Annotated in this window: 39 protein-coding genes (2 of these 39 running past the window's edge); 19 read left to right on the top strand and 20 right to left on the bottom strand. The window is 61.3% G+C overall.

Annotation, left to right across the window (positions count from 1 at the left end; all coding sequences use genetic code 11):
* From gcvP to gcvT, 4 genes are all read right to left on the bottom strand, one after another.
* Positions 1-898 carry the 5' end (the start) of an aminomethyl-transferring glycine dehydrogenase gene (gcvP, locus tag ACZ5WW_RS20000; protein WP_377162147.1) on the bottom strand. The gene continues 1,931 nt to the left of window position 1, outside the view, so only the first 898 of its 2,829 coding nucleotides appear in the window; the start codon lies at positions 896-898; its stop codon lies beyond the left edge, outside the window.
* 53 nt (positions 899-951) lie between these two features.
* Positions 952-1,779, bottom strand: a complete 828-nt coding sequence (locus ACZ5WW_RS19995; protein WP_377162144.1) for an aspartyl/asparaginyl beta-hydroxylase domain-containing protein — start codon at positions 1,777-1,779, stop codon at positions 952-954.
* An 85-nt stretch (positions 1,780-1,864) separates the two neighbouring features.
* The gene (gene gcvH, locus ACZ5WW_RS19990) at positions 1,865-2,245 is read right to left on the bottom strand and encodes a glycine cleavage system protein GcvH (RefSeq protein WP_377162141.1); all 381 of its coding nucleotides are present in this window, start codon (positions 2,243-2,245) and stop codon (positions 1,865-1,867) included.
* A gap of 20 nt (positions 2,246-2,265) precedes the next feature.
* Complete coding sequence (gene gcvT, locus ACZ5WW_RS19985; RefSeq protein ID WP_377162138.1) at positions 2,266-3,381, bottom strand: glycine cleavage system aminomethyltransferase GcvT; 1,116 nt, start codon at positions 3,379-3,381, stop codon at positions 2,266-2,268.
* A 145-nt stretch (positions 3,382-3,526) separates the two neighbouring features.
* Between gcvT and ACZ5WW_RS19980 the strand changes: the two genes are divergently transcribed.
* On the top strand, positions 3,527-5,647 hold the full coding sequence (locus ACZ5WW_RS19980; RefSeq protein WP_377162135.1) for a M3 family metallopeptidase: 2,121 nt from the start codon (positions 3,527-3,529) through the stop codon (positions 5,645-5,647).
* Between the two features lie 147 nt (positions 5,648-5,794).
* Here ACZ5WW_RS19980 and ACZ5WW_RS19975 read toward each other — a convergent pair whose 3' ends face one another.
* Entirely contained in the window at positions 5,795-6,997 is a 1,203-nt protein-coding gene (locus ACZ5WW_RS19975) for an MFS transporter (protein ID WP_377162132.1), read from the bottom strand.
* Positions 6,998-7,129: 132 nt separating this feature from the next.
* Between ACZ5WW_RS19975 and trxB the strand changes: the two genes are divergently transcribed.
* Positions 7,130-8,062 (top strand): thioredoxin-disulfide reductase, encoded by a 933-nt coding sequence (gene trxB / locus ACZ5WW_RS19970; RefSeq protein ID WP_377162129.1) that lies wholly within the window; start codon positions 7,130-7,132, stop codon positions 8,060-8,062.
* An 88-nt stretch (positions 8,063-8,150) separates the two neighbouring features.
* Here the strand turns inward: trxB and ACZ5WW_RS19965 are convergent, their stop codons facing one another.
* On the bottom strand, positions 8,151-10,574 hold the full coding sequence (locus ACZ5WW_RS19965; RefSeq protein WP_377162126.1) for a beta-propeller fold lactonase family protein: 2,424 nt from the start codon (positions 10,572-10,574) through the stop codon (positions 8,151-8,153).
* A gap of 173 nt (positions 10,575-10,747) precedes the next feature.
* On the opposite strand from ACZ5WW_RS19965, the gene ACZ5WW_RS19960 reads away from it, so the two are divergent.
* The 3 genes from ACZ5WW_RS19960 to ACZ5WW_RS19950 all read left to right on the top strand — a co-directional run bounded on the left by ACZ5WW_RS19960 (position 10,748) and on the right by ACZ5WW_RS19950 (position 12,771).
* Positions 10,748-11,362 (top strand): L,D-transpeptidase family protein, encoded by a 615-nt coding sequence (locus ACZ5WW_RS19960; RefSeq protein WP_377162123.1) that lies wholly within the window; start codon positions 10,748-10,750, stop codon positions 11,360-11,362.
* Between the two features lie 8 nt (positions 11,363-11,370).
* On the top strand, positions 11,371-11,715 hold the full coding sequence (locus ACZ5WW_RS19955) for a rhodanese-like domain-containing protein (RefSeq protein WP_377162120.1): 345 nt from the start codon (positions 11,371-11,373) through the stop codon (positions 11,713-11,715).
* Positions 11,716-11,796: 81 nt separating this feature from the next.
* Positions 11,797-12,771: a magnesium transporter CorA family protein gene (locus ACZ5WW_RS19950; protein WP_377162117.1), complete on the top strand. Its 975-nt coding sequence runs from the start codon at positions 11,797-11,799 to the stop codon at positions 12,769-12,771.
* A 10-nt stretch (positions 12,772-12,781) separates the two neighbouring features.
* Here ACZ5WW_RS19950 and ACZ5WW_RS19945 read toward each other — a convergent pair whose 3' ends face one another.
* The 3 genes from ACZ5WW_RS19945 to ACZ5WW_RS19935 all read right to left on the bottom strand — a co-directional run bounded on the left by ACZ5WW_RS19945 (position 12,782) and on the right by ACZ5WW_RS19935 (position 29,316).
* A complete protein-coding gene (locus tag ACZ5WW_RS19945) occupies positions 12,782-27,064 on the bottom strand; it encodes an autotransporter-associated beta strand repeat-containing protein (protein WP_377162114.1) in 14,283 nt (4,760 codons plus the stop codon).
* Positions 27,065-27,655: 591 nt separating this feature from the next.
* On the bottom strand, positions 27,656-29,164 hold the full coding sequence (locus ACZ5WW_RS19940) for an arylsulfatase (protein WP_377162111.1): 1,509 nt from the start codon (positions 29,162-29,164) through the stop codon (positions 27,656-27,658).
* Complete coding sequence (locus tag ACZ5WW_RS19935) at positions 29,161-29,316, bottom strand: hypothetical protein (protein ID WP_377162108.1); 156 nt, start codon at positions 29,314-29,316, stop codon at positions 29,161-29,163. Before ACZ5WW_RS19935 ends, ACZ5WW_RS19940 begins: the two co-directional genes overlap by 4 nt.
* Positions 29,317-29,377: 61 nt before the next feature.
* On the opposite strand from ACZ5WW_RS19935, the gene ACZ5WW_RS19930 reads away from it, so the two are divergent.
* Entirely contained in the window at positions 29,378-30,550 is a 1,173-nt protein-coding gene (locus ACZ5WW_RS19930; protein WP_377162105.1) for a right-handed parallel beta-helix repeat-containing protein, read from the top strand.
* Here ACZ5WW_RS19930 and ACZ5WW_RS19925 read toward each other — a convergent pair whose 3' ends face one another.
* The 4 genes from ACZ5WW_RS19925 to ACZ5WW_RS19910 all read right to left on the bottom strand — a co-directional run bounded on the left by ACZ5WW_RS19925 (position 30,551) and on the right by ACZ5WW_RS19910 (position 33,684).
* Positions 30,551-31,726, bottom strand: a complete 1,176-nt coding sequence (locus tag ACZ5WW_RS19925; protein WP_377162102.1) for a serine hydrolase domain-containing protein — start codon at positions 31,724-31,726, stop codon at positions 30,551-30,553. It abuts the gene before it with no gap.
* Positions 31,723-32,208 (bottom strand): TPR end-of-group domain-containing protein, encoded by a 486-nt coding sequence (locus tag ACZ5WW_RS19920; RefSeq protein WP_377162099.1) that lies wholly within the window; start codon positions 32,206-32,208, stop codon positions 31,723-31,725. Before ACZ5WW_RS19920 ends, ACZ5WW_RS19925 begins: the two co-directional genes overlap by 4 nt.
* A 97-nt stretch (positions 32,209-32,305) precedes the next feature.
* Positions 32,306-32,878, bottom strand: a complete 573-nt coding sequence (locus ACZ5WW_RS19915; protein ID WP_377162096.1) for a DUF2062 domain-containing protein — start codon at positions 32,876-32,878, stop codon at positions 32,306-32,308.
* Positions 32,879-32,880: 2 nt separating this feature from the next.
* Positions 32,881-33,684, bottom strand: coding sequence for an undecaprenyl-diphosphate phosphatase (locus ACZ5WW_RS19910; protein WP_377162093.1), 804 nt, complete (start codon positions 33,682-33,684; stop codon positions 32,881-32,883).
* 179 nt (positions 33,685-33,863) lie between these two features.
* On the opposite strand from ACZ5WW_RS19910, the gene ACZ5WW_RS19905 reads away from it, so the two are divergent.
* The 3 genes from ACZ5WW_RS19905 (at position 33,864) to ACZ5WW_RS19895 (ending at position 38,664) form a co-directional block, all read left to right on the top strand.
* The gene (locus ACZ5WW_RS19905) at positions 33,864-34,718 is read left to right on the top strand and encodes a M23 family metallopeptidase (RefSeq protein WP_377162090.1); all 855 of its coding nucleotides are present in this window, start codon (positions 33,864-33,866) and stop codon (positions 34,716-34,718) included.
* Positions 34,719-34,806: 88 nt separating this feature from the next.
* The gene (locus ACZ5WW_RS19900) at positions 34,807-36,294 is read left to right on the top strand and encodes an OmpA family protein (RefSeq protein WP_377162087.1); all 1,488 of its coding nucleotides are present in this window, start codon (positions 34,807-34,809) and stop codon (positions 36,292-36,294) included.
* Between the two features lie 51 nt (positions 36,295-36,345).
* A complete protein-coding gene (locus tag ACZ5WW_RS19895; RefSeq protein ID WP_377162084.1) occupies positions 36,346-38,664 on the top strand; it encodes a tetratricopeptide repeat protein in 2,319 nt (772 codons plus the stop codon).
* A gap of 10 nt (positions 38,665-38,674) precedes the next feature.
* Here ACZ5WW_RS19895 and ACZ5WW_RS19890 read toward each other — a convergent pair whose 3' ends face one another.
* Both ACZ5WW_RS19890 and ACZ5WW_RS19885 read right to left on the bottom strand, forming a co-directional pair.
* On the bottom strand, positions 38,675-39,313 hold the full coding sequence (locus ACZ5WW_RS19890; protein ID WP_377162081.1) for a bifunctional nuclease family protein: 639 nt from the start codon (positions 39,311-39,313) through the stop codon (positions 38,675-38,677).
* Positions 39,314-39,374: 61 nt separating this feature from the next.
* Entirely contained in the window at positions 39,375-39,914 is a 540-nt protein-coding gene (locus ACZ5WW_RS19885; RefSeq protein ID WP_377162078.1) for a gamma carbonic anhydrase family protein, read from the bottom strand.
* Positions 39,915-40,056: 142 nt separating this feature from the next.
* On the opposite strand from ACZ5WW_RS19885, the gene ACZ5WW_RS19880 reads away from it, so the two are divergent.
* Positions 40,057-40,332, top strand: coding sequence for an HU family DNA-binding protein (locus ACZ5WW_RS19880; RefSeq protein WP_377162075.1), 276 nt, complete (start codon positions 40,057-40,059; stop codon positions 40,330-40,332).
* A 46-nt stretch (positions 40,333-40,378) separates the two neighbouring features.
* On the opposite strand, the gene ACZ5WW_RS19875 is transcribed toward ACZ5WW_RS19880, so the two are convergent.
* From ACZ5WW_RS19875 to ACZ5WW_RS19865, 3 genes are read right to left on the bottom strand one after another with little or no spacing between them, the layout of a single operon-like run.
* On the bottom strand, positions 40,379-40,669 hold the full coding sequence (locus ACZ5WW_RS19875) for a CopG family antitoxin (protein ID WP_377162072.1): 291 nt from the start codon (positions 40,667-40,669) through the stop codon (positions 40,379-40,381).
* Positions 40,670-40,683: 14 nt separating this feature from the next.
* Entirely contained in the window at positions 40,684-40,962 is a 279-nt protein-coding gene (locus tag ACZ5WW_RS19870) for a BrnT family toxin (protein ID WP_377162069.1), read from the bottom strand.
* Positions 40,963-40,980: 18 nt separating this feature from the next.
* A complete protein-coding gene (locus tag ACZ5WW_RS19865) occupies positions 40,981-41,358 on the bottom strand; it encodes a VOC family protein (RefSeq protein ID WP_184344596.1) in 378 nt (125 codons plus the stop codon).
* 99 nt (positions 41,359-41,457) lie between these two features.
* Here ACZ5WW_RS19865 and ACZ5WW_RS19860 point away from each other — a divergent pair, with 99 nt between their 5' ends.
* From ACZ5WW_RS19860 to ACZ5WW_RS19850, 3 genes are all read left to right on the top strand, one after another.
* Positions 41,458-42,216: an SDR family oxidoreductase gene (locus ACZ5WW_RS19860; RefSeq protein ID WP_377162065.1), complete on the top strand. Its 759-nt coding sequence runs from the start codon at positions 41,458-41,460 to the stop codon at positions 42,214-42,216.
* 204 nt (positions 42,217-42,420) lie between these two features.
* Positions 42,421-43,890, top strand: coding sequence for an acyl CoA:acetate/3-ketoacid CoA transferase (locus ACZ5WW_RS19855; RefSeq protein WP_377162062.1), 1,470 nt, complete (start codon positions 42,421-42,423; stop codon positions 43,888-43,890).
* 269 nt (positions 43,891-44,159) lie between these two features.
* Positions 44,160-45,308, top strand: a complete 1,149-nt coding sequence (locus ACZ5WW_RS19850) for a thiolase family protein (RefSeq protein ID WP_377162059.1) — start codon at positions 44,160-44,162, stop codon at positions 45,306-45,308.
* 152 nt (positions 45,309-45,460) lie between these two features.
* Here ACZ5WW_RS19850 and ACZ5WW_RS19845 read toward each other — a convergent pair whose 3' ends face one another.
* Positions 45,461-46,411, bottom strand: a complete 951-nt coding sequence (locus tag ACZ5WW_RS19845) for an IS30 family transposase (RefSeq protein WP_464694180.1) — start codon at positions 46,409-46,411, stop codon at positions 45,461-45,463.
* Positions 46,412-46,491: 80 nt separating this feature from the next.
* On the opposite strand from ACZ5WW_RS19845, the gene ACZ5WW_RS19840 reads away from it, so the two are divergent.
* Positions 46,492-47,628 carry a transposase gene (locus tag ACZ5WW_RS19840; RefSeq protein ID WP_377169221.1) on the top strand — a complete coding sequence of 379 codons (1,137 nt, stop codon included), beginning with the start codon at positions 46,492-46,494 and terminating at the stop codon, positions 47,626-47,628.
* A gap of 58 nt (positions 47,629-47,686) precedes the next feature.
* Here ACZ5WW_RS19840 and ACZ5WW_RS19835 read toward each other — a convergent pair whose 3' ends face one another.
* The gene (locus ACZ5WW_RS19835; protein ID WP_377169219.1) at positions 47,687-48,211 is read right to left on the bottom strand and encodes an FmdB family zinc ribbon protein; all 525 of its coding nucleotides are present in this window, start codon (positions 48,209-48,211) and stop codon (positions 47,687-47,689) included.
* A gap of 125 nt (positions 48,212-48,336) precedes the next feature.
* On the opposite strand from ACZ5WW_RS19835, the gene trmB reads away from it, so the two are divergent.
* The 5 genes from trmB to ACZ5WW_RS19810 form a co-directional block, all read left to right on the top strand.
* A complete protein-coding gene (gene trmB / locus ACZ5WW_RS19830) occupies positions 48,337-48,939 on the top strand; it encodes a tRNA (guanine(46)-N(7))-methyltransferase TrmB (protein WP_377169217.1) in 603 nt (200 codons plus the stop codon).
* A gap of 9 nt (positions 48,940-48,948) precedes the next feature.
* On the top strand, positions 48,949-49,641 hold the full coding sequence (locus ACZ5WW_RS19825) for a rhamnogalacturonan acetylesterase (protein WP_377169215.1): 693 nt from the start codon (positions 48,949-48,951) through the stop codon (positions 49,639-49,641).
* Positions 49,642-49,706: 65 nt separating this feature from the next.
* Positions 49,707-55,901, top strand: a complete 6,195-nt coding sequence (locus ACZ5WW_RS19820) for a tetratricopeptide repeat protein (protein WP_377169227.1) — start codon at positions 49,707-49,709, stop codon at positions 55,899-55,901.
* Positions 55,898-56,482, top strand: a complete 585-nt coding sequence (locus tag ACZ5WW_RS19815) for a hypothetical protein (RefSeq protein WP_377169213.1) — start codon at positions 55,898-55,900, stop codon at positions 56,480-56,482. The genes ACZ5WW_RS19820 and ACZ5WW_RS19815 overlap by 4 nt, the downstream gene beginning before the upstream one ends.
* An 84-nt stretch (positions 56,483-56,566) precedes the next feature.
* On the top strand, positions 56,567-57,671 hold the 5' portion of the coding sequence (locus ACZ5WW_RS19810) for an exonuclease SbcCD subunit D C-terminal domain-containing protein (protein WP_377169211.1). Its footprint extends 41 nt past the window's final position; only the first 1,105 of its 1,146 coding nucleotides appear in the window; it begins with the start codon at positions 56,567-56,569; its stop codon lies off the right edge, out of view.

The raw sequence follows: 57,671 nt of genomic DNA, 5'->3' as shown, positions 1-57,671 counted from the left end.
AGGCATCTTTGGAAACACCGATCAGTCTCCCCGGCAGCCGGCGCTTCAGCGCATCCTTCACCGCCATGAAAGCCGCATGCGGCCCGCCAAAACCCAGCGGCACCCCAAAGCGCTGGCTGTTGCCCACGCAGATGTCCGCCCCAAATTCCCCCGGTGGCCTCAGCACCGTGAGAGCCAGCAGGTCTGCGCTCACGACGAGCAAAGCACCCGCCTCATGCACCTCAGCCGCCAGTCCGGCAAAATCATGAATGACCCCCAGCGTGTCCGGGTACTGCACCAGCACGGCAGCCAGTCCCTTCGTGCCATCGTGCTGCCATTTCAGCACATCCCCCACCTCCACCCGGATGCCCAGGGCATCCATGCGCGTGCGCACCACCTCGATGCTGTGCGGATGACACTGGTCAGACACAAACACCCGCGAAGCCCCCGGCACCTGCGCCACCGCCAGCCCCAGTGCCTCGGCGCACGCCGTGCCTTCGTCCAGCAGCGAGGCATTGGCCACATCCAGCGCCGTCAGGTCACGGATCATCGTCTGGAAATTGATCAGCGCCTCCAGCCGCCCCTGCGCGATCTCAGCCTGATACGGCGTGTAAGCCGTGTACCAGCCGGGATTTTCAAGGATGTTCCTCTGGATGACCGGCGGCGTGAAAGTGTCATGATACCCCAGCCCGATGAACGAGCGCATGACCTTGTTCAGCCCCATGATCTGCCTCATGCGGCGCAGCGCCTGCTCCTCGCTCAGCGGTGGTGCCAAGTTCAGCGGCTCACGCACCCGGATGCCCTCCGGCACCACCTGATCTATCAGGTCATCCAGCGTGTTGAAACCAAGTGTTTGCAGCATGCTCTCCGCCTCGGCGGCAGAGGGACCTATGTGACGGCGGGAGAATTGGGTGGGCATCGAAATCGGGGCGGATTTTGGATGCCGCCAAGCTACCTAGCCAGAGCCCGGTGTCACTTGCCAAACAGCGCCCAGAACTTTTTCTCGGAATCTTTTTGCTTGCCCTTGGCCTCCCGCAAAAACGGCGCCAGCGACGCCAGGTTCAGAATCCAGTGGTTGAGGAAGTTGAGCGGCGCACGCAACGGGCGCTCGAAATCCACAAACAGCACCACCCGGTAGCCATCCGTGTCATTCCAGACTTCATGGTTGTAGGTGTCGTCAAAAATGACAGCCTTGCCTTCCTGCCACGAATAAACCTGGTCAGCGATCCGGATGCGGCACTGATGCCGTGGCTCTGGCACCAGCAGTCCCAGATGCATTCGCAACACACCCGCCCACGGTCCGCGATGCTCGGGTATATGCTTCTTGGGGGAAAGAATCGAGAAAAAGCCCGTCGTGCAGCCCGGGATCTTGGCCAGCACCTTCATGGTTTCCGGGCAGTGGCGGGCGTTTTCCTCACAGTCCATGCCCACTCCTTTGAGGAAGAAGGTCTTCCACTGGTCATCTCCCTGGATCATGCCCACTTCCTTCACGATCTCCTGAAAGCTCGGCATCGCATCACGGTATTTCATCACCGCATCGAGTTCCTCCCTCACCTTTTGCCAGTCCGCCTCGACATCCTTCACCCATGGAAAATGCCGGGAGTCATAGATCGGCGGATCGCCCTGGATGGAGCAGTGCGCGATGACCGCCTCCACCACGTCCTGCAGCCAGTTGGTAAACTTCTCCACCAGTCCCTTGGCGGGAAAGGTGCGGTGGCGGCGGTGATAGGCGTCTATCGGCTTGAGTTGAAATCCGGCCGGGACAGTGGCAACAGAAGAGGGGGATGCTTCAGGAGGCATGGGCGAAAGTCCGGCACGAGTAACGAATTTGTCACTCAGTGCAGCCAAAAAATGAGTGGATAAATGCGCAAAAATTGCGCCCGGCTCAGGCGATGTGCTGCCCATAGGCGGCAGCATCCATCAGCCCCTCAAATTCCGCCGCATTGGACGCCTTGATTTTAAAGATCCAGCCTCCCGCATATGGCTCACGGTTGATGAGCCCCGGGTCGCCGCTGAGAGCCTCATTGATGGCCACAATCTCACCCGCCACGGGGGCATAGATGTCACTCGCCGCTTTGACAGACTCAATCACACACACCTGCTGGCCTGCGCTCACCTGGGTGCCCACCTTGGGAGGGTCCACAAAGACCACATCCGTCAGTTCCGCCTGCGCATGATCAGTGATCCCGACCGGAGACGGGCTTTGCGTGGGATCGACCCATTCATGGGAATCGCGGTAGCGGAGGTTGTCAGGAATTTGGCTCATGGGAAATGTCTGTTGGGAGTTCAGGCTGATGGCTTGCGATAGAACGGCTTCCTCACCACCTCCGCCGGAAAACGCCGCCCGCGGATCTCGATTTCCAGGCTGCTCCCGCTCGTGGCGGCGCTCAGCGGCACATAAGCCATGCCGATGCCAGCCCCGAGGCTGGGAGACTGGGTGCCGCTGCACACCTCACCGATGACCTGCCCTCCATACACCACGGGGTAGTGCGGTCTCGGAGGCGGCGCAGCGCCTGTCATGCGAAAGGCAGCCAGCTTGTCAGGCAGCCCGGCGGCCTTCTGCGCCACGAGCGCCTCGCGGCCATGGAAGTCCCCCTTCTCAAAATCCACAAAAAAGCCGAGCCCCGCCTGCAACGGCGTGCGCTCCTCGGAAAGATCGTTGCCATTGAGAGGGTAGCCCATCTCAAGACGCAGCGTGTCACGGGCCCCCAGTCCGCAGGGCATTCCCCCGGCGGCCTTCACCGCAGCCACGATCTTGCGAAACCACGCCTCCGCAGTCTCCAGAGGCATGAAAAACTCAAAGCCTTCCTCCCCTGTGTAGCCCGTGCCGCAGAGCCACATAGGCCCTTGTTCAGTCATGCTGACGAGGATTGCGTTGTGCTCCGGATAAGCCGAGGCCCCACCAAAAACCGCCGCCGCCACTTCACGAGCCCTGGGTCCCTGGATGGCCAGACCGGCGGTGAAATCACTCGCGTTGGCCATCAGCACATCATCCTCTTTGGTGAGCAGGGACTCGAGGTGCGCCCAGTCCGCGTCAATCCTCGAAGCATTGACCACAAGATAAAACTCACGCTCGCTCGTGCGGTAGGCGATCAAGTCGTCGATCACGCCGCCGCGTCCGTTCAGCAGCAGGGTGTACTGGCCCTGCCCTGGCTGCAGTTTGGCGACATTGTTGGTCAGCACACGGTTCAAAAAAACCTCTGCACCCGGGCCGCTCACGATGAACTGCCCCATGTGCGAGATGTCAAAGACTCCCACGCTCTGCCTCACGGCCTTGTGCTCGTCCACGATCCCCGTGTACTGCACCGGCATGTCCCAGCCGGCAAACGGCACCATGCGCGCACCCATCTCCACATGCACGGCATGCAAGGGGGTGCGGCGGAGGGAGTCAGAAGAGGACACGGTGAGACCTCATGTTGTGAAGCATGGGCGTTTTGTCAATTCTCACACTGTTTTGAGCCAATTTCTGAATGCCAATCTCATTTGCAGCCCCTTGCATCCGCTCCATACTCCCCATTCCCCAACGCCCCAGTTAAAAAGCCCCATCATGGCAGCCCCTTTCCTCACCCAGGACTTTCACATCCGCTGGTCCACTCTCACCCCTGAACACATCGAAGCCGACATCCGCGCCGCCCTTGAGAAGGCGCAGGCAAACCTGGATGCCGTGATCAGCCAGGACCGCGGCAAAATGAACTTTGATTCCGTCGTTCTAGGCCTGGATGAGTGCACCCGTGAGCTCAATGAGGCTTGGGGGCTCGTCACCCACCTCGACTCTCTCTGCAACTCCCCCGCTCTGCGTGAGGCCCACAACAGGATGCTCTCAGAGGTCAGCTCCTTCTTTGCCAAGATCCCCCTCAACGAGCATCTCTGGGATCTCTTCGTCACCTACAGCAAGACCGACGAGGCACGCCAGCTCCCCCCCGTGCGCAAACGCGCTCTGCAGGAGTCCATGGAAGGATTCATCGAGGCGGGCGCCGATCTTCCCCCGGACAAAAAAAAGCGTGTGGAAGAAATCGAGTCCGAACTCTCCAAACACACTCAGAAGTATTCCGAAAACGTCCTCGACTCCACAAACAAGTGGGAGTTGCTCATTGAAGACGTTGACCGCCTCAAAGGACTGCCTCAGACCGCCATCGAAGCCGCCAGGTCAGACGCCCTGTCCAAAAACCTCGGCACGCCTGAAAAGCCAGTTTACCGCTTCACCCTGAAGGCGCCTTCCATGATCCCCGTCATGGAATACCTCGAAGACGAAGGCATCCGCAGGCAGGTCTGGGAAGGCTCCTGCAGCATCGGCCGCGGTGGCGAACACGACAACACCGATCTCGTCTGGAAGATCCTCCGCCTGCGCCACGAAAAAGCCCAGATCATGGGCAAGGCCAATTTTGCCGACCACATCCTGGCCCACCGCATGGCCAAAAACGGCCAGAGCGCCCTCCGCTTCATCACGGACCTCTACGAACGCGTGCATGAGGCTTTCCAGCGCGAAACCATCGAACTCCAGGAGTTCCGCGCCGACAACGCCCATCAGGCCGTCGATCTGTTCGAGCCTTGGGAAGTCTCCTTCTGGAGCGAACGCCAGCGCAAATCGAAATACGATTTCGATGAAGAGGAGCTCAGGCCCTTCTTCCCCATCGACAAGGTTCTCAGCGGCATGTTCCAGCTCGCGGAGAAAGTCTTCGACCTGCGCATCACCAGCCGCGAAGTCGTTTACGTCGAGCCAGGCAAGGACGCTCCTGCCAATGTCAGCTCCCAGCCCGGCAAAGCAGGCCCTGTGGAGGTCTGGCACCCCGAGGTGAAATTCTACGAAGTGCGCAATGAAAAGGGCGTCCACATCGGCTCCTTCTATGCCGACTGGCACCCGCGCGACTCCAAACGCGGCGGCGCCTGGATGAACTACCTGCGCATGGGCGTGCCCCCCAGCGGCGAACGTGACCGCCGCCTCCACCTCGGCCTCATCTGCGGAAACATGACCCCGCCCGTGGACGGCAAGCCTGCACTGCTCACTCATGATGAAGTCACCACCGTCTTCCATGAATTCGGCCACCTTCTGCACCAGCTCTGCGGCAATGTGGACATCCCCTCCCTCAACGGAGTCAGCGTTTACTGGGACTTCGTGGAGCTGCCCTCTCAGCTCATGGAAAACTTCTGCTGGGAACGCGAGAGCCTCGACCTCTTCGCGCGCCACCATGAAACGGGCGAAACCATCCCCGCACGTCTCTTCAAAAAGCTAATCGCCGCCAAGAACTACCGCAGCGCCAGCGACATCATGCGCCAGCTCGCCTTCGGCAAGCTCGACCTCGAGCTGCACATGCACCACGCCACCGATGAAGGTGCAGATCTCGACAAGCTCGCACGCTCCATCCTCAAAGGCTACCTCATGCAGCTCAAGACCGAGCAGCCCACCATGGCACGCCGCTTCGGCCACCTCTTCAGCAGCCCTGTAGGCTACGCCGCCGGCTACTACAGCTACAAATGGGCCGAAGTGCTCGACGCCGACGCCTTCACCCGCTTCCAGCAGGAAGGCGTGCTCAACCCCGCCGTCGGCCGCGAATTCCGCGACACCATCCTCAGCAAGGGCAACTCCGAAGACCCCGCCAAGCTCTTCCACGACTTCATGGGCCGCGACCCCGACGCCATGGCTCTCCTCGTCCGCGCAGGCTTGGCTTAGGTGGCGGCGTGAGACGCCCGCAGGAACGTAGGATGGGTGTGGCGACAGCCCGCCCGTCCATCAGCGTGTCATAATACCCCGTCACTCGATACCCCTTGAGCGTGACCGCACTCTAAAACAGCGCTCGGGCACTCGCGCGACACAGTCTCATGCCCTGCTCCTGCCCCGATACGCCACCGCAAAGAACACACACACCGCCGCCGTCAGCGCCGTCTCCCCCCACCAGAAGAGGCGCCAGTTCGTCGTTATTCCTTTCGTACACGCCTCGAACCACCAGCCGCCGCCGAGATACCCCAGCAGGTTGCCCACCCCGCTCATCAGCATGGCCAGCAGCGCCTGCGCACGCACCCGCCATTTCGGGTCGATGCGCTCCTCCAGATAAATCTGCGTGGTGATGAAATAGAGCGTGTACGCAAACCCGTGCAGAAAGGTTCCCAGCATCACACTGGCCAGCGTGTCGATCGTATTTAGGGAGTAGCGCACGACACAAATGGCGATGCCCGAGAGGAACACCCACTTAAGCCGGAAACGCGCCATCACTCCCGACAGCACCAGCATGACCAGCACCTCGGTCGTCTGCCCCAGCGATATGACTGCGGAGATGTTCTGCACGCCCAGATCATGCAGCTGGCGCGAAGTGTAGGGATAAAACGCCGCCAGCGGGATGCAGTACAAAGCAGCCGTGATGAAAACCACGCGATGATCACGGTGGATGAGCAGCCCGAGAGCATCCAGTCCGAGGATCTGTTTCCAGGTGCGGTGCTGCACGACTTCACCCGGGGGAATCATCGGCAGCCGCCAGGTCAGGCTCATCACCACCAGCCACAGCCCCGCAGCGGTGACACCTGCCACCAGCGAGGCATCCGCCCGCAGCACAAAACTCACCGTCCAGCAGCCCACCATCCAGCCCCCCGTGGCCCAGGCCCGCAGCGGCCCGAACTGCATCTTGGCATCATGCAGCTGGGAAAAGACAATGCTGCTGGTCACACTCCAGGCCGGCAAAGCCACCAGAGCCAGCATCTGCGCACAGATCAACACCGCCGCATCGCTCCAGCCCCATGCCAATGAGCCACATGTCAGCAGCAGGGCCAGGCTGGTGGCCGCCGTCAGCCAGCGCAGCAGCAGGACCGGCGAATGCTTCTGATCCGCCAGCGCCCCCACAAACAGAGGCGAAATGAATGCAGCGGTCGCAGTCGTGGCAAACACCCACGGCACCAGATGCCCGCGCCCATGCGCATTGAAGACGTTTGCCAGCGGCACACTCCACATCCCCATCGGCATTGCCGTGCAGAAAAACAGCGTTGCCAGCGATTTGCGGCTGGCCTTGGCATCCGGTGCGGGGTTGGACATCGTTGTTAATTTTTGAAATAAGCCGGGAGCCCGCAAACTCCAACAACGAGTCTGTAAAAAGCGAAGGTTGCGCCCCCCGCCCGCCTTTCCATCTTCCGCGACCTTTCTCCCACCACTACCACCACCTTTCACATGGAAAACGTCATCATCATCGGCACCGGCTGCGCCGGCTATACCGCAGCCATCTACACCGGCCGCGCCAACCTCAAGCCCCTCATCCTCTCAGGCAACATGCCCGGCGGCCAGCTCACCACCACCACTGAAGTTGAGAACTTCCCCGGCTTCCCCAATGGCATCATGGGCCCGGAGCTGATGATGAACATGCAGACCCAGGCCGAAAAATTCGGTGCACGCATCGAGTACACCCTCGTCAGCAGCGTCAAAAAGACCGCTGCAGGCCACTTCGAAGTCCACACCGAAGGCGGCACCGTCTATGAGGCACGCACCGTCATCGTCGCCACCGGCGCCTCCCCCAAGCACCTCGGCCTGCCCAACGAGAAAAGCCTCATCGGCAAGGGGCTGACCAGCTGCGCCACCTGCGACGGCGCCTTCTACCGCAACGTCCCCGTCTGCGTGGTGGGCGGCGGCGACAGCGCCTGCGAGGAGGCCGGCTTCCTCACCAAATTCGCCAGCACCGTCTATCTCATCCATCGCCGTGACGAACTGCGCGCCTCCAAGATCATGGCAGACCGCGCCCTCGCCAATCCCAAGATCAAGCCCGTCTGGAACTCCACCATCAGCGAATACCTCACCGATGAGAAGGGTGAGATGCGCGCCGTCACCCTCGAAAACCTCGTCACCGGCGAGAAGAGCGAGCTCGAGCTCAAGTGCGTCTTCGTCGCCATCGGCCACGTGCCCAACGCCCAGTTCCTCGGAGACCTCGTGGACACTGACGAAGGCGGTTACATCCTCCAGACCGAAGGCACCCGCACCAAAACAGAGGGCCTCTTCGCCGCAGGCGACGTCGCCGACCACGTCTATCGCCAGGCCATCACCGCCGCAGGTCAGGGCTGTGCCGCCGCCCTCGAAGCCGAACGCTACCTCGCCGACCACGGCGTGCATTGATGCGGACGTGGGATGGGCGTGGCGCAAGCCCGCCCGTCTCTCAACGTATGGCAAACACCACTCTACACGAGCGTCACAGCCGGAATGCTCACTCCGTGAACAACACCCGGTGAATCGGCGCCGGGTACGGCACGTCCGGCCCCTTCGCCTCCGTCCAGAGAATGCGGTTCAGCTCATCCTCCGGAGCTTCATCGAACTCATCAAAATCCATCATCGCACTGGCCTTCGCTCCAGGCGATGCCGGCGTGTTCTTGGCCAGCAGGTCCACCTTGGGCTGCCGTGCGCGGTACTCCCTCATCACAGGCTCATTCGTAAAGCAGCGGAACATCGGTGTCGCCCCCGCGTCATACTGCGTCATCGGCGGCAGGCCCAGAATCAGCTCCATCGTGCGGATCATGCTCGCCGTGGTGTAGAGCGTGTGGTCCAGGCTTCGCGGCTTCACCCACGGGCTGATCACGGAGCCGATCGTGCGATGCGCATCCACATGGTCAGGCCCGTTCTGCGCATCGTCTTCGATCACGAAAATCGCCATCTGCTTCCAGAACTTCGACTTGGTGGCCGCTTCGACGATCTTGCCAAAAGCCAGATCATTGCTGCCCACGCAGGCCGCAGGCGTATGTGCGCCTGGCGTGGTTCCCTTGGTGTGGTTTTCCCCCAGTGCCATGATGGTGAAGCGTGGCAGCTCCCCGGTCTTTTCCGCCTCATGCAGGTCGTTGATCCAGTTCTGGCATTTGTCCATGTCCCGCGTTTCGCTCCATTTCCCGCGGTTGACACTTGGCACGCGCTGCGCGCCTTCGCCATACGTCTTGAAGCTGATCCCTGCACGCCTGCACTGGTCCCACAGATAGCCCGCCGTGGGTGTTTCGAGCTCGTCATTCCCCGGCAGCTTGTCCTTGCGGGAGGAGTAGCTCTGCGTCCATGAGCGCTGGTTCCAGTCCGTGGCCATCGCCGCATCGCACCAGCTGTGTCCGTCCACGCTCACCTCCCCGTTGCAGTACAGATTGTCCAGCAGCACGTAGTCACGCGAGAGCTGGTGCTGATTCGGCGTCACATCCTCGCCGTACAGCGTGATGCTCGGATCGCCGTTGCCCATCGGCCTGCCCTTGGCGTCCTTCATGTCTCCCAGCACCTGGTCATAGGTGCGGTTTTCCTTGATGATGTAGAGCACGTACTTGATCGGGCAGGGCTCGCCCACCTTGGCAGGGATCACGCAGTCGTTCGGCTTCTGTGCCGTGCGCAGCATCTCCGGCTTGTAGGGCGAGTTCTTTCTTACCTGTGCCGTGTAGGCGGTCATCTGCGTGTCATCCGGCTTGGCAATGAAGCTCACGCTGCCATCCAGGGTGCGCCCGGGGTGGATGGCCTTCTGCTTTTCCCCCGCTTTGAGCTCGCCGTCCTTGCTGGGGTCCGGCATGGCGGTGATGCCCTTGCCATTGCCCACCAGAAGCGTGCCTCCATCGCTGCTGACAGCTAGGGAGGTGGGGTGCCACCCCACCGGGATGAAGCCCTCCACCGCGCTGATCTTTTCCGCATACTTCTCGCCGGGCTCGGAGACAGATTCACCGATGTTCACCACCATCACGCAGTTGTTGTCCGCATTCGCCACAAACAGCGTCTTCCCATCCGGAGAAACCGCCAGCGCATCCGGCGTGCTGCCTTCGGGCGACTGCGGGTAGAGCGAAGTCGAAATAATCTCGCGCGTACCGTCCCACAGCCGGCGGGAGGAGTCGGCGTCCTCGCCCTTCTTCTCCAGCGTGCGCGTCTGGATCACATGCACCGTGTTGTCTCCAGCGCAGGCCACAAACAGCCGCCCGTCCGGAGCCAGCGCCATGTCATTCGGGCGCACTCCCACGCTGAGATCACGCAGCTTTTTGCCCTGCGTCGCATCCACGATCGACACGCTGCGCGCGCCCCAGTTGCTCACATACACATGCCGCTTGTCAGCGCCAAAGTGGCACGAGTGTGGGTGCAGCCCCACGTCCACCGTCTGCTCCACCGCCAGCGTCTCGCCATTCAGCACCCACAGCTCATGGTTGGCCTCGTTGCACACATACAGCCTGCCGTCTTCCGGATGCACGGCTATGCCCGCCACAAATTTGGGCTCGCCCTCTTTCGCCACCTTTACCGAGGTCAGCGGGGAAAACTCCCCGGCTTCATGCTTGAACACGTGCACCTCGCCCGAATTGCCGCCGCTCACAAACAGCCGCTTTCCCTCACGATCAAACGCCAGCCCGTTCCAGATGTGCGGAATGGGGATGAACTGAGTCTGCTTCTGCTCCGCCACGCTGAGCACCGCCAGCCCGGGGCTGTTGTACCCCGCGCACACGGCCACCGCCACCTTGCCGTCTGGGGAGAGGATCATCTTCAGCGGCATGTCTCCCGGCAGCGCCACATGACTGCCTGCAGGCGAGAGCTTCCACCCGTTGAAAAGCGTCCCGCTCCCGGACGGTTTGGAGGGCGTTTCGGCATGGATCAATGTGGCAAAGACAAGCGGAAGGAAAAGAACACGGCGCATTGGCAAAAAACGCCGGAAACCGGCCTTTTTCGCTTTTCTCCGCGACATCCCAGCCTCACTTCCCTCCAGCAGGGGTTTCAGCCCCCTTCCAGCATGGATTGACGCTGGACAGACGCGCTGTGGCACGGCATATGATCGCGGCTTTTCAGGCCGCGCAAACGTACCCCTCACGCATGAGTCAATCGGCAATCCCCCAGGCCATCCGCATCCTCCTTCTTCCCGCCCTCGCTCTCCTGGCCTCCTGCCAGAGCGCCAGCACACGCGGGCAGACGCAGTACCTCGAGGCCTTCTCGACCGAGAGCGTCCCCCACTCCGCCATGTACAACGCCGACCAGGACTCCTACTGGGACGGCGACGGCATGTCTGGCGCTCCCAGCATCACCATCGACATCAGCGACCAGAAGGCCTACTTCTACAAAGGCGGCGCACTCGCCGGCGTCTCCGCGCTTTCCACCGGTGACGAACGGCATGCCACCAAGACCGGCACCTTCAAGATCATCGAGAAGGACCAGTGGCACAAATCCAACCTCTACGGTGACTTTGTGGACAGCGCCGGCAATGTCGTCATGGCCAACATCGACGTGACCAAGGACAAGCCCCCGCCCGGCACCCGCTTCGAAGGCTCCAAGATGCACCACTTCATGCGCTTCGTTGGCGGCATCGGCATGCATGAGGGTTTCCTTCCCGGCTACCCCGCCTCCCACGGCTGCGTCCGTATGCCCCCACACATGGCGGCCATCTTCTACAACAACGTCTCCAAAGGCACACCCGTCACGGTTCGCCCCTGAGATCGCTCATGACACCGGAAACACCGCTCGAAATCGAACCTGCAGACGTAAGTACCCTGCTGCAAAGCCCGGGCGGGCACCCATTCCGTCTCATCGACTGCCGAGAGGAAAGCGAATGGCAGATCTGCCGCCTCCCCCAGGCGCAGCTCGTTCCCCTCTCCCGTTTTGGTGAGCTCGCCCCCCAGCTGTTCACAGACCCCGGCGAGCACATCATCATCTACTGCCATCATGGCATGCGCAGCATGCGCGCCACAGAGTTCCTGCGCCAGCTTGGCATCCACCGCACGCAGAGCATGCGCGGCGGCATCGAGGCTTGGTCAGACGAGGTTGACCCCTCGACGCCACGGTATTGACACATATCCCGGGTGAGTTTGCTCTGGCACATCATGCCTGTGCGGCTACCCTCCATCCCCCCCCCGCACACGCATCCACGCATGGTACGACTTCTCACACAGCAAGGACAGCTCATCGACTGGAATGACGAAAAGACACATCCGTTCCCGGACAATCTCGTCTTCCTCGATCTGCTGAACCCCAGCCGTGCCGAGGAGATCGAAGCCGAAAAATGGCTCGAATACCAGCTCCCCACGCGTGAAGAAATGCAGGAGATCGAGGAATCCAGCCGACTCTACACCGAGAAAGGTACGCTGTACATGACCGCCTGGCTTCCCGTCGGGCTCGACACCACGGACCCCGACAACACCTCCATCTCCTTCGTCATCGCCCCGGACTGCCTCACCACCGTCCGCTACGCAGACCCCCTCTCCTTCCGCATTCTCACAGACCAGGCCAAACGTCAGTGCACCACACCGCTGACCAGTGACGCCGTCTTCCTCCTCCTGCTCGAGCTCATCGTCGCCCGCATCGCAGACGCACTTCAGAGCGTCGAGGCCGACATGAAAAAAATCTGCCGGGACATTTTCACCCTCGACCCTCACAAGGCCCACGCCGCCGTGGAGAAAGACCTCAGCGATGTCGTCAAGCTCCTCGGCCGCCGCAGCGCCCTCGTCGCCAATGTCCGCGAAAGCCTGCTCAGCATCAGCCGCATGCTTCAGTACTTCCTCAACAACGCCGCCAGCTGGATGCGTGGAGACCTCGCCGCACAGTTCCGCAGCGTCATGCGCGACATCAAGAGCATGGACGACTACACCAACCAGCAGACCCAGGAGATGACCTTCCTCCTGGAGTCCACCCTCGGCCTCATCAACATCCAGCAGAACCAGATCATCAAGATCTTCACCGTCGCCAGCGTCCTTTTCATGCCCCCGACCCTCATCGCCAGCATCTACGGCATGAATGTCGGCCTCCCGGCACCCAGCAACGGCTGGGCCTTTGTGCTCGTCATGATCATGATCGTGCTCTCAGCGATCCTGCCGATCGTCTACTTCAAGCGCAAACGGCTGCTCTAGCCCCCCGCCGCTAGAACTGGTAGCTGAACCGGATGCTGCCAAAGTGCGCCTGAAGATCATGGCGGAAGAACTGCCCCTGGTAGGAAAGCATGAGGCTGAACCGGTCGGTAAATGCAAGGCTCACACCCAGCCCGGCCACCAGGTAATCCTGCCCCGGGGATTGGTTGCCCCCGCTGGCAGAAAAGGGCACATTGATCAGCGAAACACTGGTCCCGTTGTTGTTCTTGATGTTCTGACGCTCGTAGCTCAGACGCAGCTGCGGAGTGATCGTCGCAAAACTCGTCCTTATCTGCTTGGAGGCAGACCAGCCCACCCGGCTGACCAGAGACTGGTAGCTCTGCGCACTGTAATGCAGGGCGGCCAGCCCGCCGCCAGTCTCGCTGTACGCGTCGATCGAGCCGTGCAGATAATCCACCCCGGCAAACGGTCCTGTGACCAGCGTGTCGTCCTGAAAGCGGAAGTTCCATCCCGCATTGTATTGCACCGAATGCGTATAGGTGCGGGTCGACCCGTAGGCCGTTGGAAAGGGCGCGCCAGGATTGCGCGTGGAGTCCATCTGATAGGTGCCAAAGCTGTAGAGAACGCTGTTCCAGAAGCCGCCACGCACGTAGGAAAGGTAGCTCGACAGCGCAGGGCCTTCGAGGTACAGGCTGCCAAGGTTGCCGGCATACCCCTGGGTGCTCTGCAAAAAGGAGGCGGCAAACCCAAGCGTCAAGCCTCGTGAGAGGTGGCGCTCCACACCCACTCCGGACGCCCAGGAATCCACCTGCACGCCAGCCTGTGTTCGGATGGCGTTGAGTTTGACATTGCCATAGTTCACCGTCGCAAACACCTCCCACTGCCGGGAGCGCGCCACACGCCTGGCCATGGGGGAGGCCTTTTCTGGGTCACCGTCTCCTTCCCCCACAATCACTCCCTCATCCAGCGAGGCGGCGATGGAGCCCGAGCCCTCTTCCCCTCCGCCGTTACGGAGGTTGAAGAGATGGCCGTTCAGGTCGGCCGTGACCGTATTGCCACCCGCGATCAGCGCCTGTCCTTGCACCGCGGCAAGCGCCAGCCCGCCATTGGTGTCGATGATGGAGAACACACCATCGCTCGGATCAAGATAGCTCGTGACACCGCTCGCCAGCCCCAGGCTTCGGTCATCCAGAGCCATCCTTGTGGTCACGCTTCCCGCATTGGCATCGCCCGTATTGAGGTGAACAAGCTGCCATTGATCGCCTCCGTGGAAGTTTCTCATGCCGTTGGGATTGCCGATGACGACCTTGCCACCGGCCGAGGAATCCAGCACTCCGTGCAGGTTGATGGAATCTGCCGCACTTGCATTGCCAAGGTTGTTGCCCAGCCCCGCGCCGCTGAACAGGTCCAGATGGATCACACTGTCTGCGCCCATCACCACAGCACCCGAGCCAGATGTTGTTAGCGCAAAAACCGACGCCGTGGCCGCGGCTGCGGGATCCCCCACGCTGAAGCTGCCATTGAGGAAAATGGACTGGTCCGCCGCCACAGTCACGGCTCCGGTCCCGGTCAGCAGGCTGTCATTGCTCACATGGAGCTGTGTCGTGCTCACTGCCGCATTGGCTATCAGGCTCGCTCCATTCTGCAGCGTTGTAGGTCCGTTGTAGTCACTGTCAGCAGCGACCACGAGTTCCGTTCCGTCCACCACAAGATCCGAGCCAGCACTGGCTCCGCTGATGCCCGTAACGCTCACATTCACCGTTCCTCCGCCTGTGATGGTAAGAACAGTGCCGTCTTTCACCAGGCCGCCGGTGAGGTTCAAAACACCGCCTCCCACATTGATGCTGGCATTCGTCTCCGCAGTAATCACACCGGCATAGCTGCTGGTGCCGCTGTTCCTAAGCGCACCGCCATTGCCCACCCCGCTGCCGTTGATCCCCAGAGCCTCGGATGTGCTGTAGCTCACATGGTTGAGCAGCAGCGTCGCTCCACTGCCTACTGTCGTGCCTGCGCTGCCGGCCCCTAGCGCGTTGTTGCCGTTCACCACCAGAGTGCCCGCCCGCACATCCGTCTCGCCGGCATAAGTGTTGTCACCATTGAGCGTCAGCGTGCCGCTGCCAGCCTGGACCACGGCACCTCCGCCGCTGATCAAGCCCGCAAAGTCGCTCCCCTGCACCACCGCATCCGACCGGTTAAAAACCAGCGTCCCATCATTGCTCAGCGCACTGCTGGTGGAGAGTGAGCCCGTGGTGCCACCGCTGCCGATCTGCAGCGTCCCCTCACCAATCGTTGTGGCGCCGGTGTAGCTGTTGGCAGCCGTCAGCACCCAGGTGCCGGCCCCTGACTTGGTCAGCGCTGTGGCACCGCCATGGTCTCCAATCACGGCCGCGAGAATGTTGTCACCCGTGTTGGTGCCGGTGAGCGTCAGCGTTCGGCCGCCGCTCTGGCTGTTAAAGTCCACGCTCCCGGTGTTCGTAAAGTTCACCGCGCCGCTGCCGGAGGCCTCCAAGACGCCCCCGTTGATGCCCACGCTGAACAGACGGTCCGTACTGGCTGCCTCGCCGGTATATTGAAGGCGGCCTCCATTGATCACGAGATTGGCCGCCGCATTGGAAGATGCCCCGATGTTGCTGCTCGTCCCGCCATCGGCCAGCACAGCCACGCTCAGCACTCCGGCGTTGATCGTTGTGCTGCCGGTGTAGCTGTTGCCCCCTGTCAGCGTGGTGCTCCCGGCTCCCGCCTGGGTGAAATCACCGCTGCCGCTGATCGCATTGGCGATGGTGAGCGCATCCAAACGGTTGATGACGAGCCTGGAGTTGTTGGTCACAGCACCTGTTCCCAGCGCACCCGTTGCCCCGCCTGCGCCCACCTGCAATTCGCCGGCGCTGATGACGGTGCTGCCTGTGTAGATGTTCGCTCCGGTCAGCACCCAGGTGCCGGTGCCAGACTTGGTCAGCGTAGTCGCCCCGCCATTGTCACCGATCACGGCAGCAATCGTGTTGCCTTCCGTGTTTGTTCCTGTGAGCGTCAGAGCACGTGTGCCGCTCTGCCCGTTGAAGCCCATGCTTCCGGTGTTCGTGAGATTCACGGCTCCTGTGCCAGAAGCCTCCAAGGTGCCACCGTCCGTTCCCACACTGAAAAGGCGGTCCGTGCTCACATCTTCGCCCGTGTACTGCAAAGCTCCCCCATTGAGCACCAGGTTCGTCGCTTCATTGGTGGACGCCCCCAGATGACTGTTGCTGCCTCCATCTGCAAGGACTGCCACGCTGAGCACTCCGGCATTGATCGTCGTGCTGCCGCTATAGCTGTTGTCCCCCGTCAGCGTGGTGGTTCCCGATCCTGCCTGCGTAAGCGAACCGCTGCCGCTGATCTCATTGGCGATGGTCAGTGCATCGGAGCGGCTGATGATGAGGCTGGCGTTGTTGATCACCGCACCGCTTCCGAGTGAGCCCGCGGTGCCACCAGCACCGATCTGCAGCACGCCCGCGCTGATGGTCGTGATACCGCTGTTGCTGTTGTTTCCTGTGAGCACCCACGTTCCGGCTCCCGACTTCGTCAGCGCAGTCGCACCCCCATTGTCGCCGATCACTGCGGCAAGAGTGTTATCACCGGTGTTCGTTCCGGTCAGGGTCAGCGTGCGGATGCCGCTCTGACCGTTGAAGCCCATGCTGCCCGTGTTGGTAAAGCTCAACGCTCCCGTGCCTGAGACGTCCAAGGTGCCGCCATTGGTTCCTACGCTGAATAAACGGTCCGTGCTCACATCCCCGCCCGTGTACTGCAAAGCCCCCCCATTGAGCACCAGGTTCGTCGCTTCATTGGTGGACGCCCCCAGATGGCTGTTGCTGCCTCCATCTGCAAGGACTGCCACGCTGAGCACTCCGGCATTGATCGTCGTGCTGCCGCTATAGCTGTTGTCCCCCGTCAGCGTGGTGGTTCCCGATCCTGCCTGCGTAAGCGAACCGCTGCCACTGATGTCATTGGCGATGGTCAGTGCATCAGAGCGGTTGATGATGAGGCTGGCGTTGTTGGTCACCGCACCTGAACCAAGCGTACCATTCGTGCCACCGGAGCCCACCTGGAGCACTCCAGCGCCAATGGTCGTGGTTCCCGTGTAGGTGTTGGATCCGGTCAGTGTGAATGTGCCCGAACCCGTTTTGACAATCGACAGCGCTCCTGTGCCACCGTCTTGAATGACACCGCTGAAAGTGGTGCTGGTGTTATTCCCACCCGTCGTCAGGGCTGCCGCATCCACGGAGTTGTTCTGCACGGTCCCTGAGCCTGCCAGCGAGCCGATTCGCGCGTTCAGTCCATTCAGCTCCAAAGTGGCATGCGATCCCAAAATGATCGCTGAATCCAAGTTGCTGCCGCCAATTTGAAGCACGCCGGAACTGACGGTGGTGGCCCCTGTGTAGGTGTTGGCTCCAGTGAGCAGCCAGGTGGCGGTGCCATCGATCGACACCGAAGTAGCGCCGCCATAATCTCCGATGGCCGCTGCGATGATGTTCACCCCGCTGTTCGTTCCCGTGAGCAGCAGGTTGCGGTCACCGCTCTGTCCGTTGAATCCCATGCTGCCGGTGTTGGTGAAATTCAGCGCACCAATGCCAGTCACATCGATCACCGCGCTGCCGATGCCCACGCTGAACAAGCGATCCGTGCTCGCATCTGCCGCGCCTGAGTATTCAAGCGTGCCGCCATTGATCACCAGATTCTCAGCAGCGCTCGTCGCTGCGCCAATATTGCTGCTGCTGCCGCCGTTGGCGAGGGAAGCCACTTTGAGAACACCGGCATTGATTGTCGTCGCCCCGGTGTAGGAGTTGGTGCCGCTGAGAGTGGTCGTGCCTGATCCAGCCTGATTAAACGAACCGCTGCCGCTGATCGTATTGGCAAGGGTGATGGCATCCGAACGATTGATCACAAGACTGGCATTGTTGACCACAGCGCCACTGCCCAGCGAACCCGTGGTGCTGCCACTCCCCACTTGCAGCACTCCACCGCTGACGGTCGTGGTGCCGGTGTAGGTGTTCGTTCCAGTCAGCACCCAGGTGCCCGCGCCGGATTTGACCAGCGAGGTCGCTCCACCGTTGTCACCGATCACCGCAGCCAGGGTGTTATTGCCAGTATTCGTGCCCGTAAGGGTCACAGTGCGCGTGCCGCTCTGGCTGTTGAAACCCATGCTGCCTGTGTTGGTAAAATTCACGGCTCCCGTACCGGAAGCATCCACGGTACCGCCACTTGTTCCCACACTGAAAAGGCGGTCCGTGCTCGCTGCCGCTCCGGTGTATTGCAGCGTGCCACCGTTCAGCACCAGGTTCGTCGCAGCATTGGTTGAGGCACCCAGATTGCTGGTAGCGCCTCCGTTCGCAATGGAAGCAACACTGAGCACTCCGGCACTGATGGTCGTGCTCCCGGTGTAGCTGTTCGCCCCGGTCAGCGTGGTGGTGCCGGCCCCCTGCTGGACCAGCGAACCGCTGCCACTGATGCTGTTGGCAAGGGTGATGGCATTCGAATGGTTGATCACCAGGATGCCGTTGTCAGTCACCGCTCCGGTCCCGAGCGTCCCCGAGGTTCCACCATTGCCGACCCTGAGCACCCCGGCGCTGATGGTCGTGGTTCCAGTATAAGTGTTCGTTCCAGTCAGCACCCAGGTGCCATTGCCAGATTTCACCAGAGAGGTGGCACCACCATTGTCACCAATGGCTGCGGCGAGAGTGTTGTTGCCGGCATTCGTTCCGGTGAGGGTCAGCGTGCGCGCACCGCTCTGGCTGTTAAATCCCATGCTGCCCGTGTTGCTAAAATTCACCGCACCCGTGCCCGAGGCATCCAGCGTGCCACCACTCGTCCCAACGCTGAACAGCCGGTCCGTGCTGGCGACAGCTCCGGTGTATTTTAAAGCACCACCGTTCAGCACCAGGTTCGTTGCAGCGTTGGTGGAAGCTCCAATGCTGCTGGCACTTCCCCCGTTCGCCAGTTTCGTCAAGCTTAAGGTGCCTGAGTTGATCAGGGTGATGCCGGTGTACGTGCTCGTGCCCGAAAGCACCCAGAGTCCGCTGCCGTTTTTATAAATGGATGTGGCTCCGCCATTGTCACCGATGATGGCGGCAATGGTGTTGTTGCCAGTGTTGCTCCCCTGTAGAAACAGCACCCGTGCTCCCGACTGGCCGCCAAACCCCATGCTTCCAGTGTTGGTAAAGTTCACCTCCCCGGTTCCAGAGGCGTCCAGCGTGCTCCCTCCTGTCTGAATGCTGAAGAGCCGGTCAGTACTCGTAGCTGCACCCGTGTATTTGAGTGTGGCTAGTCCGAGAACCAAGTTGGAGGCTGCATTGCTCGATGCTCCGATGTTGCTCGCCACGCCGCCGTTGGCGAGACTTGTCACCACCAGTATTCCCAGATCGATTCGGGTGCTGCCAGTATAGGTGTTGGCGCCCGTCAGCACCCAGGTGCTGGAGGCAAGTTTGATCAGGGAGGTGGAGCCGCCATTGTCGCCGATCATCGCGGCAAGCGTGTTGTTCCCCGTATTGCTGCCGCTGAGAGTCAATGTGCGGGCGCCCGTGCTGTTGAACCCCATGCTGCCAGTGTTGCTGAAGTTGATCGCTCCGCTGCCAGAGGCGTCCAGGGAACCTCCGCCAGTCCCCAGGCTGAAGAGCCGGTCCGTGCTGGCCGCAGCGCCAGTGTACTGCAGCACGCCGTTGTTTAGCAGCAGGTTCGTGGCGGCATTCGTTGAGGCGCCGATGTTGCTGGCACTCCCTCCGTCGGCCAGACTTGAGACAACCAGCTGGCCGCCAAGAATCCTGGTCACTCCGGTATAAGTGTTGGCTCCGCTCAGAGTCCATTGTCCTCCACCGCTTTTCGTCAGCGCCGTGGCTCCCCCATTGTCGCCAATCAGTGCTGCCAGCGAAGCATTGCCACCTGCAAGTGTGAGCGTGCGCGCACCGCTCTGTCCGTTGAATCCCATGCTGCCAGTATTGGTGAAGCTCAGCAGACCAGTCCCGGCTCCTTCAAGGGTGCCACCAATGATCGCAAGGGAGAACAATCTGTCCGTGGAGGCTGCGGCTCCTGTGTACCTCAGTGTTCCCCCTTCCAGCAGCAGATTTGTCGCTGCCGCGCTGGACGCCCCGATGCCGCTGGCCACTCCGCCGTCGGCCAGCTTGTTGGTCACAAGCACCCCGTCATCAAGGGTGGTCATTCCGGTATAGGTATTGCTGCCAAGAAGAGAAAGCGTGCCCGTGCCTGCCTTGGTGATTGCCAGTGCAGCGCTTCCTCCGTCTTGAATGATACCGCTAAAGCTGCCGGTCGAAGTGCCCGCAACGGTCAGGGTCGCCGCAGTCGCCGCCCCGTTTTGCACTGTTCCCGCTCCGGTCAGTCCGATGACGGTGTTGGTAAATCCGTTGACTCCCAACGTCGCACCGCTCGCAACAGTGATGGCGGAAGCCGTGCTAAATGCATTGTCTGCGCCGGCTTGCAGTGTTCCTGCGTTTACGAAGGTGGCACCGGAATAGTTTTTGGTTCCGGTAAACGTCGTCGTCCCTGTACCCGCTTGCGTAAAGGTGCCCAGACCGCTGAGGGTGTTGGCAATTGTGATCGCGTTTGACCGGTTGATGATCAGGCTGCCGCTGTTGCTCACCACACCGGTTCCGAGCGCACCCGAGGTACCGCCGTTGCCCACCTGCAGGACACCTGAGCTGATGTTGGTGGCGCCTGTGTAAGTGTTCATTCCTGTAAGCACCCACGTGCCGGTTCCAGACTTGGTGAGAATGGTGGCTCCCCCGTTGTTGCCGATCACCGCCGCCAGGGTGTTGCTGTCGGAGTTCGTGCCCGTTAGGGTCAAGGTACGCCCGCCAGACCCGCTCAGCCCCAGGCTGCCCGTGTTGGTGAAATTCACCGCTCCAGTTCCGGAGGCGTCCAGCTTTCCTCCGCTCACATCCACGGTGAACAAACGGTCCGTGCTTGTGGCACCCCCGATGTACTGCAGCGTTGCCGCCAGATTGAGTGTCAGATTTCCGGCCGCATTGCTGGAGGCGCCGATGCTGCTCACACTGCCCCCGTCTGCCAGGGTGGACACACGCAGGATGCCGCTGTTGATGAAAGTCCCTCCAGTGTAGCTGCTCGCCCCGGTGAGCGTCCATGTCGAGGAATCGTCCTTGAGCACTGTCGTGGCTCCTCCGTTGTCACCAATCGCCGCAGCGAGCGAGCCTATGTATGAACCTGCAAGGGACAGCGCGCGCGTGCCGCTTTGGCCATTGAAGCCCATGCTGCCCGTATTGGTGAAATTCACCGCTCCAGTTCCAGAGGCATCCAGCGTGCCACTGCCGCTGCCAATGCTGAAAAGACGGTCCGTGCTCACCGCTCCTCCGGTGTACTGAAACGTCGCTGAATTGATCACCAGATTGGCAGCCGCATTGCTGGAGGCGCCGATGCTGCTCGCACTGCCGCCATCAGCCAGGTTGGTCACGACAAGCTTGCCGCCCCCGCTGACGGTTGTCGTCCCGGTGTAGGTGTTCATTCCCGTGAGCACCCATGTCCCGTTGCCAGACTTCGTGACTGAAGTCGTGACGGCACTCTCCCCGATGACGGCGGCCAGCGTGTTGTTGCCTGTGTTGGCCCCTGTCAGCGTCAGTGTGCGCGGGCTTGCTCCGCCAGGTGTCAGCCCCATGCTGCCCGTGTTGGTGAAATTGATCGCACCCGTTCCCGAGGCATCAAGGATGGCTCCCGCTCCCGCATCGATGCTGAAAAGCCTGTCCGTGCTGGTGGCCGCACCAGTGTATTTCAGTGTCGCCGACAAGCTGACAAACTCAATGTTGCCGGCCGCGTTGCTTGCAGCGCCAATGCCGCTCGCGCTCCCGCCGTTGCCCAGGCTGGAAATGCTCAGCGTACCTGCGCCCCCGATCAGGGTGGCTCCGGTGTAAGTGTTCGCTCCAGTCAGAGTCGTCGTGCCGGCAGCCCCTTGGACAAGCTTGCCACTGCCGCTGATGGTCTGGGAGAGCGTCAGGGCATTGGTGCGCATCAGCGTGATCTGCCCGTTGTTGACCACATTGCCGCTGCCCAGGGTTCCCACCGTCCCGTTCGCTCCGACGTTCAGGGTGCCGTCATTCACGGTTGTGGTCCCGGTGTAAGTATTGGTTCCAGTCAGCGTCCACGTTCCAGTTCCATTTTTCACAAGGGAGGTGGCACCACCGTTGTCTCCTATGACCGCCGCGATCTGATTGGTGGCAAAAGCGCTGGTCCCAGTGAGTGTCAGAGTGCGCGCACCGCTCTGGCTGTTGAAACCCATGCTACCGGCATTGGAGAAGGTAATCCCAGCGGCCCCCGAAGAATCCAGTGTCCCGCCACTGGTGCCCACGCTGAAGAGGCGGTTCGTGCTTCCGCCTCCCCCAGTATATTGCAAAATCCCGCCATTGAGCACAAGGTTGGCCGCCACACTGGTGGAGGACCCGATGTTGCTGCTGACACCGCCGTTGGCCAGGCTTGTCACGATCAGTTTGCCTCCGCTGATCGTCGTCGCTCCCACGTAGCTGTTCGTGCCGCTGAGGGTTGTGGCTCCGGAGCCAGCCTGAGTCACAGAACCGCTGCCGCTGATGGTGTTGCTCACAGTCACACTGTCAGAACGGTTGAAGGTCAGATTGGCATTGTCAGTCACCGCCCCGCTTCCCAGTGAGCCGGAAGTGCCACCGTTCCCGATCTGCAGCACTCCGCCAATGATGGTGGTGGTGCCTGTATAGCTGTTGGCTCCGGTGAGCACCCAGGTCCCTGCGCCACTTTTCGTCAGAGCCGTGGCTCCGCCATTGTCACCGATCACTGCAGCCAGGGTGTTGCCTCCCGTGTTCGTGCCTGTGAGGGTCAGGGTGCGTGCGCCTGTTTGGCTGTTGAAACCCATGTTGCCTGTGTTGGTGAAATTCACCGCACCGGTGCCTGAAGCGTCCAGCGTTCCACCTAGATTGCCGATGCCAAACAGACGGTCAGTCGTGGATCCGGTGCCTGTATATTTCAGAATGCCGTTGTTGAGAGCGATGTTGTCTGCCGCATTGCTCGCCGCACCAAGATTGCTGGCCACACCTCCGTTTGCAATCGTCGCAACAGATAGAGTCAGCCCGCCGCTAATCGTCGTCACACCTGAGTATGTGTTGGTTCCGCTCAAGGTGTGCGAGCCGGCATTGACCGTGACCCCCCCCGTTCCGCTGATGGTTTGTGAAAGGTTGAGCCCGGCCGTGTTGTTCAGCATGAGAATGCCGTTGTTCACAATGTTCCCGCTGATGGAGCCTGTGCTGCCAAAGTTCCCCAGAACCAGTGTGCCCCCGCTGATGGTGGTCGTCCCTGTGTAAGTGTTGTTTCCGGTCAGCATCCAGGTGCCGGTGCCAGATTTGACCAGTGACGTCGCACCTCCGTTGTCCCCGATCACTGCCGCCAGGACGTTGCCGCCACCAGAGCTGCCCGTCAGCGTCAGTGTGCGTGCGCCGGATTGCCCGTTGAAACCCATGCTGCCAGTGTTCGTGTAGCTCAGCACTCCGCCCGATGAATCCAGTGTGCCTCCGGCAGTTCCCACGCTGAACAAACGGTCCGTGCTCGCAGCCCCTCCCGTATATTGCAATGTCCCACCGTTCAGCACGAGGTTCGTGGCCGCGCTTGAGGAGGCACCCATGTTGCTGCTGGTTCCCCCGTTGGCTATCGAGGAAATGCTCACAACCCCGGCGGTGATAACTGTGGCTCCAGTATATGAATTGGTGCCGCTCAGCGTGGTGGTTCCGGCACCCGCCTGAGTCACCGAACCGCTGCCGCTGATCGTGTTTGCGATGGTGATGTTGTCCGAACGGTTGAATGTCAGGTTGCCATTGTCAGTCACAGCCCCGCTGCCCAGTGTGCCGCTCGTTCCCCCGTTGCCCACCTGCAGCACACCGCCGCTGATCGTCGTCGTGCCGCTGTAGCTGTTCGCCCCAGTCAGCACCCAGGTCCCGGTGCCGGATTTGATCAGTGACGTGGCCCCGCCGTTGTCCCCGATCACTGCCGCCACACTGTTGGCCCCCGTGTTTGTGCCGGTGAGCGTCAAAGTGCGCGCCCCCGTCTGGCTGTTGAATCCCATGCTGCCCGTGTTCGTGAAATTCACGGCGCCCGTGCCGGAGGCATTCAGAGTTCCTCCACTGGTTCCCACGCTAAACAAACGATCCGTGCTGGAACCAGAGCCCGTGTACTGCAGCGTGCCTCCATTGAGCACCAGATTGGTGGCAACGTTGGCCGCGGCACCGATGCCACTGGCGCTCCCACCATCAGCCAGATTCGTCACACTCAGCACTCCAGTCCCATTGAGCGTCGTCGCGCCTGTGTAAGTGTTGGCACCCGTCAGCGCCCATGTCCCGGTGCCGGTTCGTGTCACAGACGTCGCCCCGCCGTTGTCGCCAATCACCGCAGCGATCGTGCTGGTCCCACCATTCGAATTCGCCAGCGTCAACGTGCGAGCTCCGGTCCCGACGAACCCCATGCTTCCCGTGTTGGTGAAGTTCACCCCGCCCGTTCCAAACACGTTCAAAGTGATCCCCGAAGTCCCCAGGCTGAACAGACGGTCCGTGCTCACCGCACCTCCCGTATAGGTCAGCGTTCCTCCATTGAGCACCAGATTGCTCGCGTCACTGCTCGATGCCCCGATGCTGCTCGCACTGCCTCCGTTCGCCAGCGAGTTCACCTTCAGCACCGCCGTGCCGCTCACCGTCGTCACACCGGTGTAGGTGTTCGCACCGCTCAGCACCCAGATGCCTCCGCCAGCCTTGGTCACAGACGTCGCCCCCCCGTTGTCACCGATCACCGCCGCCAGCGTGTTGTCATTCGCATTGCTCCCCGTCAGCGTCAGCGTGCGCGCCCCGCTCTGCCCGTTGAACCCCATGCTGCCCGTGTTGGTGAAGTTGATGTTAAAACCGCCCGAGGCGTCAATCGTCCCCCCGTTCGTGCCCACACTGAACAGACGGTCCGTGCTCACCGCAGAACCCACAACCCCTGAATATTTGAGGGTTCCTCCGTCCAGCACCAGATTGGCAGCTGCGCTACCCGATGCCCCGATGCTGCTGCTGCTGCCGCCATTGGCCAATGTAAGCACATTGAGCACCCCGCCGCTGATCGTCGTCACGCCCGAGTAGCTGCTGGACCCCGAAAGCGTCCACGTGCCAGCACCCTCTTTGGTGAGCGCCGTCGCACCGGCGCTGTCCCCGATCAATGTGGCCAGAATGTTGTTGCCTGAGTTTGACCCGGTGAGGGTCAGCGTCCGTGCACCGCCTTGCGAGTTGAACCCCATGCTCCCCGAATTGGTAAATGCCAGGGCACCGGTGCCCGAGGAATCAAGCGTCCCTCCACTGGTGCCCACGCTGAAGAGCCGGTCCGTGTTGACTCCCGTTCCGGTGTACCTGAGCGTTCCTCCATTCAGCACCAGATTGCTGGCCACACTGCTGGAAGCACCAATGTTGCTGGCGCTGTTGCCGTTGGCCAGGGTCGCCACACTCAGCACTCCGCCGCTGATCGTCGTCGCCCCAAGATAGCTGTTCAAACCGCTCAGCGTGGTGGTTCCGGCGCCCGCCTGAGTCACCGAACCGCTGCCGCTGATCGTGTTTGCGATGCTGATGTTATCAGAGCGGTTGAATGTCAGGTTGCCATTGTCAGTCACAGCCCCGCTGCCCAGTGTGCCGCTCGTTCCCCCGTTGCCCACCTGCAGCACACCACCGCTGATGGTCGTCGCACCTGTATAACTGTTGGTTCCGGTGAGCACCCAGGTGCCCACACCCGTTTTTGCCACCGCAGTGGCTGCGCCGTTGTCCCCGATCACTGCCGCCACACTGTTGGCCCCCGTGTTTGTGCCGGTGAGCGTCACCGTGCGCGCCCCCGTCTGGCTGTTGAATCCCATGCTGCCCGTGTTCGTGAAATTCACAGCGCCCGTGCCGGAGGCATTCAGAGTTCCCCCACTCGTTCCCACGCTAAACAAACGATCCGTGCTGGAACCTGAGCCCGTGTACTGCAGCGTGCCTCCATTGAGCACCAGATTGGTGGCAATGTTGGTCGCGGCACCGATGCCACTGGCGCTCCCACCATCCGCCAGAGTAGCTACACTGATCACTCCACCATTGATCGTGGTTGCCCCTGTGTAGGTGTTCGCCCCTGACAGAACCCAGGTGCTGGACACCACCGTGTGCGTTACGGACGTCGCACCGCCATTGTCACCTATCACCGCCGCGATCGTGCTGGCACCTCCGTTCGAATTGGCCAGCGTCAGCGTGCGCGCTCCGGTCCCGACGAACCCCATGCTTCCTGTGTTGGTAAAGTTCACCCCGCCCGTTCCAAACGCGTTCAAAGTGATCCCCGAAGTCCCCAGACTGAACAGACGGTCCGTGCTCACCGCTCCCCCTGTGTAGGTCAGCGTTCCTCCATTGAGCACCAGATTGCTCGCGTCACTGCTCGATGCCCCGATGCTGCTCGCACTGCCTCCGTTCGCCAGCGAGTTCACCTTCAGCACCGCCGTACCGCTCACCGTGGTCACACCGGTGTAGGTGTTCGCACCGCTCAGCACCCAGATGCCTCCGCCAGCCTTGGTCACAGACGTCGCCCCCCCGTTGTCACCGATCACCGCCGCCAGCGTGTTGTCATTCGCATTGCTCCCCGTCAGCGTCAGCGTGCGTGCACCGCTCTGCCCGTTGAACCCCATGCTGCCCGTGTTGGTGAAGTTGATGTTAAAACCGCCCGAGGCGTCAATCGTCCCCCCGCTCGTGCCCACACTGAACAGACGGTCCGTGCTCACCGCAGAGCCCGCACCTGTCGAGTACCTCAGCGTGCCTCCGTTCAGCACGAGATTCGCCGCCGCATTGCTTGAGGCTCCAATGTTGCTGTTGCTGCCGCCGTTGGCGAGGGTCGTCACATTCAGCACCCCACCGCTGATCGTCGTCACACCAGTGTAAGTGTTCGCACCCGAAAGTGTCAAAAAACCCGTGCCATCCTTGCTCAGCCCCGTGCTTCCGTCCAGCACGGCGCTGATCGTCGCCGTCGTGTTCGCAGTGATCGTGGAATTCAAAAGCGTGAGCGTGTTTCCACCTCCTGCCAGGGTGTACACGGAATTGAACACCATGTTCCCCACAGTCACCGCACCGCCTAATGTCACCGTGCCCGCCGTCCCGCCAAAGATGGCGGCATCTGGCGTCGCGCTGTTCCAGGTGGCGTCTCCACTACCGGTGTTCCAGTTTCCCAGACCGTCTGTCCAGGTTCCGCTGCCACCGGTGATGAGCCCCCCATTTCCTGAGATGATGTCCCATGTTAAGGTCGCTCCCTGAGTCGTCGGCTCCGCCAGCACGGCCAGGATCACTGCCAGCACCAGCATCCCATGCCTGCAGAGTATTCGGAAAGAAAGCTGATGAGTGGCAAAGCTAAAGTTTGAACCGCAACCGGAACCCAAAAAGTTTTTCATAAACAAATTTAAAAAATCAGCTTTTTTATTAAAATAAAAACGCATCAACATTCACCCATATCTTTTCCACTCCACAGCGCCCTCTCCAAATCAGAGACCCAAAGCTGCACAACACCGCATCTCAAAGGCCTCGCTGCTGCCGCCACTTGCCAATACTATTTTGTCTTGAAGATGACGCCCTGACTCAAAAGAGCCGCACTCGGTTTGCATAGTCCAAAGTCCGTGAATTAAATTTTATTTTATTTTTATACAAAAATAAGGGATAAGTTTATCTCACAGCAAGGATAAAAAAACCTTATCTAAGATACTTTAACCATTATCACCCAGACAATAGCACCCTATAAATCTTAAGAAATTAACTATTTTTAGGCAATTCCGCTCATGCAGACAGCTGGCAGCACAGCATGGCCGTCTCAGAACTTCATCATACTGGCCAGTCTCTAAAATAGCACGCAGCCACAGCACGCTCGCAGCCTGCTGCCGGCACCGTTGCAGCGCAGCTCATCAGCGGTCCAGCGCCGTCATCGGAAAGTCTGCACTGGGCTCATGCTGCCCGGCCATGATCTTCTTCATCTGGCTCACCAGGTCGGGGTGATCTGTCGCGACGTCCTTCGTCTCGCCGGGATCCGTGGCGATGTTAAACAGCTCCTCCGTTGCCACGCTGGCTTTGGCCTTCCCCTTCCCTTTGGGGGTGAGGTTGCGGCGCACCAGTTTCCATTCCCCCATTCGCAGCATCTGCTGCCCCCCGTAGCCATGAAACTCGCGGTATAGAAACTCCCGGTCTGCCTGCTTCTCCCCGAGCAGCGTCGGAGCAAAGCTGATGCCGTCTGTGCGCGGCGTCTTGTCCTTGGCCCCCGCAAGCTCCAGCAGCGTTGGCATCCAGTCTTCAAATCCGGTAACCCGGTCACTGATGCTACCAGCTTTGATCTTTCCCTGCCAGCGCACGATCCCCGGAGAGCGAATGCCTCCCTCATACAGCGTCCCCTTGCCATCACGTCGACCTTCGCTGGAATCAAAGAAAGCGCAGTCCGTGCCAGCCAGCCCCTGATGCGTGCCGCTGAGCGGCCCGTTGTCGCTGACAAACACAAAGATCGTGTCGTTATCCAGCCCCAGTTCGGTGATCAGCGCCTGCATGCGCCCGATCTCGCGGTCCATCCGCGTGATCATTGCCGCATACGCCGCCTTGGGCCGAAAATGTGGGATGTACCCCTTCCCGCCGGTATAGGGCGGATCGTCGAATTTTCCGGTGTACTCCTTGAGCGAATCATCCGGCACCTGCAGCGCCACATGCGGCACCGTTGTGGGCCAGTACAGGAAGAAAGGCCTGTCTTTGTTGTCACGGGCAAATTTCAGCGCCTGCTCCGCAATGAGGTCCGCCGAGTATTCATTGCCCTGAAAGCGCTTGTAGCTCTCCTCCTTCGCCGGGTCTTCTCCGGGCTTGAAGGTGTCATGAGGGGAAAACGGCGGATTCTTCAGCTCAATCGTCTTGTCATCATCCCACAGATAGGTGGGGTAAAAGTTATGCGCCACCCCTTGGCAGTTGTAGCCAAACCACCGGTCAAACCCCTGCCGCAGCTGCGCCCCGCTTGATGTCGGCCCCCCGAGCCCCCATTTCCCAAAGCCTCCCGTCGGATAGCCCATTGAACGAAAGACCTCCGCCACGGTCACGCTCTCCGCCGGAATCGGAAACTGGCCCTCGTGCTCCTGCCTGCCCACATCTGGCAGCCCCTTGGCGTCTTCTGCCTGGCGGTTGTCGCGGATGAAAGCATGCCCGGGGTGCAGCCCCGTCATCAGCACACACCGCGAAGGGGCACAGACGGCGTTGCCGCAGTACATCTGCGTAAATCGCATCCCCTCCGCCGCCATGCGGTCTAGGTTGGGCGTCTTGATGATCTTCTGCCCGTAGCACCCCAGATCACCGGGCCCCAGGTCGTCGGCCATGATGAAGATGATGTTGGGCTGGCGCGCATGCACCGTCAGCGTCAGGGCGAGCAGAAGAGCAAGAGACTTCATGGGGGATGGGAAACGGCAGCCGGAGCCTTTTCTTGTTTCGCTTTCTGCTTCGGCAGCGAATCCAGCTTCCACTGCAGCCACAGCGTCAGCAGCAGCATCGCCGCAATCAGCAGTAAAATGATGTAAAAGCCAGGGCGCGAGAGAAACTTCATGGGGAATGGATTCCAGCAAAAAAAGCGAGTTTCACCCTGCTCGCTCCGTCTTTCCCATGCCATGAAATTTTCCACCCTGCTTCTTCTGCTTTTCGCCGCACTCCACTCCGCGCGTGCCCTGCCCGAGGCAGACCTCCAGCGCTTCATCGATGAAGCCATCAAAGCAGGCGGCGGCGAGGTCATCATCCCTCCCGGCGTGCATCTCATCGAGCACGGCCTCAGGATCAAAGACGCAAAGAAGCTGCGCATCGTCGGCCTCGATGCCGAAGAGACCGTTCTGAAGCTCCCCCCTGTCGCCTACGCCATCTCCGCAGGTGCCACCGCGGCAGGCGCCACCACGCTCCCGGTGACATCTCAGCGTGGCTTCAAGCCCGGCATGCGGCTCAAGATCGAGGCAGATGGCGAGCAGGACAGCTTCACCAAAAAGCCAAGGCCCTATCACCTGGCCATCGTCAAAGCAGTCCTCAAGGAGGCCATCCAGCTCGAATCCCCCCTGAAGTTCCCCGTGCCAGACCGTACCATGATCCGCCATGAGGACGCCCCCAACCTCATCGAAATTCGCGGAGCTTGCGAAGAGATCCTCATCGAAAAGCTCACCCTCGATGGCGGCCGCGTGGAGGGCGACCCGCCCGTTCGTGGCCATGCCCAGCTCTGCGCCGTGTTTGCCTCAGGAGCCTACAGCTATGAAAAAGGCCCCACCGGGCCGCCGGTGAAAAAGCTGCGCATCTCACGCTGCTTCATCCAAAACTGCCACGGGCGCGGCGTCGCCCTGTATTCGGTGGAAGGCGCCGAAATCGACGGCTGCACCATCCGCGACACATCCGATGAAGCCATCGACTTTGATCATTTCACCACAAAGTCCGTCGCCACGCACAACCACATCGCCCGCAGCCTCGTCGGCGTTGAGCTGAACGATGCCACAGACTGCCTCGTGGCGGGCAATGAGTTCCTGGGCTGCGGCACCGGCATCAACCTCTGGCGCTGGTGCAAGCAGCCGGACCTGAACAAAGGCCATCTGATCGTGAAAAACGTTTTCGACCACACCCTCGGCAACGCCGTGCAGATCGCCACCGGCACCAGCGGTGGCACCGTTGCTCAAAATGAGATCACCGCCTCCGGCAAAAACGGCATCATCCTCTCCGGAGAGGCGCACACCGTGAAGGCAAACAGGATCACCGGCAGCGGTATGAAGGCCATCGTAGTCCAGGAGGGCACACACTCGGTCTCCGAGTGATCAGCCGCCATAGAGAGCCCTCACCAGCCCCAGGCCACGCTCGCCCGGCAGCGCACCGATTTCCATCTGGTTCATCGTGTAAGCAAAGCTCAGCCCGTTCTCAGGATCCGCAAAGGCAAGGCTCCCCCCTGCCCCGGGGTGGCCATAGGCGAGCCGGCTCGGCCCGTAGAGCTGTCGCAGCTTGCTCCCGTCAGACTCAGGACCCCCGTTCATGGCATCCTTCATCATGCCTGCGGAAAAGGCTATGGGTGTCAGCAGCACAGCATCCGTTTCCTGCGTCAGCGTCTGTTCCAGCCGCCGCACCACCGCTTCAGGCACCATCTGCACCCCGTTCCAGCGCCCCCCCTGGGCCAGCATCGCGTAAAATTTCGCCAGCCCATGCGCACTGCCCACCCCACCCATGCTCGCGTAGCCTCGCGACCACATTTCGCTCTGGTTGAAATCACTCACCGCATTCAGCCCAGGAGGCGAGGTAAAGGTCCGCTGTGTCAGCGTGCCCCCTGTGTTGAAGGCCTTGATGAAAGGCTGCTCGCCGTTCGCTAGGCTGATCTTCCCGGGATAGACCGGCGACACACGTTCCCACTCCGCGCTTGGCAGCCCGATCCAGAAATCCAGCGCCAGCGGGCTTCCGAACACCTCACGATAATACTCGCCCAGAGATTCAGCCTGTGTGAGACGCCGCACGATCTCATCCAGCATGAATCCAAACGTACGCGCATGGTAGCCCTGTCGCGTGCCAGGCTCCCACAGCGGGCGCTGGTGCTCAATCGCCTCGATCACCGCATCGTAATCGTAGATCGGCGCACGCTCATCCAGGGCGCACAGCCCGCCGGTATGTGAAAACAGGTGGGTGAAGGCAAGGTTCGCTTTGCCCCCTCCCGCAAACTCGGGCCACACCTCCGCCACCGGGCACTCCAGCGGGATGCCCGCCTCTTCGAGCGCGAGCAGGCAGCACACTGCCGCCGGCCCCTTCGTGGCAGACCACACCGGCACCAGCGTGCCATGATCCCACTTCCGCGTCCGTGCCCGGTCACAATGTCCGTGGGCCAGGTTCAGCACCTCCCGCCCATCCTTCCAGATGGACACAGACGCCCCCATTTCCGATCGTGTGCGGAAGTTCTCCTCAAACCAGGCGCTTACGGCCTGCAGGCTGGCGGGGCTGCCTGCAAAACTCATGCGTGGTGAGCCTCCAGTTGGGCACGCAGACAGTCGAGATCACGGTCTTTTCTGGCATGCTGGCGCAGCTCGCCATCCATCTCAAACGCACGCTGCAGGTAGGTCAGAGACTTCTCCAGATGCCCCAGGCAGGCGTGGTAGCAGCCCATGTTGTAGTAATAGACCGGCTTCGCACGCAGTGTCGCAGGGCCGCGGGAAAGCACATCCACCGCCTCGGCGGTACGCCCCAGTTCATGCAGGCAGAAGGCCGCATGGATAAAGCCTCCGGGTTCCATCGGCTCCTGCACACAAAGCTTCGTCGCCAGCGCCAGCGCCTCCGCCCATCGCTGCCCGCCCATCAGGCACAGCAGCGTGATTTCGATGACATCCACCCGTTTGTGCATTTCTGCCGGCAGCGGAGACAGCTCGGTCTGGGCCTCGTCATAGAGCCCCAGCTCCACGTAGCCCTGAGCGGCGATGATCCTGCGTTCAGCTTCGGTCATTTTTGAATAGGAATGATCTGATCAGACCCCAAAGGCTGACCAGGAACAAGATTTTTGTTCCTGATCACACGCAAAAGCGCTTCTCAGGGGTCGGGCTTCAGGCAGCCGCATTCGCCTCCCGCATTTTCTTTGCCATCTCCATGCGCGAACCGATTTCCCAGCACCCCCAGGTCGTGACGTAGCTCACCAGTGCGACCACCGCCCCCAGCAGAATCCCCCCCACCAGCATGACCGGCGCATGCTCCTTCAGCACGATCCATGCATCCACCATCGACTCGGGCAGATGGGTGGGAAACGGCGAAGTCGGCACCGTGGTGTACAGCGCCAGCACCCATTTGCCAATCGCGTACTCCACCCAGGCCATGAACGGCACCGTCACCGGGTTGCTCACCCAGCACAAGGCGATGGCTATCGGAATGTTGACCCGGAAAATGGCGGACAAGATGATCGCCGCAGGCGTCTGGATGGGCAGCAGTTGCAGCGTGATGAACATCCCGACCGCCATGCCTCCGGAAAGCGTGTGCTGCGTCGGCTTCCAGACTCGTTTGTCCAGGAAATGACGCGCAAACCACCGCCTCGCGGGGCTCTGCCTCAGTTTTCGCGGGTGTTTGAGAAAGCGGATGGTTTTGAACACCGAACGGCGAAACCAACCCCGGGCGAGTGCAAACATGGTCAGTGCCCTCCCCCGTTGTAGACCCAGACCAGCAGCGCACTGCCCAGCGCAATCCGGTACCAGGCAAAACCGTTGAACGTATGCCCCTGCACAAAACGGATCAGCCACTTCACCACAATAAAGGCGGAAACAGCAGCCACCACCGTGCCCAGCGCGACCATCGCCCAGTCTTCGTTCCCCGCCTCGCCGTCCTTGACGGCAGACAGGATTTTAAACGCCCCGGCCGCCATCAGCGTGGGGATCCCCAGCAAAAAGGAAAACTCCGTGGCCGCAGGCCGTGACACCCCGAAAGCCAGCGCCATCAGGATGCTCGCCCCCGAGCGCGAGGTGCCGGGAAACACGGCCGCAAGCAGCTGCGCTAGCGCCACGGCGACGACCACTGCCCATGTGATGTCCTCAGTCCCCGGCTTGTCCTTGTGCAAAAACTCCAGCACCAGGATGATGAAACCACCGATCAACGTCGCCCACGCCACCGGCGGGATCGTTTCAGGCAGCTTGATGCCGAACTTTTTGATGATCAAGCCCCCGGCAGCAGTAATGAAGAAAGACACAAAGAGCTTCGCCAGGTACGTCCGTGTGGTCGCATCTCCCAGCGTCGAAGCCAGGTGCTTCAGCCTCTGGGTGAACACCGCCAGCACCGCCAGCACCGCACCGCTCTGGATCACCACGTTGAACAGGTCGCTCTTCTGCGGCAGCCAGTGCATGTTTTGCGGGATGAGCAGGTGCCCCGTCGAAGAGATCGGCAGGAATTCGGTGACACCTTCAATGATGCCTAGGAGAATGATCGCAAGCCAGTCGGGCATGTCGGAATAAGAGAGTGATTGGGGGCGGGAACAGTGAACAATCAGGCGGGCGGCGCACTTTGCAACTTCACTGAGTACATTGAACCTGATAATTCACACAAGGCTCTCATTCTCTGCCCCCGTGTTGGTTTTCAGACTGGCCTTTGCCTTTTTTTAGACTACCGTCCCCTCCCTCCGGCATGCCAGCCAGTGCCTTCCATTCCCCCAGCACAACCCACAGCCCCCTTTACTCCTGGTGGCGCCTGCTGCTCTGTGCCTGCGCCTCTTGGCTCCTCACGGCTACCGCAGCCGCACAGTCTGGCTCGACCATCCGCGTACGCTTGGCAGATGGCTTTGATTTCCCCGTCGGCAAACCTGACGCAGATGGTTTCTACAAAGCACGTGGCTACTGGCCCAACGGCCATCTGGGTGAAGACTGGAACGGCCGCGGCGGCGGCGACACCGATCTCGGCGAGCCCATCTATGCCATGGGCCGTGGTGTGGTTATTTTTTCGCAGAACATCGGCGTCGGCTGGGGAAACTGCATCCTCATCCGCCACATCTTCCGCGAAGCCGATGGCAAAATCGCCATGGTTGACTCCCTCTACGCCCACCTGCACGAGCGCAAAGTGAAGCTCCATGACCTCATCGAGAAAGGTCAGCTCGTCGGCACCATGGGGGGCAACAACGGCATGTACCCGGTTCACCTGCATTTTGAGGTTCGCAAAAACCTGCAAATCGGCATGAACCGCTCCCAGTTCGCCCGCGATTCATCCAACTACTACAGCCCCACCGCCTTCATCAACGCCCGCCGCGCCCTCCCCTCCAGCATGCAGAAATACTCCGTGCCGGTGAACAATTTCGCCCCCTATGGCCGCGCGATGGCGGACACCGGCAGTGACGGCGTGCGCCCCACCAGTGTCGATGTGCCTTCATTCAAAGGCGGCTCAGACGCTTCCAAGGACGACTCAAAGCAGGACGACGACTTCTGGGCACGCCTGAAAGCCAAAATGCGCTCGGGCCAGACCACCGAAGGCACTGACGAAAAACGCTGAACAAGCATCGGCACATATATTAGCCCTTGATTCATCACCTCCCGTGGTGGCATCTTTGCTGCTACTTCAGCGCAGTTCACTCCCGGCCATGCAAATCCCGTCCCGCCCCATTTATTCCCGATCTCTCTACGGCGGCAGCCTTGTGCCTGTGATCATTGTTGTGGCCGCCCTCGCGCTCAGCACCGCCATCTTCTTCTTTTTCACGAAACAGAAAATTCAGGCCCGTAAAGATGCCGCCGCTGGAACCTCGGCTGCCACAGCCTCACCTGCCAAGTCTGCGCAGGACACCATGCCCGCCGCTCCCCCTGCACCCAAGGCACCGCCTCCCGTGGTGAAGGCTCCCCCGCCCCCAAAACCAGCCCCTGCGAAATTCGCCTTCGCCCGCCCGCTCGATCTCGGCAGGCAGCTCGTGCGCAGCCTGACCACCGGAGATTTTGCCACAGCGGGCAAGCTCGCCGCCGCTTCAGACGCAGAGCAGTCGGAGAGCGCTGCCAAAATCTTCGAAAAACTCGCCTCCATGGGCTACAAGCCGGCGGCGGAAGATCAGGTTGAGCTTCTTGGCCTCGTCGAAAACCGCACTCGCATCGCCCTGCCCTTTGTCCTGCAGGGCTCTCAGGAAACCGTGCGCATTCAGCTGGATCTGGAGCGGGATGAGCACATGGGCTGGAAAGTCGCCAAAGCCACCCTGCCCAAGGCCATGAGCAGCGCCATTGCCTCCATGCCCGCACCCGGCGCAGCCCCGGCACCCGCCGCGGTCAGCACCACCGGCGCACCCTCGGCGCCGGCCCCGGTAGCCACCACTTCCATGAAGCCGCTTTTCACTGTTGAAGACGGCACCGACGCCCTCGCCTATGCCAGCGACTTTGTCAGGCACCTCCTCAAGCACGACTTCACCGCCGCACGCGCCTACGTCGATGACAAAAAAGTCCCCGTCGAACGCCTCGTCGGTCTCTGCATCGTCTTTGAAGAAGGCCAGTATGCCCTGAACCCGGCCAAGCCCCTCATCGTCACCATCGCCAATCCCGAAGTCTCCTGGGTCATCGCCCAGGTGCAGTCGGAGTCTCTTCAGCAAAACACTGAATTTGGCGTGGAGCTCAAGCGCGCAGACACCGCACAGCCCTGGCAGATTGTGGGCCTCAATCTCTCAGACATCCTAGGCTCCTTCGCCAAAAGCGCCTCAAAGCTCGGCGTGCCCTACACCCCCATCGTGAAGAACCCCAAGGGCGGCGAATCCCTGGCCCTCTACTTCGAATACGACCGCGCCGAACTTCACCCCCGGGCCCTCAAGCAGCTCGAAGTCATCGCCGCCCTGATGAAGGCAGACCCCAGCAAAAAACTCCGCATCGCCGGCCACACCGATGAAAAAGGTGAGGATGACTACAACATCCGCCTCTCCCGCGGACGCGCCGAAGCCGTCAAACAGCAGCTCGCCGCACTCGGCGTCCCTGCCGCGCAGGTCGAGACCACCGGCCTCGGCAAAGCCCAGCCCCTCAGTCCCAACAAAAAATCCGACGGCTCCGACGACCCCGAAGGCCGCAGCCACAACCGCCGCGCCGAAATCTATCTCGATTTCTGATTCTTCGCCTCATCTTGCGCCGTTGTCGCGTCCGCCTAGTCTGGCGCACGCATGAAGAAAAACACCCCGCCCATCCCGCCTCCGCCCGCTTCATCGTGGAAGGCCGGGATGTTTTTCGGCGGCATCGCCGCCATCATTGCCAGCCTCGCAGCCTGGGCCTTCTGGCCGCAAACAAAATACACCCCGGTTCCTGTTCCTCCCGCAGTCGTCTCCCTAGCCAAGGTTGAGCCCTACGTCATGCCAGATGAAAAGGCGGCTTTTGCACAGTACGCCGGCTCCCAAAGCTGCCGCGAATGCCACGCCGACCAGTTTGCCAAATGGCAGGGCTCCCATCACGGCCTGGCCGAACGCAAACCTGACCCTAGGCTGGACGACCCCGCCTTCGTCCCCACCCGCACCTTCCAGCACGGCACTCAGTCCACCGAAGTACGCAAAAACGGCGGCAGCTACGAACTCGTCTCACTGGGCTTCGACAGCAAGACCGCTCCTTATCGTGTCGAACGCATCATCGGCCACGACCCGCTTCGTCAGTTCCTCGTCGACGGCGGCAACGGCCGCCTCCAGGCCATGGAGGCCTGCCTCGATCCCAGGAAAAACGAGTGGTTCGACGTCTATGGAAACGAAGACCGCAAGCCGGGTGAGTGGGGCCACTGGACCGGACGCGGCATGGTCTGGAACCAGATGTGCGCCACCTGCCACAACACACGCCTGCGCAAAAACTACGACGCCAAAACCGACGGCTACCGCACCACCATGGCCGAGATGTCCGTGAGCTGTGAGTCCTGCCACGGCCCCATGAAACCCCACACCGCCTGGCAGCATTCCCACCCCGGCGCCAAAGGTGACCCCACCCTCACCAAATGGACCCGCGACCAGCACATCGAAAACTGCGCCGGCTGCCATGCCCGCCGCGGCGAAATCACCGGCGACTTCGTGCCCGGCGAATCCTTCTGGGACCACTACCACCTCACCATCACAGATCAGACCGACACCTTCTATCCCGACGGCCAGATCCGCGACGAAAACTACGAGTTCAGCAGCTTCTTCAGCAGCCGCATGCACCACGCCGGCGTCCGCTGCATGGACTGCCACGACATGCACAGCATGAAGACCACCCTTCCCGGCAACCAGCTCTGCATGCGCTGCCACACCCCCGGCGGCTTCCCCAATGCCCCGCCCATCATGCCCGAAGCTCACAGCTTTCACCAGGCCTCCAGCACCGGAAACCAGTGCGTCAACTGCCACATGCCCCAGACCGTTTACATGCAGCGCCACCCGCGCCACGACCACGGCTTCACCATTCCAGACCCCCTGCTCACCAAGCAGTTCAGCATCCCCAACGCCTGCAACAAATGCCACACCGACAAAACAACCGACTGGGCGCTCGAAGCCACCCAGAAATGGTGGGGCCCGAAGATGGACCGCAAAACACGCACCCGCGCCACCCTCATCGCCCAGGCCCGCCAGGGAAATGAAACCGCACGAGACGGCCTCCTGGCCCTCCTGGGCAGCGATGAAATCCCCCACTGGAAGGCCAGCGCCACCCTGCTCCTGGACCGCTGGATCGACCAGCCCGCAGTTCAGACCGCTGTCACTTCCCTTTTGCAGCATCCCCACCCCATCGTTCGTGAAAGCGCCATCCGCACCCTGGAGCCCGTCCTGCACAGCGGCACCCTGCGTTCCTCCATCGAGCCCCTTCTCAGCGACCCCGTCCGTGGCGTCCGCGTCTCCGCAGCCTGGGCCCTGCGTGAAAGCCTCCACCTCGACTCCCCCGCAGGCCAGGACCTCCAGCACATGCTCCGCTGGAATGCAGATCAGCCCAGCGGCCAGATGCAGCTCGCCCAGTTTGAGTTCGCACGGCGGGACATCCCCGCCGCCACCCGGCACATGGAAACCGCCATCCGCTGGGACCCCAACTCCCCTCCCTTCCATCATGACCTCGCCATGATGTACAGCTCCTCCGGCCAGACACAGCTCGCCATCTCCAAGCTCCGCGACGCCATCAAGCTCGCCCCCAATCACGCCGAATACCACTACGAGCTCGGCCTCGCCCTCAGCGAGACCGGAGACATGCCCGCCGTCATCCAATCCCTCCAAGAAGCTACCCGCCTCGATCCCAGCCTGTCACGCGCCTGGTACAATCTCGGCCTCGCCAAAAACGGCCAGAACGACATCCCCGGCGCCCTCGATGCCATGCAGCGCGGCGAACTCGCCAACCCTCGCGACCCCGGCATCCCCTACGCACGCGCCACCATCCTCGCACGCCAGAACCGCATCCCGGAGGCCCTCGCCGCCCTGGATCGCGCCCTGCGCATCTCTCCAGATTATGGCGAAGCCCTGCAGCTTCGCGCTGCTCTCACACGCCGCTGACCGCCCACGCTCAGCCGTCCGCCTTTTTCCACTCCTCGCCTTCCTCGTCGTCGTCCTCCCCGCCAAATCCGTCATCATACTCCTCATCCCCCTTGCCGGGTTCGATGCCAGCGATGGAGTTGATGTCATCGTCGCTGAATTCCTCGATGTCGTCGTCCTCTTCATCGTCCTCCTCGGCAGCTTCAGCCGCCTGCTGCACTTCAAGCCCCTTCTTCTCGATCTGTGCCAGCGTGTCGCTCACATCTTCCACCGTGTCCCACACATTTTTGGCCACAAAAATCGGCGCGCTCTGCTGCACCGCCATCGCGATGCTGTCGCTCGGCCTGGCATCCAGCTCGATCACCTTCCGCGTCGTGTGCAGTTCGTTTTCGGCGGAAATGATCAGCCGCGCATGAAACACGCTCCCGTTGATGTTGTTGATCACCACCCGCTCCACCTTCGCCCCAAACGCCAGCAGCAGATGCCCCACCAGATCGTGCGTCAGCGGCCTCTCCTTCGAGACCCCCCTCATGAACATGGAGATCGCCGTGCCCACCGACTCGTCAATGTAGATCACAAAAACCTTGCTCTCATTGCCCAGGAAAACGGCAAAGCTCCCCTCCAGCGGCAGCACTGCACGCACCTGCACTTCGATGACATCCTTGTTCATTAAGGCCAATTAAAAGCCGCACGCAGCCCGAAGGCAACACACACCGTGGGTTTTTCTGTGCCTAAACTGTACCACTCGGCACCCGCACCGCACCGCCCCCCAGCCCCATCGCCAGGTAGCGTCGCGCTATTTCGACATACTTCAGCGCCAGCTTCGCATTGCTCCGCTGCTCCTCCACCGAAAGCACACGCACCACCCGCGCCGGTGAGCCCACCACCAGAGACCCCTCCGGGATGACCGCGTTTTTAGTGACCAGCGCCCCTGCGGCGATGATGCTTCGCGCCCCGATCTGCGCACCATCCAGGATGATCGCCCCCATTCCCACCAGCACCTCATCCCCCACCGTGCAGGCATGCACCACTGCACGATGCCCCACCGTCACGCGCTCCCCCAGCACACAGGCGCAGTCGTCGCTCACATGCAGCACACTGCCATCCTGCACATTGCTCTGCGCCCCGACGACGATGCGGTTGATGTCCCCTCGTAGGACCGCCCCGTACCACACGCTCGACTGCTCCCTCATCTCCACCGCACCCAGCACAACGGCCCCCTGTGCGATAAAGGCATCCTCCGCCACAGAAGGCTGTGAATCCGGAAGCAAGAATTTCTTTAAAGGTTCCATGGCAGCATGAAAGATTTTTTATGTTTGTGAATCGCGACGGAAAGCGCCATAAAAAGCACCTCGCCGCATTCATTCTGGAACGGACTCGCCTTCAATCCAACAACGAATCACACACACGCCTATGAACAAAGCTCAGCTCATCGACGCCGTTCAGGAAATCCTGGGAGGAGACACCTCCAAACGAGCCGCCTCAGATGCCTTGGACGCCGTGCTCAAGGCCATCACAAACGGTGTGAAACACGGGCCCGTCCAGCTCATCGGCTTCGGCACGTTCAAGCCCGTGGAGCGCCCCGCGCGCATCGGCCGCAATCCCCGCAAACCTGAAGTCGAGGTCGAGATAAAAGCCTCCAAGACCGTACGCTTCGTCGCCTCCGCAGCACTCAAGAGCTCACTCTAGCCCGGCGCTCCGCCGGTGCCCTCTGGCATCCCACCCGCCGCTGCCGCTAGTCCTTCAGCTCCTGCTCCATCCGCTCGCTCAGCCACTGCTTGATCATGCTCTGGTAGTTCAGGTACCGCCGGCGTGCCACACGCTTGATCCGGCTCAGCATCCTCGGGTCAAATCTCAGCGTGATCGTCGTGGACTCACGCACATCCGCACGATGAATGGACGACTGCATCAGCCGCGCGTCCAACTGGTGCGCGCCCCAGAATTTCACCTCCGCCTCATCGGCGTCAAACGCCGGCACATCCCTCCAGGCTCTCACAGGTTTTAGGTCAGCAGGTGCGGTTTCCATGTGGATGTTTGATGTCAGAGTTCCTCCGCCTTTTTGCGCTCAAAAAATTCATGCTCCCCGGGCGTCATCAGCCTCGCGAAGATCACTCGGTAGCGTTTGCCATCCGTCCAGAAAACACTGAACACAGGCTTGCCCTGCAGCGATTTGCCCAGGTTGTAATACCTCGCCTCCGCATTCTCATGCTGCCCGTCCGGCAGCAGCTTGATCGAGAACGGATCCTCAAACGACTCCTCGATGTCCTTCGGCGGAAGTATCGAGAGGTCAAAGGCGGTGCCGATCCAGTCAAAGTCCATGAGCGGTAGATTACGAGATTATTTGCGGTATTCGATCAGTTCTATCTCATACCCCTCCGGGGCGTCAATGAAAGCAAACACACCGCTCGAGCTCGGCGTCGGGCCGTCAGAGAGCGGATATCCCAGCGCGGCCGAGTGCTTTGCAAACTCCTCAATGCTCTCCACCTCAAACGCCAGATGCGTCAGGTCGCTGCAAAACGTCACAGGCCCGCTTGCCGGATAGCTGCAGATCTCGATCAACTCATCACTGTTCGGCGTCTGCAGAAACACCAGCTCAGAGCCGCGCGGCGACTTGTGCCGGCGCACCTCCTTCAGCCCCAGTACCTGCGTGTAGAAGTGGATCGTTTTTTCGAGATCATTCACCCGGTAGCGGGTGTGAAGAAGCTTTTTAACCATAGTTCTCTCCTTTATGCCACAGGCTGGCCAGCGTGGCAAATGATCCTCCTTGTGGAGGAAAGCTTGATGCGGCTGACGACGTCTCTTAGAACCTCTCTCATGATTTCCATCGACCTCACCGGCAAAGTCGCCCTCATCACCGGCGCATCTCAGGGCATCGGCACCCAAGTCGCCCGCACTTTCCACCGCGCAGGCGCCTCCGTCGTCATCAATCACCTCGGCACCCCCGCCACCACGGCAGATGCCCAGACACTCGCAGACGAGCTCAACCTCCTCCGCACAGATAGCGCCAGCATCATCGCCGCAGACGTGGCCAGCCCAGATCAGGTGCGGGCCATGATGGCAGACATTCAGGCCCGCCACGGCGGCCTCGACTACCTCGTCAACAACGCTGCCATCATCAAAGACCGCACCATCGCCAAGATGAGCCTCGAAGAATGGGACGCTGTCATCGACGTCAATCTCTCCGGCGTCTTCTACTGCTGCAAATACGCCCTCGAAATCATGCGCGACCACGGCGCCATCGTTAGCTTCGGCAGCATCGCCGCCATTCAGGGCTTCTTCGGCCAGGCCAACTACGCCGCCGCCAAATCCGGCGTTCAGGCCATGATGCGCGTCCTCAGCCGTGAGGCCGCCCGCAAACAGATCCGCGCCAACGCCATCGCCCCCGGCGTCATCGACACCGCCATGGCCGCCACCATCCCCGAAAACGTCCGTGCCGAGATGATCAAAAACGTCCCCCTCGCCCGCTTCGGCACCACCGAGGAAGTCGCCAACGTCGTCCTCTTCCTCTGCTCCCCCCTCGCCTCCTACGTCACCGGCCAGACCCTCGAAATCAACGGCGGCTGGAGAGGCTGATCCCCGCCACTCCTCCAGCTCCTCCTCCCGGAAACGCCCCCGCCCCTCACCCCATCTCTGCGTTTTTCCAATCTCTGCGGTGCGTCCTCCGGTCCCTCAGCGCATTCTCATCACCCACCCCAGAATGAAAGCTTCATCTCTGCGGTCTTCTCATCTCTTGCGGTGTTAAATCCGGTCCCCATTACCTTCCCCAGCCATTGAAACATGCGCGCACCCGCCATCCTCGCCAGTGCTGACGAAGCCATCGCCGCCATCCCCAGCGGCTCCACCATCGCCGTGAGCGGCTTCGTCGGCGCCGGTCATGCAGAATTGCTCACCTCCGCCTTGGAGCGCCGCTTCCTCCAAACCGGCACCCCCACAGACCTCACCCTCTACTACTGCGCAGGCCAGGGAGACAGGGCGGAACGCGGCCTGAATCACCTCGCCCATCGCGGCCTGCTCAAGCGCATCGTCGGCGGCCACTGGAACCTCGCTCCCAAGCTCGGCGCACTCGCACTCGCCAACGCAGTCGAAGCCTACAATCTGCCCCAGGGTGTCCTCTCCGTCCTCACACGCGAGATCGCTGCCAAACGCCCCGGCTTGTTCACCCAGGTCGGACTGAACACCTTCATCGACCCCGTGAACGGCGGCGGCATGATGAACGCACGCACCACCGAACCTCTCGTCGAACGCATCGAGCTCGATGGCAAAACATGGCTCCGCTACAAGTCCATGCCCATCCACGTCGCCCTCATTCGCGCCACCTATGCCGATCACCGCGGCAATCTGAGCATGGATCGCGAAGGCCTCATCAGCGAAGTCCTCCCCATGGCGCAAGCCGCAAAAAACCACGGCGGCATCGTCATCGCCCAGGTCGAAAGCATCGTCGATCAACTCCCCGATCCCAAATCCGTGCGCGTCCCCGGCCTCCTCGTTGACTACATCGTCCCATCCCACGGCCAGCAGCACGATCAGACCTTTGGCGAAGCATTCAAAGAAGATTTCGTCGTCACCAGCGACGGCACCTTCACCCTGCCCCCGATGCCCGAATCCGACCGCAAACGCATCGGCGCACGCGCCCTGCAGGAGGTGCGCAAAGGAGACATCGTCAATCTCGGCATCGGCCTCCCCGAAGCCGTCGCCATGGTCGCCGCCGAAACCGGCCGCCTCCACGAGTTCACCCTCACCGTCGAAAGCGGCCCCACCGGCGGCGTCCCCGCCTCCGGCCTCAGCTTCGGCTGCAGCCACTTCCCGGAAGCCATCATCGACCAGCCCGCCCAGTTCGACTTCTACGACGGCGGCGGCCTCGACATCGGCGTCCTCGGTGCCGTCGAAATCGACGCTGAAGGCAGCGTCAACGTCACCAGCTTCGCCGGTCGCTTCGCCGGCGTCGGCGGCTTCGTCAACATCGCCCAGAGCGCCCGCCGCCTCATCTTCTGCTGCACCTTCGAGGCCAAGGGGCAGCCCAAGTTCGTGCAGAAAATCCAGCACGTCTGCTTCCACGGCCCCACCGCACTCCGCAACGGCCAGCAGGTCCTCTACGTCACCGAGCGCGCCGTCTTCCAGCTCGCCCCCGGCGGCCTCCGCCTCATCGAAATCACCCCCGGCCTCGACCTCCAGGCAGACATCCTCTCCAAAATGGAATTCACCCCCCTCATCGGCATCGCACACGATTCGCCCAGCGTGCCCGCATGAATCAACGCCCTGTTAGAGCATCTCAACTCCGGCACCTCAAAAATCAAAAATCGATTGCTCGACAATCATCAATCACTCACACACCCCAGGCTTAGCATCTGTCGAAACACACGCCACGCTGACTCACTCTGGCACCGGCCATCCTCTTCCGTCCTCTCTGTCCCTCTGCGGATCACCCACACATCCGCGCACCTCACACGCTTCCGCCCAAAGAGCTTTAAAAGAGCTTTAAACTTCAAACTTTAAATCTGTAACTTTCCCCCTCCCCAATGCCCCCCGTTTACATCATCGACGCCCGCCGCACTCCCATTGGCCGTTTCGGCGGCGGCCTCAAAGACCTCACCGCCACCCAGCTCGGCCACGCCCTTGGCGACGCCATGCTTCCTGCGCCCCTCCGCGCCCACATCCAGCAGGTCATCCTCGGCCAGGTCCTCCAGGCAGGCGCAGGCATGAACGTCGCCCGCCAGATCGCCCTCAAGCTCGGCATCCCCCAGGAAGTCCCCGCCTACACCGTCAACATGGCCTGCGGCTCCTCCCTCAAAGCCGTCGCCCTCGCCGCAGACTCCATCCGCTCCGGTGAAAACGACCTCGTCCTCGCTGGGGGCGTCGAATCCATGAGCCGCGCCCCCCACTACGCCACCGACCTCCGCTTCGGCAAAAAACTCGGCGACTCCTCCCTCCAGGACGCCCTGTTCGTCGATGGCCTCACCGATCCCCTCCTCAAAATCGGCATGGGCGAAACCGCCGAACGCATCGCCGACAAACACGCCATCTCCCGCGCCGAGCAGGACGCCTTCGCCGCCCTCAGCCAGAGCCGCGTCGCCGCCAGCCGTGCCGCTTTATCCCGCGAGATCATCCCCATCGGCGAACTCACCGAAGACGAGCACCCACGCGCCGACACCACCGCCGACTCCCTCGCTAAATTGAAACCCGCCTTCCGCAAAGACGGCACCGTCACCGCTGGCAATGCCTCAGGCATCAATGATGGCGCTGCTTTGGCCCTGCTCGCCAGCGAGGACGCCGTCTCACGCCACGGTCTGCAACCTCGCGCTCGCATCATCGCCAGCACCGCTGTCGGCTGTGATCCCGCCTTGATGGGCCTCGGTCCCGTCGGCGCTATTCGCAAAGTCTGCGCTCAAACTGGCTGGAGCCTAGACGAAGTCGATGCCATCGAGATCAACGAAGCCTTCGCCGTCCAAGCCCTTGGCTGCGTCAAGGAACTCGATCTCGACACCACCAAACTCAACCCCCGCGGCGGAGCCATCGCCCTCGGTCACCCCATCGGGGCCAGCGGCGCCCGCGTCCTCATCACCCTCCTCCACCACATGGAAGACAACAACCTCCGCCGCGGCATCGCCTCCCTCTGCATCGGCGGCGGCATGGGCATCGCCCTCGCCATCGAGCGCGACGCCACCTGAGATCATTCTCAGGCCCACCAAATGCCCAGCAGCCAAAGCTGCCCCCACTTCTCACCTCGCAGTCACCATTTAAAATAATGCCAGGCATTTAGTTTATTGACTCCACTCGCTGCAGATTGAAACCCAAAGTGCACCTGGGCTGGTTTTTGGAATTAGATGGGTTTGAGCAGGAAAGGCAAGAGGGAATGAGGTGATTGAAAGCCGAGTGTTTTGCGTGGTCGGAAGTTAAGTTGGTTTTGAGTTTTTCGGTGTTCGGTGATGCGGTTGCTGACAGGCTCTCCCTTGGGGCAGTACTCGCGAATAAGGCCGATGGTGTTTTCCACGGTGCCCTTTTCCCAGGCGTGGTAGGGATGGCAGAAAAAGGGCTCGCCACCTGTAGCTTGAGCTACCGACTTATAACTGGCAAACTCACAGCCGTTGTCATAGGTGATGGAAAGTGTCTGGAAGCGGCGCAAAGCATGGATGATGGCTTTGGAGACAGACGCAGCCTTTTTGTTGGAGACATGGCGTATGAGCGTATAACGCGATTTGCGCTCAACCAAAACCAGCAGTGAGCCGGCCTGTTTACGAGCACCCTCCATCAGGTCCGCCTCCCAGTGTCCGAAGGTGCTGCGGTCACTGAATGCCGTTGGCCTGGAATCGATGGAAGGACGATTGCGCACAGCGGCCCGGCGTGATGAAGAAGCGAAGTAGCGTTTGCCTTTGCGGCGCAGCAGCGTCCTGAGGCCAAGGGTGTGACCTTCGTAAGATCGTATGTGTCGGTAGATGGACTGGGCCGTAAAAGTGTGACCGAATTGATTCGAAAACAGAGAAGCGATCTGTTCCGGACTAAGTTTCAAGATCAGCTTGGCACGAATGAAACGCTTAACATCCAAGGTCAGTTTGGACCGCTTGTGGTTGGCCATTAAGCGCCGGTGTTGTGTCATATCATTGGCGATAAAGCAGCAGTACCCAAATCCTGATCGGTTACGCCTGAACTCCCGGTAAATGGTTGTGCGGTGAACCCCCAGAATGGTGGCGATTTTTGTTTTAGAGACTCCCTGCTTGAGCAGTTGTCCAATTGCTCTTCGATGGAAGACGGTGAGATGATGGTAGCGTTTCATACGAGTGAGTAGTTATCAAACGCCCAGGGAGTGATGCACTTCGGCAGTTAATCCGCACGCCTAACACCGACCTTACCGCCATGAAACCCGCCCAATCTACTCATCCCCAGCACCTCCCGCTTGAGGACCAGCTCGTCGGCGTGAACGCCAAAACTGGCCTCTATCCTGCCGCGCGTTCCTGGTCCGGCGGACGCAGACGCATCCTCGGCAACGGGCCGCTGGAGTCCTACTGCTACCACATCATGTCCCGCACCTGCGGCGGCGAAATCTGGTTCGATGACGTCGAAAAAGAAGCCCTCCGCCGCATCCTCTGGCGCATGGCTGAGTTCTCAGGCATCAAGATCCTCACCTACTGCCTCATGGGCAATCACTTCCACCTCCTCGCCGAGGTGCCCCATCGCCCCACCTGGCTCCAACGCTTCGACGGCCCCAGTGGCGAACACAAGCTCTTCCAGCACCTCAGCATCCTCTACAGCAAGACTTGCCTCGGTTTGCTTCGCGACGAACTCACCAACCTCCGCCAGCGTGGCATGGCCCTCCTGGCCGACCAGAAAATCGAGGCTCTCAAAAAGCGCTTCTGCGATCTCTCCCTCTTCGTCAAAGAAATCAAAGAGCGTTTCAGCCGCTGGTTCAACAAACGCCGTGGCCGGCGCGGCACCCTCTGGATGGACCGCTTCAAAAGCGTCCTCGTCGAAGGCAAAGGCGAGCCCCTGCGCACCATGGCCGCCTACATCGACCTCAACCCCGTGCGTGCTGGTCTGGCGAAAGACCCGAAAGACTACCGCTGGTGCGGCTACGCCGAAGCCCTCAGCGGCAGCCGCCGGGCCCAGCGCGGCCTCTGCAAAGCCCTGGGCAAACCGGTGGACGGCTGGAAAAGCACCGCTGCCGCCGAAGCCTACCGCTGCTTGCTGCATGCCGACGGCCGCGAAATCAAAGACGCCCGGAACGAACACGTCGTGCGCTCCGGTGTCAGCGCAGACACCGCCCGTGCCGTGCTGGCTGCGAAAGGCAAACTCAGCACCACCGAGCTGGTGCGCCTGCGGGTGCGCTACTTCACCGATGGCCTCGCACTGGGCAGCAAAGAGTTTGTGGAAAGCATCTTCGAGGCGCAGCGCGAGCTCTTCGGCCCACGGCGGAAAAATGGAGCGCGGCGCATGGCTGGGGCTGAGGATGCTTTTTACACACTGCGCCAGCTCCGCATCCGGCCTCTGGGCTGAGCAGGCTGCCGTTGGGAATGAGGTATGAGTGCCTTGCATGCTCATGCCATACGCCCCCTCACTCCTTCACAAAATCTCTCATCTCATACAGCTTCGGATCCCTCACCGGCTCTTTGCGCGAGGCTTTGGCACGCTTGAGCATCTGTGAAAAAAGCGCATCTCCCGCCTCCCCCTCGTCCATCCCTCCAAACTGCTCCTCCAGTTTCTCCGGATCTTCGCCCGCCTCAAGGCGGCGCACCATCTCGCGGAGCTCCGGAGGTGTGCGGTCACCCATCATGTCCGTCATCTTGCGCATGAAATGCCCAAGCTGGCGCGGATCAGGATTCTCCTCATCCATCCCCCCCATCTCACGTTCCATGTCGGCCATGAAACTCTCCATCTTCGACTCATCGACCCCAGCAAAAGGGTCATCCCCCGCATCCTCCTTCGCCTTCCCGATCACCGCAAACGCAGACACCCGCCGCTCCATTTTCAAACCTTCACCATCTGGGCACACCGGCACCTTGTCACGGTAGGCCAGCGAACGCGCCAGGAAAGAATATAGTTTGTTGTTGTCAGGGCAGTAGAACTCGTAAATCGGCATGGCAGTCGGAAGAAATCTTCATCCAACATAACCAGCCAGCTCTGCCGCTCAAGCCCCTCCCAGAGGCTTCACTTGCCAAAAATCTTCACTTGGCAGAGCCCTGATTCATCGGCACACCATCCACCGTGCCCGCACTCTTCACGCCCACCGATCACTTCCGCGAACTCACCCGCGCCGAAATCTTCCCCAACCCCGCCCGCCCTCTCGAAGTCGATCTCGGCTGCGGCGACGGCACCTTCCTCACCGGCATGGCCGCCCACCATCCCGAACGCGATTTCCTCGGCGTCGAGCGCATGCTTGGCCGCGTCAGCAAAACCGCACGCAAAATCGAGCGTGCCCATCTCCCCAACGCCCGCATCATGCGCCTCGAAAGCGCCTACACCGTCGGCTGGCTCCTCCCCACCGCCTCCGTCTCCCGCCTCCACCTCCTCTGCCCGGATCCCTGGCCAAAGAAAGGCCACACCTCCCGCCGCCTCGTCAATCAAGCCGAATTCCTCGACGGCCTCCACCGCATCCTTATCGGCGAAAGCGGCGAATTCCTCCTCAAGACCGACGACCAGAACTACTTCGAAGACGCCCTCGCAAGCTTCGCCACCCGCACCCACCAGTTCACCCGTCTCGACTGGCCCGCAGACGCCTTCCACTACCCCACCACCGACTTCGAACAGGACTGGCTCAACATGGGCCGCACCATTCACCGTGCGAGATGGCGGAAAATCGCACGTTAAAATCTCGCCATGATCCGCCGCAGCCTGCTCCTCCTTGCCCTCGGTCTCCACATCAGCACCACCCATGCTGACGAAGCCCGCACCCGCATCGCCCTCGCAGGAGACTCCACCGTCACCGACAAAGCCGGCTGGGGCGCGGCCTTCGCCAAGCTCCTCGGCCCCAGCGCCGAGTGCCTCAACTTCGCCGCCGGCGGCCAGAGCTCCAAGAGCTTCCGCGACACCGGCAACTGGAAAAAAGTCATCGACTCCAAACCCGCCTACATCCTCATCCAGTTTGGCCACAACGACATGCCCGGCAAAGGCCCCAAACGCGAAACCGACCCCTCCACCACCTACCCGCAAAATCTGACCCGCTTCATCGAAGAAGCCCGCGCCATCGGCGCCAAACCCATCCTCGTCACCTCTCTCGCCCGCCGGACCTTCGACAACGGCAAAATCCGCGGCGAACTCAAACCCTGGGCCGACGCCGCCACCAAAGTCGCCACTGAACAGCATGCCCCCCTCATCGACCTCTTTGCCCGAAGCGTCGAACTGCACAAGAGGCTGGGTGTGGCTGGCTCCGACACATTTAACCCGCCGGGAAAAGACGCCAAAACCACCGACCGCACCCACCTCAACGCTCACGGTGCCGAAGTTATCGCCACTATCATCGCCGAAGAAATCCGCAAAGTCGCCCCGGACCTCGCCAAGCTCCTGAAGTAGCTGCGCCCAACGTGTTGCAGCTTGGCGCTGGCCGCAAAAACGTCTATGATCGAGCCGTGAAGCACATGCCGGGTCAGTTCTGGGGATTCAGGCGCCTTGCAAGGGCGCTGGCGCTGGCATTCGCCTTGCAAATTCACGCGCAAAACACCGCCAAACCCTGGGCTGAGCGCGAAACAAAGCTGGCCAATGAATATCTCTCCCTTTTGGTGCAGCAGCCGGAATACGGACGAGTGCTGGACTTGCTTTGGGCACTCTATGAGAAGCACGATGCCACCCAGCTGCTCGTCGAGAACGTCTCCCAGCAGGCGCAGAATTCCAAATTTGAAGCCGTCAAAATTGTCGAAGCACATCTGATCCGGCGCAGTGGCGACCTGAAACGGGCTGCGCAACTTTACGACGAACTGCTCAAGACAGCACCGAAGAACCTGATCCTTCTCAAATCGCGTGCGGAAGTGGCGCGCGAACTGTCAGACCCGGCCACGGCTTTCACCCTGCTCAAGAAGGCGGCCGAACTCATTCCCACGGATGATCCCCAGGGGCCACCCATGTGGATTGAACTGGGAGGAATGGCCATGGCAGGCGGAAAGAATGCCGAAGCCGCAGACGCTTATGAGCAGGCAGCCAGACTGAAGCCGCAGGACATCGATCTGGCCCGCCAGGTGGCGCAGCTGCTTCTGCAGGCGGGTTTCCCTGAGCGGGCGGCAAACTTTTTCTCCAAGCTGGCGGATCAAAAGGAACCGCAGCGCAAGCTCGACGCACTGTATGATCTGGCGCGGATTTACGAACACGCCGACCAGTTTGCGAAGGCAGACAAGGCCCTCACAGACGGTCTGGCGCTGCTGCATTTTCGTGATGGCCGTTATCTCGATTTTTTCCGCCGCCGAGTGAGGCTGCATGAGCGCTTTGGAACTCTGGACGACATGCGCAAAACCTTGGTGGATGCCGCCGCAGCATCTCCACCCTCTGAACAGGCTCTGCTGGACGCCTCCCGTTTTTTTGAGCTGACGGTCGAGCCTGATGAGCAGCTGCGCTGGCTGCGGGCTCTGGTGCAGGCAGTTCCGCAGACGGAGGACTACCGCTGGCAGCTGGTGCGTGCACTGCTGGACCATGAAGGAGCTGCAGAGGCGGCCAGGCTTCTTGATGAGCGCCTCAAAAACGACGGCACCGACCTGCCCGCCATCGTGCTTCTGCGCAGTGAGGCAGACCTGCGCAGCGGCGATGCGACCAGCGCAAGCCGACGCCTGCTGAAACTCCTGGAAGCCCAAAGCTCCACCGATGTGGAAAAGCAGGTTTTGAGTTTTGCTCAAACCCGGGCGCTCGACGCCGTCATTGAAAAAATCCTGCGCGCCCGCGTGGAGCGCGATCCTCAGAAAGCTGAGGCGGTGTTTGACCTGGCCGGGTATTTCCGTGCACGCCGGGATGTGGCGGCTGAGGACAAACTGCTCCATGAGTTCACCGACAGCGCGAAGACGCAGGAGGAACGGCAGAAGCGGCTTAGCGATGCCTCGACCTTTCTGGCGGCAAGCAACAACCTCGACAGCGCGATCATGCTCGCGCGCGAAGCCGTCTCCAAACCAGGCGCGGGCCGTGATGCCTGGCTGCATCTGGCGGAGCTGCTGGCTGAACAGGGTGAAAACGACGAGGCTGTGGAATGGATTGAAAAGGCCTGGCATGCCAGCACGACGGACGACGAGCGGGTGGATGTGGACGAGCGCATGCTCTCCATCCTCATGGGAGACACCAAGGCGGCTCCAAAGCTTCAGGGACTGGCTGCCGAGTTCAAGCTGCCTGATGCGTTCACAGGAGCCGGCTTCGCCAGCGACTCTGGAGACGGCGAGACCGCCAGACGCGAAAAACTCCCCGAGCGCGTGCTGGAGTTTGCAAAAAAGGCCATCTCCAGCGCCCGACAGGCAGACCCCAGCTCCAAAGATGCCCAGGCCACACGGTTTCGGGGCTGCTGGTGGGCTGTGCGCACAAACCAGCTTGATGACGCCTACCAGCTGCTCAATGCCCTGGAGTTTGATCCCCTGACGGAAAAGAAACAGCCGGTCTCCCTGGTGGTGGAACTGCTGAAGCTGGATCTGGCGCAGGAGGATGACAACCATGCGCTGATGGAGAGGCAGCTGAGGCGCCTGTCTGAACTGGATGCCGCAGGACGCGTGCGCTACACGCTGCGTCTGGCGGAACGGCTGATGGAATCAGAGCGTCGGGTGGATTCCGAAACCAGCAGCCCGGGCTGGAAAAGCACCACTCCCCTGCCACCACCGGGGCTGGCGGCAGCCAGACTGCTTGAACGCATCTACCGTGAATTTCCTGACTCAGGCCAGCTGCTCTCGGCTCTTTCCCAAATATACTTCCTGCAACGCCGCGCGGATGATGCGCTGGCTCTTTGGAAGCAGGCGGTGAAACGGGTCGAAGGCCCGGCGGCCATCCCTCTGCTGGAAAATTATGCAGACATCCTGCTGCGGCAGCATCGCATCGCGGATCACGTGGAGGTCCAGGCGCAGATTTTGGAACGCGAGACGGATGTGCAGCGGCGCCGCGAAGTGCTGCGCCGCTGCATCGACAGGCTGACGTTTTCTGATGCCAGCGGCGGCGAACTGGCGCCGAGTGTGGCGCGCGACCGCATGAAACTGCTGGAGCGCGCCCTGCAGGAGAGGGTGCAGCGGCATCCGTTTGACGGGTTTTACCACGAAGCACTGGCGCAGGTGTATGAACGGGGCGGCGACCATGTGAAGGCCTTTGCGAGCATGAAGCAGGCGTACTACACCGCGCCGGACACGCCCTTCTCTATGGATCAGTTGCGCGATGCCGCGCTGAAGGTGGCTGACTTGAATTCGGCGATTTATTTCCAGAAACAGATCGCCGCGATGGCTCCCCCCAAGGAGATCGCAACAGAGTCACGACGGCTGGTGGAGCTGCTGGAGCAGACGTTTCAGATCACGGAGGCGGACCGTGTGCGGCGGCGCCTGGAGAGCCGTTTTTCGCAGGATGCCGCAGCACTGGAGGAACTGGCAAAGTATTATCAAAACTCCGGGCAGGATGAGGCGGAAAGACGGGTGTATGAGCAGATGACCCAGGTGCGCCCGTGGGACGGCCGGGCGCGGCTGCGGCTGGCGCTGAAGTGCCTGCGTTTTGCGGATGAAGCAGAGGCAGAGAAACAGCTGCAGACAGTGCTCGCCACACCAGTGAAGGCGCCCAATTACGCCACGAGCGGAGTGCGGGCGCCGCTGCCTCTGACGGATACGCGTCGCACCGGCGGCGGCGTGACCACTGGAGACATCGTGTCTCTGCTGGATCTGGCCCCAGGACTGGAACGCAAGGACCTGGACACCCTGCGGGCTTTTCTGGGCCAGCCAAGGGCGGAGTTTGCCGAGCTGCCGGAAGACGCCGCCCTGGTGCGGTTGAGGGCGGTTGAAGAACTGGCAAAACTGCGCAGAGACCACGGCGGTGAGCCGCTGAGCCGGTGGATCAAGCAATGGAGCACCGGCGCGCAAGGAAACGAGGTGGAAAAACTCTGGGCGCTGTTTTACGCCGGAGCAGGCGCGGAATTTCGTATGGCGCTGAAGAAGGTGCTGCCAGACACCAGCAGCCTGGAGGCGCAGTTCGCAATGGTCTGGCTGACTCTCCACAGCCACGGGATGGATGAGGCGGTGCGCTGGGCAAATGAGAAAGGATGGTCGTCTGAGGTGCTGAAGGCACGGGCAGGCCTGCTGCAGGCCTGCGTCTCTATGCTTGCTGATGTCAGCTCCTTCCGCTTTCGCTCAGAAAGCCTGGAGCTTCTGGGCAGCAGCCGAGTGCTGCGCAACTCGGCCATCGTGGAGCTGACCCGCAAGCTGCAGGACAAGCAGCGGTATGACGAGGCGCTGGCGCTGGGTTCCTGCCTCCCGCTCAATTCACCGGAGATGGCCATGGATTACTCGCTCTTTCTCGCACGGATCGCTGAAAGCGCCGAGCGGTGGGAACTCGCACGGCAGTATCTTGCCGTGGCGGTGCGTGGCCCGGTGGCGGCAGAGAACTACCGCACCACTTACGACCCGTATTTGCTGAGCCTCTCCTCGCTGAGCCGCATGACCAATTCCGAGCAACAGCGCGAGGAAGCCCTGCTGGCGGCATGGCGCCGGTTGCAGCGCACCCAGCCTTCAGCACTGACGGCCATTCGCAAAGCGGCTGTGGCCGGACTGGCGGGCGCGGACCAAACGGGAGCAAACACCCTGGGCGGATTTCTTTCCGGGCCGTTCATCGCCCAGCGTGACATGGCGGACTCCAAGGGCAGTCTGCTGCCGCAGGGGTCATCGCGCTATGAGGAGGCTGCACACCTGCGCAGCCTTTGGGAGGAGACGCGCGAGATTGAAGCGCTGCTGATGCAGCAGGGACTCAACGGTGTGGTGAATGGAGCGAACAGCGCCCTGGCCCGGCATTACGGAGCCACGATGCTGGGGCCGCGCTCAGATTCAGAATTCGGCGAATGGAGAATCAATGACCTTCTGGGCAGACTGCGCGCGGCGGACTACCCCACGCGGCGGCGGCTCATCCGCGAGCATCTGGCTGCGGTGGATCTGCGGACTGAGCATTCGGTGGACACGCTGGGCAACCTCGGCAGCCGTCTGGAAAGCGCAGGCTTTGTGCGCGAGGCCATCGACATCTACATGATGCTGCCAGACCGGGCCCCTTCGAATCCGGACTATGCGCTGTGGCTGCTGCGGGTGTGTGAAACTTCCATGGAGATCGAGCCGGGTCTGGGCTTTGCGCTCAAGCTGCTGCTGGCCGAGCCGCCGCTGAAGCCCCCGCAGCCTGGAGATGACACCCTGCGCGAGAAGCATGCACTCTTCCTGGCGCGTGATTTCAACGTGGACGAGCTGCACCGCCAGGGCTTTCGCGAGCAGTTCTCCCAGGTGCTCGAGCGCAGGCGCCCTCACGAGGTCTCCTACCTGCGTGAACTCGGCCTGCTGCAGGAGCGCATGCAAAACCATCAGGCGGCGCTTTCTGCCTGGGACCGTGTGCACGCCTGCTACGTGGCGAATGACCAGGCAGGCACAGACCTCGACATCGAGGCCAGTTTGCACCGTGCCCAGATCCTGCAGCGCATGGCACAGCCGCTGGCCGCGCTGAAGGTGCTGCGTGAGGTGCCGCTGGCAGAGCCTCTGGACCCCATCGCACAGGACCTGCTGAAACTGCGCTGCCAGATCGCCACGGCCGCCGGTGCCTGGGATGATGTGCGTGCTCTGATGACACTGTGCGTCGAACGCAAATCCCTGCCCTGTGTGGTGGCGCTGGCAGATGGGCTGCGCACGCATGACCGCGCTGCCGAAGCACTGAACCTGCTCACTCAGGCAGACCGCACGATCAAGGGAGACCATGAGCGCTTCGCGCTCAGACTGGAGCAGCTCAAGGTGCTGGCAGCGGCACCAGACTGGGCCCCTGAACGCGGAAGGGCGCAAATCGCCGCGCTGTTCCGCACCACGACCAGGGAGCTGGACACACTTAAAGACATGCATGCATGGCTCAAGGGGCTGGCGGCAGGGAGTCAGGCCGCCGGCTGGGCTGCCATGCTGCGCACAGAGGCTCGCGCAGGCACCGACCGCCCCCTCGCGGCGCTGGCGCTGAGCGCCTTCACGGCCGTCCTGCCAGAGGAAGCGCATGCAGACTTCATCAGCGCGTGGCAGAGGGTGGAGGAAAAGGACCGGTCCTGCATCGAACTCGCCGCCGAAGAAATGCTCAAGGCAGGACGCGCAGCATGGGCCTGGAGCGCCTGCGAAATCGTGGCCGAGATCCCGACCTTTCGCGAACAGGGGCGAAAGCTGCCGCTGGCCGTGCGTGTCGCAGCTGCCCTGCATGATGAGACGACGGTGAAGGAGCTTTTCAGCGAAACCTTGCGGCTGTCCTTTCCAGGTGGTGCGCAGACGGTCGAGTGGGCAAAAGCCTTTGAGGAGACAGGACACGCCGGACTGGCGCAGGAGCTGCTCGCTGCAGCTCTGCAGCGCCTGGAGGACACCGCAGGTCTGCAGCCAGAGCTGTTTGCCGCGCAGGCACGCTTCCTGATCCGCCAGCAAGATTACGAAGCTGCGGAGATTTTTCTCATGCGCATGAGCTGGACCATGCCAAACGAGTCGGCAAAACTCATCTTTGAACTCTACCAAAGCTGGGGCAAACTGGCAGGGCTCGAAAAGGAACTGCCAAAATTCCGCCTTCCTGGGGGAGTCAGGCAGGAGATCCTTTTTCTCAACCGAATGGCAGCCACGCCCAGACCCAAGCCATGAACCGACCCATGATCATCACGATCTGCCTCAGCAGCGTGCTGCTGTGCCAGTGCTCAGGCCCGGAGGAAAAGAAGGTGGATCCCTCCAAAATGAATCTTGCGCAGCGCTCCATGCTGAAACCGAATGAAAATCAGCGCAGCCGATATGAGAAGTACATGAGCGATAGCCATCTGAGCAAAAGCAGCGCTGGCTCTTATTTTCAGAAGCAGACGCATCACTCCAAAAACTTCAACGGAGGCAACTCCTATTCCGGACAGAAGGAGTTCAAGACAGGTGAAAGCGTGTATGGCAGACCGAAATCAAAAGATCTCGACATGACTTACATGCTTGGAGACAAGCAGGCCCTGGGCAAGAACAGCAGCTTCAAGGCTGATGAATCCCGCTTTGGCAGCCAGAAGGCCAGGGAGGGCAGCGCGATCTTCGGCGGTGCGGACAATCAGTTCAAAACAGGCTCGGCGCTGACGAGATCGAAAAGCACCGGCAAGGAGCCGAAGATCATCGAAAATTACAATGACAGGGGTGAAGGCAAAAAGAGCGCGTACACGGAAGATGAGGTGCGGCAGCTCCTGAATCGGAACTAAAACCTGCCGCGCAAATGCTGGTGTGTCAGGCTGTTGGTGATGACGGTGCTTGCAGGAGCCTGCGCTCCTGCTTATGCAAACGTCATGCGCATTCTCCATACCGCAGACTGGCATCTCGGCGCACGGCTCGTCGAGCGTGACCGCCTGCCGGAGCATGCCGCTCTTTGTGACTGGCTGATCAGGACACTTAGCGAGGAAAAGATCGATGCGCTGCTGCTGAGCGGAGATGTCTTTGATGCTGCGAATCCGCCACAGGATGCGGTGGGCCTGTACTTTGATTTTTTGAAGCGCCTGGCAGACCTGCGCACGGTGAAGGCGGTGATCACGGGCGGAAATCATGATTCGGCATCCCATCTGAATGCGCCGCGCGAGCTGCTGAAGCGCTTTGAGGTGCATGTCTTTGGGCATGCGGGGGAGAATGTGGTGGACCTCGGTGATGCGGTGGTGGCGGCGGTGCCTTTTCTGCGTGAGCGAGATCTGAGACAGTCCACCACAGGCGAGGCGATGACGGAGGTGCAGGCACAGGTGCGTGCGGGGATCCGGGATCACTATGCCGCGCAGCTGACTGCCTGCCGGGCGCTGGCGGGAACACGTCCGGTGATCGCGATGGGACACCTGACCGCGCTGGGTGCCACGACGAGCGACAGCGAGCGCGACATCCACATCGGAAATCTTGGCGCGGTGGGCGCGGATGTGTTTGCAGGCTTTGATTACACAGCCCTGGGGCATCTGCACCGGCCGCAGAAGGTGGGCGGTCAGGAAAATGTGCGCTACAGCGGCTCCCCGTTGGCTCTGAGCTTTTCAGAGGCGGGAGACAGGAAGAGCATGGTGATCGTGGACACTCAGGGAATGAAGATCGAGACGCTGGTTGCACCTGTGACGCGCGTGCTGACCCGCGTCAGTGTGAGCCGGGCCAGCATGACGGAGGAACTGGCGCTTGTACCCGCCTCCAGCTGGGCGGAAGTGACGGTGAAGCTGGACGCGCCAGAGGCAGATCTGGACCGGCAGGTGCGTGAGGCTGCGGGCGGACGCTTTGACGTGTTGAAGGTGCTGGCAGATTTGCCCGCCAGCCAGACGAGCGCCTGGCAGCACCACGGACCGAGCCTGAGCGAGCTGCAGCCTCGCAAGGTTTTCCGCGAGCTGATCAAGGAAAAGCAGATTGCCAGTGAGGAGCTGTATGAGGTGTTTG

This window comes from Prosthecobacter fluviatilis (assembly GCF_055388355.1).
The sequence above is the reverse complement of the archived record's forward strand: the minus strand, read 5'-3'. Positions and strand labels throughout refer to the sequence as shown.

Bases quoted from the DNA above. Each gene is read 5' to 3' on its own strand.
- ACZ5WW_RS19995 (WP_377162144.1), bottom strand. From the start codon at position 1,779: ATGCCTCCTGAAGCATCCCCCTCTTCTGTTGCCACTGTCCCGGCCGGA.
- ACZ5WW_RS19820 (WP_377169227.1), top strand. From the start codon at position 49,707: ATGCCGGGTCAGTTCTGGGGATTCAGGCGCCTTGCAAGGGCGCTGGCG.
- ACZ5WW_RS19875 (WP_377162072.1), bottom strand. From the start codon at position 40,669: ATGGAAACCGCACCTGCTGACCTAAAACCTGTGAGAGCCTGGAGGGAT.
- ACZ5WW_RS19925 (WP_377162102.1), bottom strand. From the start codon at position 31,726: ATGAGTTTTGCAGGCAGCCCCGCCAGCCTGCAGGCCGTAAGCGCCTGG.
- ACZ5WW_RS19975 (WP_377162132.1), bottom strand. From the start codon at position 6,997: ATGTCCAACCCCGCACCGGATGCCAAGGCCAGCCGCAAATCGCTGGCA.
- ACZ5WW_RS19910 (WP_377162093.1), bottom strand. From the start codon at position 33,684: ATGCCCGACTGGCTTGCGATCATTCTCCTAGGCATCATTGAAGGTGTC.
- ACZ5WW_RS19855 (WP_377162062.1), top strand. From the start codon at position 42,421: ATGCGCGCACCCGCCATCCTCGCCAGTGCTGACGAAGCCATCGCCGCC.
- ACZ5WW_RS19920 (WP_377162099.1), bottom strand. From the start codon at position 32,208: ATGACCGAAGCTGAACGCAGGATCATCGCCGCTCAGGGCTACGTGGAG.
- ACZ5WW_RS19965 (WP_377162126.1), bottom strand. From the start codon at position 10,574: ATGCGCCGTGTTCTTTTCCTTCCGCTTGTCTTTGCCACATTGATCCAT.
- ACZ5WW_RS19890 (WP_377162081.1), bottom strand. From the start codon at position 39,313: ATGAACAAGGATGTCATCGAAGTGCAGGTGCGTGCAGTGCTGCCGCTG.
- ACZ5WW_RS19900 (WP_377162087.1), top strand. From the start codon at position 34,807: ATGCAAATCCCGTCCCGCCCCATTTATTCCCGATCTCTCTACGGCGGC.
- ACZ5WW_RS19815 (WP_377169213.1), top strand. From the start codon at position 55,898: ATGAACCGACCCATGATCATCACGATCTGCCTCAGCAGCGTGCTGCTG.
- gcvH (WP_377162141.1), bottom strand. From the start codon at position 2,245: ATGAGCCAAATTCCTGACAACCTCCGCTACCGCGATTCCCATGAATGG.
- ACZ5WW_RS19980 (WP_377162135.1), top strand. From the start codon at position 3,527: ATGGCAGCCCCTTTCCTCACCCAGGACTTTCACATCCGCTGGTCCACT.
- ACZ5WW_RS19835 (WP_377169219.1), bottom strand. From the start codon at position 48,211: ATGCCGATTTACGAGTTCTACTGCCCTGACAACAACAAACTATATTCT.
- ACZ5WW_RS19930 (WP_377162105.1), top strand. From the start codon at position 29,378: ATGAAATTTTCCACCCTGCTTCTTCTGCTTTTCGCCGCACTCCACTCC.
- ACZ5WW_RS19940 (WP_377162111.1), bottom strand. From the start codon at position 29,164: ATGAAGTCTCTTGCTCTTCTGCTCGCCCTGACGCTGACGGTGCATGCG.
- ACZ5WW_RS19935 (WP_377162108.1), bottom strand. From the start codon at position 29,316: ATGAAGTTTCTCTCGCGCCCTGGCTTTTACATCATTTTACTGCTGATT.
- ACZ5WW_RS19905 (WP_377162090.1), top strand. From the start codon at position 33,864: ATGCCAGCCAGTGCCTTCCATTCCCCCAGCACAACCCACAGCCCCCTT.
- ACZ5WW_RS19825 (WP_377169215.1), top strand. From the start codon at position 48,949: ATGATCCGCCGCAGCCTGCTCCTCCTTGCCCTCGGTCTCCACATCAGC.
- ACZ5WW_RS19840 (WP_377169221.1), top strand. From the start codon at position 46,492: ATGAAACCCGCCCAATCTACTCATCCCCAGCACCTCCCGCTTGAGGAC.
- ACZ5WW_RS19860 (WP_377162065.1), top strand. From the start codon at position 41,458: ATGATTTCCATCGACCTCACCGGCAAAGTCGCCCTCATCACCGGCGCA.
- ACZ5WW_RS19915 (WP_377162096.1), bottom strand. From the start codon at position 32,878: ATGTTTGCACTCGCCCGGGGTTGGTTTCGCCGTTCGGTGTTCAAAACC.
- ACZ5WW_RS19850 (WP_377162059.1), top strand. From the start codon at position 44,160: ATGCCCCCCGTTTACATCATCGACGCCCGCCGCACTCCCATTGGCCGT.
- ACZ5WW_RS19880 (WP_377162075.1), top strand. From the start codon at position 40,057: ATGAACAAAGCTCAGCTCATCGACGCCGTTCAGGAAATCCTGGGAGGA.
- trxB (WP_377162129.1), top strand. From the start codon at position 7,130: ATGGAAAACGTCATCATCATCGGCACCGGCTGCGCCGGCTATACCGCA.
- ACZ5WW_RS19945 (WP_377162114.1), bottom strand. From the start codon at position 27,064: ATGCTGGTGCTGGCAGTGATCCTGGCCGTGCTGGCGGAGCCGACGACT.
- ACZ5WW_RS19845 (WP_464694180.1), bottom strand. From the start codon at position 46,411: ATGAAACGCTACCATCATCTCACCGTCTTCCATCGAAGAGCAATTGGA.
- ACZ5WW_RS19895 (WP_377162084.1), top strand. From the start codon at position 36,346: ATGAAGAAAAACACCCCGCCCATCCCGCCTCCGCCCGCTTCATCGTGG.
- ACZ5WW_RS19865 (WP_184344596.1), bottom strand. From the start codon at position 41,358: ATGGTTAAAAAGCTTCTTCACACCCGCTACCGGGTGAATGATCTCGAA.
- ACZ5WW_RS19950 (WP_377162117.1), top strand. From the start codon at position 11,797: ATGGTACGACTTCTCACACAGCAAGGACAGCTCATCGACTGGAATGAC.
- ACZ5WW_RS19955 (WP_377162120.1), top strand. From the start codon at position 11,371: ATGACACCGGAAACACCGCTCGAAATCGAACCTGCAGACGTAAGTACC.
- ACZ5WW_RS19870 (WP_377162069.1), bottom strand. From the start codon at position 40,962: ATGGACTTTGACTGGATCGGCACCGCCTTTGACCTCTCGATACTTCCG.
- ACZ5WW_RS19960 (WP_377162123.1), top strand. From the start codon at position 10,748: ATGAGTCAATCGGCAATCCCCCAGGCCATCCGCATCCTCCTTCTTCCC.